Consider the following 41,911-nt stretch of genomic DNA (forward strand, 5'->3'; position numbering starts at 1 on the left):
TGTCGGCGGCGCGGCGCAGCGTGGCGATACGCTCGGCCAGTGGCGTGTCGCGCCAGGTCACGTCGGCAGCGACGGCCAGCGCGTCGGCGGGGCCGTCCAGCGTCAGCGGCGGGGCCGGCGCGTCGAGGTGGGGCTCGGCGCAGAAACGGCGCAGGTAGTCCGGCCCGCCCGCCTTGGGGCCGGTACCGGACAGGCCCTCACCGCCAAAGGGCTGCACGCCCACCACCGCGCCGATGATGTTGCGGTTGACGTAGACATTGCCGATGCGCGCGGCGTCGGCCAGGCGCTGGGCGCGGCTGTCGATGCGCGTCTGGATGCCCAGCGTCAGGCCGTAGCCCAGCGCGTTGATCTCCTGGACGGTGTCGTCGACCGAGCCGTCGAAGCGCACGACATGCAGCACCGGGCCGAAGATTTCCTCGCCCAGCGCGGCGATGCGCGGCAGCTCGAAGGCGACCGGGCGGATCTGGCGCGGCATGGCTTCGGCGATGGGCGCCTCGGCGATCAGGCGGGCCTCGCGCTTGAGGCGCTCGACATGCCTGCTGACGCCGGCGTGGGCTTCGTCGTCGATGACGGGGCCGACGTCGGTGGCGAGATGGGCCGGCTGGCCGACGTGCAGCTGCGAAAGCGCCCCGCTGAGCATCTCGATGACGCCGTCGGCGATGCTGGACTGCACGCACAGCAGGCGCAGCGCCGAGCAGCGCTGGCCGGCGGAGCGGAAGGCCGATTGCACGACGGCGTCGATGACCTGCTCGGGCAGGGCGGTGGAGTCCACCACCATCGCGTTGAGGCCGCCTGTCTCGGCGATGAGCGGAATCGGCGAGTTAGGTTTTGCGGCCAGCGCCTTGTTGATGATCTGCGCCACGGCGGTGGAGCCGGTGAAGCAGACGCCGGCCGTGTGGGCATGGGCGACGAGGCCGGCGCCGACGGTCTCGCCGGGGCCGTGCAGCAGCACCAGCGCATCGGCGGGTACGCCAGCGTCGGTGAGCAGCTCGGCGAATTTCAGCGCGACATAAGGCGTCTGCTCGGCGGGCTTGGCCGCAACCGTGTTGCCGGCCACAAGCGCCGCGACGACCTGGCCCGCAAAGATGGCGAGCGGAAAGTTCCACGGGCTGATGCAGACGAACACACCGCGCCCTTGCATCAGGTCCCGCTCGGCCTCGGCCTGGTCGGCGTAGTAGCGCAGGAAGTCCACGGCTTCACGCACTTCGGCCACGCAGTCGGCCTGGGTCTTGAAGGCTTCCTTGACCAGCAGGGCGCAGAACTCGGCCAGGCGGGCATCGAGGGCGTCGGCGGCGCGGCGCAGGATGGCGGCGCGTTGGGCGACAGGCGTGCTGTTCCAGGCGCCAAAGCCGGCATGCAGGCGCTGCATGGCGGCGTCGACCTCCGTAACGCTGGCTTCGGGCACGGCGTGCACGGGCGTCGCTTCCAGGGCGGCTTGCAGCGCCTGGCGCTGATCCGGCGCGGTCAGGTCGGCGCCGGTGGAGTTGGCGCGGCCGCGACCTTGTTCGTCCAGGTAGAGGGCCGGCGGCAGCGGCAGCGCGCTGTTCTCGCGCACCTCGGCCAGCGGCGAACCGAGCAGCTCGGGCACCTGCACGCTCGGGTCGGCCAGCTGGTGCACGAACGAGGAGTTGGCGCCGTTCTCCAGCAGGCGGCGCACCAGGTAGGCCAGCAGGTCGCGGTGCTCGCCCACCGGCGCGTAGACGCGGCAGGGAATGCTGCCGTCCTTCAACACTTCGCGGTAGACACCCTCGCCCATGCCGTGAAGCCTTTGCACTTCAAAAGCTGCATTGGCCGAACGCGCCATCTGCACGATGGCCGCGATGGTGCCGGCGTTGTGGCTGGCGAACTGCGGGTAGATGACATCGGCATGCAGGATCAGCGCGCGGGCGCAGGCCAGATAGCTGACATCGGTGTGCTGCTTGTGCGTGAACACCGGGTAGGCGGCGAGGCCCAGCTCCTGGGCGCGCTTGATCTCGCCGTCCCAGTAGGCGCCCTTGACCAGCCGCACCATGAAGCGCAGGCCGTGCTTGCGCGCTATTGATCCCACTTCGTCAATGACGGCGAGCGCCCGCGTCTGATAGGCCTGCACGGCCAGGCCGAAGCCGCGCCACTGCGGGTAGACCAGCGCGATCCGGGCCGCCAGCGTGTCCAGCACGTCCAGCGACAGCTCCAGGCGGTCGACTTCCTCGGCATCGATGGTCAGGTTGATGTTGGCGTTGGCAGCCAGCTCGATCAGCTCCCACACGCGCGGCAGCAGCTCGGCGAAGACGCGCTCGCGCTGCAGCACCTCGTAGCGGCTGAACAGCGCGCTGAGCTTGATGGAGATGCCGTCGGAGGCTTCGGGTGCGTCGGCACGCTGACCGGCCGCAATCGCCTTGATGGCGCCGACATAGGCCGCCTGGTAGCGGCGGGCATCGTCTTCGGTGCGGGCGCCTTCGCCGAGCATGTCGTAGCTGAAGCGCAGGTTCTTCTGTGCCTTGCGCGCGCCGTCGGCCTCACTCATCGCCTCGCCGATGTTGCGGCCGAGCACGAACTGCCGGCCCAGCAGCTGGATGGCGCGCACCGTGGCCGCCACCACGGTCTGCGCACCCAGGCGCTTGAACAGCCCGCCGTCATCCTCGGCGCCCGGCAGGAAACGCTTGGACATCGAGATGGCCGAGGCCGACAGCGCGGCCAGCATCTTGTGCGGGCTGCCCGCACTTGCCCCATCGAAATCGGCGCGGCCGAGCTGGTCGGCGGTCAGTGCGATGGCCGTGGGCGCATCGGGCACGCGCAGCAGGGCTTCGGCCAGCCGCATCAGCGCCAGGCCCTCGGCGCTCGTGATGGGGTATTCGCGCAGCAGCGACTCCATCGCCCAGAAGGGCGCCGGGTTCTTGCGCACCTGCTCCACCCAGGGGGCGGCCATGGCGATGACGCCCGGCCAGTCCAGCGCGCCGCCAACGCGCTCGGCCAGGGCCTGCACGACGCCGTGCTCGGCGCGATAGGCGTCGGGCAGGCGGGGCTGTTCGGGCGGGGCGACGAAGGGCGTGGACATGGCGGGGCTCCTGGTGAGATACAGCAATGTATCGACGTGCTTCTTGAATTAAATTCCAAGGATCGCCAGAACCGCCGAGAAAAATCCAGATGAATGACGACGCCAGCAATCTCGACAAGATCGACGCCCGCATCCTGCGGGTGCTGCAGGCCGATGGGCGCATCTCCAACCTCAAGCTGGCCGAGACGGTGCACCTGTCGCCGACCGCCGTGCTGGAGCGCGTCAAGCGCCTGACGCGCGACGGCTTCATCCTCGGCTACGAGGCGCGGCTGAACCCGGCCAAGCTCGGCGCGGCCATGCTGGTCTTCATCGAGGTGCTGCTGGACCGCACGGTGCAGGACGTGATGGACAACTTCAAGGCCGCCGTCCAGGCCCGGCCCGAGATCCTGGAATGCCACCTGGTGGCGGGCGGCTTCGACTATCTGCTCAAGACCCGCGTGCGCGACATGGGCGCCTACCGGGAGTTCATCGGCAGCGTGATCTGGACGCTGCCCGGCGTGCGGGAGACGCGGACCTATGCGGTGATGGAGGAGGTGAAGTCGACCAATGCGTTGGCGTTTTGAGGGCGAAACTACCCGAGCTTCTGAAGAGCCCCATGCCTAGGGTCTCGCGACCGGCGGTACGTTGGCATGAATCGCCATCGACGACGGCCGGTGCTTGCGCACTTGCGTAGCATGCAGGCCCACTTCGTTATGCCTCCCACACGAAATTAATGACACGCCTCCACAGTGATGTCTGAAGGAACCGTCGCTATGCCAAAGACCGCTTGGTCATATCCCGGTTCACGCTGGTGGAAGTTCGACTTTCACACCCATACGCCGGCCTCCACAGACACGCCGTGGCATCGCAACGGGTTGGCGTTGACGCCGCAGGATTGGCTGCTGAAGTACATGGCGGCGTGCATCGACTGCGTGGCGGTGACCGACCACAACAGCGGCGCTTGGATCGACCCGCTGAAAGCAGCATACGCACAGATGAAGGCGCTGGCTGACAGCGGGCAAGCGCCGGCCGGCTTTCGTGAGCTGACGTTGTTCCCCGGCGTGGAGATTTCAGTCAGCGGTGGATTTCACCTGCTGGCCATTTTCGACCCCACTCAGACAACGCGCACCATTACCGACCTGCTGGCTGCTGTTCGCTACCAAGGCACGGATGGAGACAGCGACGGCGTGACGCGAGAAGGGCCAGAGGGTGTCTTCCTGGCGGTCATGGCGGCGGGCGGGATTCCGATCGCGGCACACGCGGACCGCCCCGACGACGGCGGCAAGGGGCTTTTGGCACGGCGCAGCGACGGCAACGCAAGCCGCTTGGATGCGAACACGCTGCGGGGCATCTTCGACAGCGCTCAGCTGCTAGCGGTCGAGTGGGAAGACTTGGCACGAACCCCGCCCACTTGTGTGCAGGTGCAAGTCGACAAGCTGGCCCGGGTCCTGGGCAGTGATTGCCACACCTTCCAGGGTCCCGGGGTCCCTGGAAGCCGCTACACCTGGGTCAAGATGGCGAGCCCCAAGCTCGAAGGCCTGCGACTGGCGCTACTTGACGGCAATGGCGTATCCATCCACCGCAGTGATGAGGGCGCTTTCGACCCGTTTCGCGTGCCGGCACATCTGGTCACGGCCATCGAAATCGAGCACGCACGCTTCATGGGCAACGGGGCATCGGCACGTTTGGCATGCTCTCCATTCTTCAACGCCGTAGTGGGTGGCCGCGGCACGGGCAAATCCACGGTGGTCCATGCGCTGCGTCTAGCCGCGCGTCGAGATCAGGAGTTGGCCGCATTGCAGGCAGGCAGCGAACCGCGTACCCAGTTTGAGGCGTTCCGGAAAGTGGCCAATGGCCGCGACGACAAGGGGGCCGTTCGTGCCAACACAGTGATTCGCGTCGAATGGCAGCACGATGCGGATCGCCTACGGCTGCTGTGGCGGGCCGATGGTCAAGGCGCAGTGGTGGAGGAGTGGCGTGGTGGTCGCTGGGAGCCCTCACCGAGCCAGAGCGTCAATGCAGCGCGGTTCCCACTGCGCATCTTTTCTCAGGGACAGATTGCAGCCTTGGCCGGCGGTGGGCGGCAGAGCTTGCTGGGCATCATCGACGAAGCAGCCCAGATCGAGCCGTTGAGTCAAGCGGTCGAGGAAGCTCGGCGCACCTACTTCACCCAACGCGCGCGTTTGCGGGAGATGGACGGCAAGCTGGCGGGGCTGGCCGAGGTGGATCGGAAGTTGGAGGAGTCGGGACGGAAATTGGCCGCACTTTCACAGGCTGATCACGCCACCGTTCTTCGCGCATACGCGCAGGCCCAACATCAGGCTCGCGAAGTGAAGGGCGTGCTCGAACAACTGCTTGCCGCGACCAAGCGCATTGCCGAATTGCCGGAGCAGCTGGTATTGGATGACTGGGCGAGCCAGTACTTCACCGAGCAAGATGCAGATCTGTTGTCCTGGCGCCAGGGGCTTGATGCGGAGCTTGAACAGGTTCGCATTGAGTTGCTGGAGCGCGCGCGCAAGCTTGCCGCGGTGGTCGAGTCTGCGCAGACAGATGAGCGGTATGTGCAGTGGCGGGAGCGTGCGCAGACGGCGCAGCAAGCGCACGCAGCCCTTCAACAGCAGCTTGTGGCGCAAGGCGTCAGCGACCCTCAGGCCTTTGCCCGCTTGACTCAAGAGCGCCAGCAACTAGAAGCGCAACGCAAGGCGCTGCAGCAGATGCAGGGCGACCGCCAAGTCTTGATGACGCAGATCGATGCACAACGCGCATTGTTCGACGAGAAGCGGCGTGCCGTGACGCGGGCCCGAGGGGCCTTTGTCCAACAAAAGCTGGACCGCAACCCATACGTTCGGATATCCGTCGTCCCATTCGGCTTCGAAGCCAAACAGCTAGAACGTGAGCTGCGAGAGCTGATCGACGCCACCGATGACCGGTTTGCCGATGACATCCTGAACGAGGACGCATCCGGTGGCATGGCCTTCGAACTGGCGCAGGCCGATGACGGAGCCCGGCCTCAAATGGTCGAAACGGTCCGCCAGCGCTTGCTGACGACCCATGCCGACCTCGGCGGCCGCTTGCGCAACTATCTGCAGCGGCAGCATGAAAAGCCAGAGTTTGCTGATCGCATATCGACCTGGTCACCTGAGGACGATTTGCGAATCGAGTATCAGCGCGACGGCCGTTGGACGGCGATCAGCCAGGGATCACAAGGGCAGCGCTCGGCTGCGCTGTTGGCCTTCCTGCTGGCCTTCGGCGAAGAGCCCATCGTGCTGGACCAGCCCGAGGACGACTTGGACAACCATCTGATCTATGAACTTATCGTCCAACAAATCAGGGAAAACAAGCTGCGACGTCAGCTCATCGTTGTGACCCATAACCCTAATGTGGTGGTGAACGGGGACGCCGAGTTGGTGCACGTCATGGAGTTCGGCCGAGGGCAATGCTTTGTGCAGCAAAGCGGTGCTCTGCAAGACAAGGCGGTGCGCGAAGAGGTCTGTCGCGTGATGGAGGGAGGCCGCGATGCCTTCGAACGCCGCTGGAAGCGGCTAGGCCGGGAGGTTTGAAATGTTTGCAACACGCAGTGAACTGCTGGAAAAGATCAGACTTGGCGAAGACACCTTCCTTGAACTCAAAGAGGTGAAGTTCGCGGGGGGGAAAGTCAGGGGTCCGTCGCAGGACGGACTGGCAGACGAGTTGGCAGCGTTTGCCAACAGTTCGGGCGGTGTGCTGATGCTAGGCGTGGAGGACACGAGCCGGGAGGTGCTGGGCATTCCGATAGATAAGCTCGATGATGTGGAACAACTGGTCCGCCAAGCGTGTGAGCAGTCCATCAAGCCGCCGCTGGCGCCCATCATTGAACGCATGACCTTGCCTGATGGTGGTGGTGTTGAGCAACCCGTCATTCGACTGGCGATTGAGCGCAGCCTCTTTGTGCATCAAAGCCCGGGTGGCTACCTGCACCGGGTCGGTTCATCCAAGCGCCCGATTGCACCGGATCAGCTGGCGAGGCTGTTCCAACAGCGCAGCCAGTCCCGCTTGATTCGTTTCGACGAAACGCCTGTGCCCCGGGCCACGTTGGGCGACTTGAACGAAGAGCTGTGGAGGCGGTTCGCGCCTGCGCGAAGCGCTGATGCACCCGAAGTGCTGCTGAGCAAGTTGGCAATGGCTGCCCGTGACGAGCAAGGCGAATGGCGCCCCACTGTCGCCGGCCTCCTTCTGGGCAGTTACGTTGCCCAGCAATTCCTGCCTGGCGCGTTCATCCAGGCTGTGGCCTATCAAGGCAAGGATGTCGTGCCCACCGGCGAGGCGGTGTACCAGCGTGATGCTCAGGACCTCATCGGGCCGCTCGATCAGCAGATCCTCTACGCCTGCGCGTTCGTGCGCAAGAACATGCAAGTCGCGGCGAGGAAGCTTGCGCAAGGTGGACGTGAGGACCTTCCCCAATTCGATATGTTGGCGGTGTTCGAGGCAGTGACCAACGCGGTGGCGCACCGGGACTACTCGATGGCAGGCGCAAAGGTTCGCTTGCGCTTGTTCGACGATCGACTGGAGTTGTACTCACCTGGCATGTTGCCCAACACGATGACGCCCGAAAGCCTGCCCTTCAGGCAGGCGGCCCGTAACGAGGCGCTGACCAGCCTGCTGGCGCGTTGTCCCATCGCCGACGACACCCTGGCAGCTCACCGACAGCACATCATGGACAGGCGAGGCGAAGGCGTGTCCATCGTCCTGGAGACGAGCGAACGTCTTTCGGGCAAACGCCCGGAGTACCAACTCAGCGATGACAGCGAACTAAAGCTGACGATATTCGCCGCGACGCCGGAGCAGAAAGAAACCTCAGACATGCCGTCTTGACGCCAGGCTTCACCAGCTGCCTTGTGGCCATGCAGCGCGGCCGCGTCGGTCTTAATGGGCCGCGCGTGCTATGAGATGTCAACTCGCAAACGATGCGCGTCAACCCAGATACAGCCCAAAAAACCGCATCGCCCGATCCCAGGCCTGCTGCGCCCAGGTGGCGTCGTACTGCGTCTTGGCGATGCGCCCCGGTCCCTGGGCGGTCTCGTTGGCAAAGGCATGGTGGGCCAGATAGCGGTGGCCTTCGTAGCGCACGCCGGCCTCGGCGAACTTGGCCTCCAGATCGTCCACGCCGGCAATCGGGAAGGATTCGTCCTGCGTGGCCCAGTGGGCCTGCAGCGGCAGCTTGATCTTGCTGGCGTCCACGTACTGCAGCGGCGGCATGCCGTACCAGACGACGGCAGCGTCGGCCTCGGGCACAGCGGCGGCGGCCAGTACCGTCAACGCGCCGCCCATGCAGTACCCGGTCACGCCGACCTTGCCACTGCCGATGTTCAAGCCCTTGAGGTGCTGCACCGCGCCGCGCACATCCTGCGCGGCAGCGTCGCCGAAGTTCAGCTCGCCCATCAGGTGGCTGGCTTCCTCGGCCTCGACGGTGCTCCTGCCGCGGTACAGGTCGGGCACCAGCGCGGTGAAGCCGGCCCGCGCGAAGCGCTCGGCCACGCCGCGGATCTGGTCATTCAGGCCCCACCACTCCTGGATGACGACAACGGCGCCAAGCGGATTGGCCGCCTCGGCCAGGTAGCCGGACACGGTGGTGCCATCGGGGCGCTGGAACTGCAGGGTCTGGGCCATCGGAATCTCCTGAAAACCGGCTGAGGGCAAAAGCCTAACCTGGGTGACAAGGGCTTTCGCCACGGCAGCGAGAATGCCCCCTTGACGCCTCCTGCCATGAAGATCGAACGCATCGTTTCAACCCGCCTGCCGACGCCCTACGGCGACTTCGCCATCCACGGCTTCCGCGAGAGCGACAGCGGCCAGGAGCATGTGGTGCTGAGCCTGGGCGACCTGACAGGCGAGGACCCACCGCTGGTGCGCGTTCATTCCGAATGCATGACGGGCGAGGTCTTCGGCTCGCTGCGCTGCGATTGCCGGCCGCAACTGGAAGGCGCCATGAAGCGCATCGCCGCGGTTGGCCGCGGCGCCATCGTCTACATGCGCGGCCACGAGGGGCGCGGCATCGGCCTGGTGCAGAAGCTGCGCGCCTATGCCGAGCAGGACGCGGGCGCCGACACCATCCAGGCCAACGCCCAGCTCGGCCTGCCCATCGACTCGCGCCGCTATGACGCCGCCGCCTGCATGCTGCGTGCGCTGGGCGTGCACCGCATCAAGCTGATGACAAACAACCCGCTGAAGATGGCGGCGCTGGCCGAGTTCGGCATCGAGATCGCCGAGCGCGAGGCGTCGCTGACCGAGCCGGGGCCGAACAACGAGAAATACCTGCGCACCAAGGCCGAGTCGATGGGCCACCACGACCTGGGCCACCTGTTCGATCAGGCGTGAAGGCCGCGCCCGTTGGTCGACGGGCGCGGCGGTGCGGCCACCCTCAGCGGCTCTTGGAACCCTGCGAGCCCTTGCCGCCCTGCTGGCGCTCGGAGCTCTCGCGGCCGGCAGAACCGCCGCCCTGCTGCGAGCCCTTGCTGCCCGAGCCGGACTGCTGCTGCTGACCGGGGCTGTCATCACGGTCGTGACCACCCTGCTGGATGTTCTCGCCACTCTTGGGTTGCTGCTTGTCGCTGGATTGACCTTGTTTAGGCATGGCACTTCCTTGGTTCAGGTTGCGGGCGGAGCACCCATTGCGCCGCCACGTCAGCAACCTTAGGCCGCACCGGGCCAAGTCCTGTAGGAGGACAAGCCGCTTACGACTTCGCATCGCGGCCGTCGCGTCGAGTTGTGCCGTTAGGCGCCAAGGTGCGCACATCGATCGAAGCGCCGCCAAGACGGCTTGCGTCAGGCGGCGGCGCACCTGGCGACGGTGTCCCAGGTCCGCGTCGTGATGGTCTTGCCGAAGGTCTTCTCCAGCAGGCGCATGAAGACGGGGCCCTTGGCGCCGGGCACGTAGCTGCACAAGACCTCGCCGCCGTCGAGTCCCAGGATGCAGGCCTCGCCATACTTCAGCGGCAGCTCGACGGGGCTGGCCGCCAGCGGCTCGCGCAAAAAGGTGACGACCCGCTTGGCACCGGCGCGCAGCTTGAAAGCGGCGAACGGGTCGGCTGCCAGCAACTGCTGCAGGTGGGCGGTCGGGCGCACGATGGTCATGAAGCCGTAGCCCGCGCCGTCGTGCATGGCATTCTCGACGCGCCTCTGCAGGGCCACCACCGATGCCGCGCGGGGCGTGGAGAAGGCGACATTGCCGCTGCTCAGCAGCGTCTTCACATCGGTGAAACCGGCGTCCTCCAGGCAGCGCCTGAGCACGGGCATCTGGCAGTTCATCGGGCTCACGCCGCGGAGCAGGGCGACATAGCGGGGCATGGGGCAGCGGGGTGTTGCGGCGCGCAACGATAGCGCCGTGTGCGCTGCCGGTGTTCCCGCGGCGCGGGTGGGCCCTTCAGTTTGGCTTCAGCCTGGCGCCTTGGAATGGCCCCGTCGCAACCACCCTGAACGGGATTTCATGAAGCTTCGTCTTGCCGTCGCCTGCGCCGCCCTGCTCGCGGTCGTGGGCCCGCATACCGCCTTTGCCGCCAGCCCGCATTGGGAGTACAGGGGCGCGCATGGCCCCGCCCACTGGGCCGCGCTGGACAGCGGCTTTGAAACTTGCGCCAAGGGCGCGCAGCAGTCGCCCATCGACATCCGCGATGCGCTGGTCACGCCGCTGCCAGCACTGCAGTTCTCGTACGGCAGCGTGCCGCCCGCCATCGTCAACAACGGGCACACGGTGCAGGTCAACCTGCCCGCCGGCAACGCGCTGACGCTCGACGGCCACCGCTACGAGCTGCTGCAGTTCCACTTCCACACGCCCAGCGAGGAGCGCATCCAGGGCAAATCGGCTGCGATGGTGGCGCACTTCGTACACCGCGACGCCGAAGGGCAGCTGGCGGTGGTGGCCGCACTGATCCAGCCGGGCCAGGCCAACCCCGGCTTCGAATCGGTGCTCGCGCACATGCCGGCGCACGCCGGCGAAACGCTCACGGTCGACGGCCTGGCGCTCGACCTGGCCGCGCTGCTGCCGGCCGACCGCGGCTACTACGACTTCGACGGCTCGCTCACCACGCCGCCCTGCTCCGAGCACGTGCACTGGCTGGTGCTGAAGCAACCCGTCACCGTATCGCCGGCAGCGATCCGCCGGTTCCGCGCGCTTTATGCCGCCAACGCGCGCCCCGTCCAGCCGCTCAATGGGCGGGTGGTGCGGGTCTCGCCCTAGGCCAAAGCCAGCAGCCGAGGCCGCGGAACGGCCTCGATCTTGTCGCCAGCCAGGTCGCCGCCACGGCCTGGCCGGCACGCCGCTTGCTCCAGAGCTGGCATGCGCGCGATGTCCGCGCCGAAAGGATTGCCATGCAGGTACAAGTCGAGACCGACAACCATGTCGAGGGCCGCGAGAAGCTGGTCGAGCACGTCGAGGGCGTGGTCCGTGACGCGGTGGACCGCTACGCGGGCCAGGTCACACACGTCGCGGCGCATCTGGCCGACGCCAACAGCAGCGAGAAGTCGGGCGCCGACGACATGCGCTGCATGCTGGAGGCGCGTGTGTCCGGGCTGAAGAACATCGCGGTCAAGCACCACGCCGAAAGCATCCACCTGGCGGTCGAGGGGGCGGCTGACAAGCTGACAAACGCACTCGAATCAGCGCTTGGCAAACAGGAGGATCGGCAGCGGCGCCATGTGGGAACGGGTGAAATGAGCGCGGCAATGGCGCGCGAATCCGATGACGAGGAGCCGCCGCTTCAGGCTTGAGCCGCACCCGCCAACGCCCGCCGCGTCACCTCGTCCGTCGGGAACAGATGCTCGACCTTCAGCGAGGCCAGCGTGATGTCCAGCGGCGTGCCGAAGCTGGTGATGGTGGAGAAGAAGCTCAGGATGCGCCCGTCCGCGGCGCGCAGCCGGAAGGCCAGCACGGGCAGGTGGCTGCTGGCCTCGGCCGCCGTCCACGGCTGCAGCGTGGGGCGCAGCTCGTCCAGCAGCGCGCGCAGGCGCGGCAGGTGCTCGGCTTCGCGGGTGGCGCGCGCCCACATCTCGTTGCACAGCCACGCCTCGTCCTCGCACAGCGACCGCAGGCCGCCCGGCGCAAAGACGGCGCGCAGCAGGTTCAGCGGCTGGCTGAGCATGGCTTCGGCCGGGAGGCCCAGCAGTTCGATGACGCGGGCCAGTCCGGCGTTGGCCATGACGACGTTGTAATCGCCGTCCAGCACCAGGGCCGGGGCCGCGCCGCTGGCGTGGATCAGTTGCTCCAGCGCGGCGCGCACCGGCGCCATCTCGGGCGCGTCGAGCGCGCGCTCGGCGTGCGCCGGCGCAAAGCCGGCGGCCAGCAGCGCCTGATTGCGCTCCTCCAGCGACGCGCCGAGGGCGTCGAGCAGGGCGATGAGGGTCTCGCGGCCGGCACGGGCGCGGCCGGTCTCTATGCAGCTGAGGTGGCGTTGTGAGACGCCGGTGCGCAGCGACAGCTCGAGCTGGCTGACGCGGCGCGATTTGCGCAGGGCGGCGAAGGTGGCGGTCATGGGGCGGCGGGTTGCACGAGATGAACGATGCCGGCGGCGAGCAGCAGTATCAGCGCCGCGATGTCCAGGCGCACGACGGTGACGAGGGCGGCATTGAGCGGGCCTTCCAGCAGCGCCAGCAGCAGGAAGGCGCCCACGCTCGTCAGGCCCGCCAGCAGGCCCGCACCATGCAGCGCCGGCCGCAGTGCCGCCGTGGCCAGCAAGGCGGCCAGCAGGCCAAAGAGCACGGCGCGGTGACGCAGCAGCAGCGCCAGATTGGGCTCATCGACGTCGATGCCGTAGAGGCCGGTCAAGCGCGCCGCGCCGAGCACGCCGGCCAGGGGCAGCGCATGCAGCAGCGCGACGAGCAACAGGGTGGCGGCAACGATGTGCTTCATGAGCGCGACCATAGGCGCCGCCGGTCAAACCGGCGATGACCTCCGAGGTCATTGCGGCGCTGCGGGCCGCTACCGACGATGGCGCCACCTCAACCCAACGGAGATCACCATGCGCCCCTTCCTCTTCCTCGTCTTCGCGGCCTTCGGCGCCTTCTCGCTGTATGCGATGTGGCAGGTCGGCTACTTCGGCATCTGGCAGGCCGGCATGGCCAGCGTCGGCGCCTGGCAGCTGTTGGTGGACTTCGTCATCACGTCCGTCCTGCTGCTCGGCTACGTGGCGCGGGACGCGCGCCAGAATGGGCGCAAGTTCTGGCCCTATGCGCTGGTCACCGTGACGGCGGGCTCCTTCGGGCCCATGCTGTATCTGCTGCTCAGCCCATCCGGCCGCAGCAAGTTCACGCCGGCTTCGGCTGCTGCCGGCCACTGAGGCTCCGACAATGGGGCATGTCCCATGCGGTATCCCTGCTGCGCGCGGCGCGCCTGGCAAGCGCCACCAAGCCGTTCACGGCCCGCGGCGGCTTCAAGCGCGAACGCTGCGAGGGCTGCCGGCTGGTCGCCTCGCATTGCATGTGCGCCTTGCGGCCATCGGTGAACACGCGTGCGGCGGTATGTCTTCTGATGGCCGACATCGAGCCGCTGAAGCCGACCAACACCGGCTGGCTGATCGCGGACCTGGTCGCCGACACCTTTGCTTTCGGCTGGTCGCGAACCGAAGTCGATCCCGCGCTCATCGCGCTGTTGAGCGATCCGGCCTGGGATTGCTACGTCGTGTTCCCAGGCGAGTACGCGGCGCCTGAACGGGTGGTTCAAGCCATTCGGCCGTGCGCCGCGCGCCAGGACGGCGCGCCCAGGCGGCCGCTGTTCATCCTGCTGGACGGCACCTGGTCCGAGGCGCGCAAGATGTTCAGCCGCAGCCCCTACCTCAACCACATGCCGGTGCTCAGCCTGACGCCCACCGGCGCCTCGCAGTACCGGCTGCGCCGCTCACGCTGCGGCGAGCATTTCTGCACCAGCGAGGTGGCCGCGTGGTGCCTGGACCTTGCGGGCGACGCGGCCGCCGGCAACACGCTCCGGGCCTACCTGGGCGTCTTCACGCATCACTACCTGCAGGCGAAGCACCAGCTGCCCGTCATCCCGGACGGCGCGGCACATCAGCGTCTGGACGAGGCGGTTGCTCAGCAAGCGATGCCGGGACGCGCTTGACGTTCACACAACGTATCAACCCCGCCGTCAACCACAGCGGCGCACTGGCGTTCAAGAAAGGGCCGATGGCACCAGCCCATCAGACTTTGGAAGGACCATCCGCCCATGACCACGCTGACCCTGACCTTCAACGGCCTGCCGGGCGAAGCCCGCAGAGCACTCGGCGGGCTGCTGCAGCGCTATCGCTCGGCCTATTTCGTGGAACGTAGCAGCAACGAATTCGCAGTGACCGCTGACGAGGCCACTGCGGCGGAGTTGGCCCGGCAACCGCATTGGTCCACTCGGCCGGCTCACGTCGGCTCCACAACAACGCGGGGCCAGCGTTCCGCGTAGCGCTTGGTGGCGCAGCGTTGGCGGTAGATGTCGATGCTGACGCGCACAGGATTGCGGCGAATGCGCATGCCCAGCAGGTCAGCCAGCCCATGCGGCGCGATGACGTGCAGCGCATCGGCACCGTCGAGCCACACGCCGACCGCCGTGGCGGTTTCTGGCCAGGTCGCGACGGCATCCTCCAGCGACTGCAATGGCTGGACGGCATGACCGAAATGCCGCTCAAACCATAAGTGCACGCCAGCCTGGTTGGTGACTTCCCAGGGCAGATCGGGGAGCACTTCCGCGAGGTGAAGTTGCAGCGCGGCGTCACGCGCGGCGCTGAGGTCCTGCGTGCAGAAGTAGGCCAGATCCACATCGGCCAGCGCCGATCTAGGCTGGTCGTGGAGCGCATCCCATACGAGGTTGCGCAGCGCACCCGCCCCGATGCACCAGCGCGCCAAGCCCAGGTCACGCCCCGCCCGCAGCGCGGCCATGAACCACGGTGTATTCCGCACGAGCGCGGTTACGCGTGAGACGTCACTCACCTGCCGCGCTCGCGCTCCTGCAGCGCCCGCCACATCACCTTGCCCGTGCCGCTCTTGGGCAGCTTGTCGGCGAACTCGATGCGCGCTGGCACCTTGTAGGCGGCCATGTTGGCGCGGCACCAGTCGCGCAGCTGTTCCTCCGTCAGCGCCTCATGCCCGGCGCGCCTGACGACCACGGCCTTGACCGTCTCGCCGCGGTAGGTGTCGGGGGCCGCGATGACGCAGGCCTCGGCAACGCCGGGATGGGCGTGCATGAGGTTCTCGACCTCGCTCGGCCAGACCTTGAAACCGCTCGCGTTGATCATGCGCTTGAGCCGGTCGGTCATGAAGAAATAGCCGTCGGCATCGACATAGCCGATGTCGCCGGTGCGGAAGAAGGGCCGGCCCTCGAGTTCGACGAAGACCCCCCGGGTCGCCTCGGGCTGGCGCCAGTAGCCGTCGAACACCATGGGGCCGTTGACGATGATCTCGCCGGCCTCACCCACCGGCAGTTCGCGCAGCGTGTCGGGGTCGACCACGCGGGCATCGCAGCTCAGGTAGGGCACGCCCAGGCACTGCTGCTTGGGTGCGTCGTAGGGGTTGGTGTGGCTGGGCGCGGCGGTCTCGGTCAGGCCATAGCCTTCCATGTAGCGCAGGCCCCAGCGCTGCCACAAGCGCTCGGCCACGGCCTGGGGCATGGCCGCGCCGCCGCCGCCAATGGTGACCAGGCTGCCGAGGTCGAAGCTGTCGACCTGCGGGCTGGCGAGCAGGTCGATGACCATGGTGGGGATGTTGGTCCAGCGCGTGACGCGGTGGTCCTTGATCAAGCGGGCGGCGTATTCGCGCTGCCAGCGCGGCATCAGCACCAGGGCGGCGCCTGCGGCCAGCGTGCCGTGCATGACGACGACCATGCCGGTGATGTGGAACATCGGCACGACGCCGAGCACCACGTCCTCATGGCTGACACCTCCCCACAGCGCGCCCGCGAAGACGTTGTGCTGCAGGCTGCGGTGGCGGTGCATGCAGCCCTTGGGGTGACCGGTGGTGCCGCTGGTGTAGGGCAGCAGCGCGAGGTCGTTGGCACCGACGGTGGTGGCGGGCGGCAAGGCGGTGCAGGCCAGCGCGTCGACCCAGGCGGTGGCGCCGGCGGGCAAGGCGATGTCGGCGTTGAGCCAGTCGGCCCAGCCTGCCGGCAGACCGGCGCCATCGGTCTGGCCACCGGGCAGCACCTCTGCAAGCCGTGTGATCAGCAGGTCAGCCGCCGCCATGCCGGCGGCCAGCCACTCGGCGCTGAGGTCGGCGCTGGTGATGGCCAGCACGGCGCCGCTGTCCTCGATGAGGTGCTTGAGTTCGGCCGCCTTGTTCATCGGGTTGACCGGCACCACGACGGCGTTGGCGCTCAGGATGGCGTAGTGGGCGATGACGAGCTGGGGACAGTTCTGCAGGCCGACCAGCACGCGCTCGCCCTTGCCCACGCCGCGCTCGGCCAGCCAGGCGGCCAGGCGCTCGACCTGTGCGGCCAGCTCGGCATAGGTCGTCGTGTGGCCCAGGTAGACCAGGGCCGGCCGGTGCGGGAACCGGCGCGCGCTGACCAACAGGTTGTCGGGCAGGGCCGTGGCCGGTGGCTCGATGGCGTGCGGCAGGCGGGCCGGCCAGAACTTGTGGTGTGCTCGGGGGGTCATGGCATCGTCTCCGGCCTTCTCTGCCCGACGACAAGGTAGACGCCGAGCAGCGTCACCACCATGCCGGCGATGGCTTGTGCGCCGAGTGTCTCGCCGAACAGCAACCACGCCATCACCGAGGTGACAGAGGGCACCAGATACATGGTGCTGGACACGGCGGTCACGCGGCCATGGCGCAGCATGTAGAACATCAGGCTGATACCGCCGGCCGTCAGCACCAGAATGCTCCAGGCCATGGCGACCAGCACCGGCGCATTCCACTCGATGCGCATCGGCTCCAGCCACCAGGCCAGCGGCAGCGTGACGGCCAGCGCCGCCAAGAACTGCACCACCTGGCCGGTACGCAGGTCGAACTGCGGCACGAAGCGCTTCTGGTACAGCGTGCCGCCGGTGATGGCCAGCAGCGCCATCACGCAGAGCAGCAGCGGCGCGCCATAGCTGCCGCCAATGTTGAGCTTGTGCCCGATGACGAGCACCACGCCGGTCAGCCCGAATGCGACGCCCAGCCATTGGCGCGGCGTCACGCGTTCACCGATCAGCGGCGCCAGTGCGGCCACCAGCACCGGCTGCAGGTTGACGATGAGTGCCGCCGTGCCGGCCGGCAGGCCCTGGCGGATGGCGACCCAGACACCGCCCAGATAGAGCGCCTGGATGCCGATGCCGGCCACGGCCAGGTGCAGCATGTCGCGCCGCGACGGCCAGGCCGCACGAGCGGCCAGGGCCAGGCCCAGCATCAGCAAGACCACGCCGGCATAGCGCCAGGCCAGGAAGGTCAGCGGGTCGGCATAGGGCGCCGCCAGCTTGGCGACGATGTAGCCGGTGGCCCAGATGAAGATGAACAGGGGCGGCGCGAGGCGGTCGAGGGTGGTCGTGACTGGCATCAGGCGGCCATCATGCCCGCACGCCGCTCGATGGGGACGTCAGCACCGGCGTCGCCCCAAGATCGCGCAGGCAGTTCATGCAAAGGCAGCGCCCGGGCCATTGGCCAGCGATCGCGGCGCGCTGCGCGTCGCTCAAGCGGATGCCGAAGCAGTCGCAATGGGCGGCTGGACCTGATGCCGCGCCGCAGGCGAAGCCGCCGCCGCAGCGCGGGCAGGTGGCGGCCGGCAGGGCGTCGCTCATCGGCGCACTTCGTTGAGCGCGGCCTCGCACAGCTCAGCCAGCACGCCCTCGTCCACGTCGGCCATGCGCTTGATGTAGACGCAGCCCTTGCCGGCGCGGTGTTTGCCGAGCCGGGCGAGCAAGGCGGCATGGACGCTGGCGTCGCAGGCCAGATAGAGGCTGATGTCGCCCTTGCCGCCGGCGCCGCTGGCGAAGCCGATCTCGAAGGTGTGGCCCTCACGGCCGCTTCCGTAGACATAGTGGTGGTCACCGAAACCGACCATCTTTCCCCACAGGCGCGGCGGATGGCCGCTCGCGCGGTGCATCAGCGCGGCCAGCGCCCGGCAGTCGGCGGCGCGGGCCTCGGGTTGGGCGGCGAAGAAGGCGGCGACATCAGCGTCGGTCGGCACGGTCTTGTTGGCTGTGGCCATGGCGGGCTCCGTTCAGAGTGGCCATTGTGGATCGTCGTCCGGCGGCAGCAGTGGCGTGGCGCGGGCCAGCGCCATCCAGGTGGCCAAGTCGGGCTTGCAGGCGCGCTTGGGCGCCGGGCGGGCGAGTTCGAGGTGGGTGGCGTGGCCTATGAGCACGCCGTACTCGCCGGGAATCTCGTCTGGATCGGCGATGCCCGCCTTGATGACGAACCAGCACTGGCCGCACAGCGCGCGGTAGGCGGCGGACTTGTGCGGGCGGCGCAGTTCGCCGAGCAGGTCGGCACGGCTGACCTTGATCTCATGGACGGCCGGTTCGAGGTAGTCCTCGACGGTGCTGTGGCGGATGGAATAGACGTCGGGCATGGCATTGACCCAGAGAGTCCTGCCGTCCTCCTGCGGCAGGCCGGCGCGCAGTGCCAGGCCGCGCCAGGCGATGCGGCCGGCGCGCTGCATCTCGGTGGCGACGCGCTCGACCAGCGCTTCGTGGCTATCCCTCGCGGCACGGTTGCGGCTCAGCGAGGCGGCGATGAGGGCGACACCGGCGTCCGTCACTCGCAGGCGCTCGCGGCCATCGGCCTCCCGCAGGCGCTCGATCCAGCCGGCCGCCAGCAGCTCGACCTCGACGAGATCCTGACAGGGCCAGCCGGCGCTGCGCCAGAGTTGGCGCAGGCGCTGCAGGTGCAAGCGGGTGGGCGGGGACACAGGCAACATCTTGCCGCCAGAAAAGGACAAGGCCCCCGGGCCGGTGGGCACGGGGGCCTTGCTGATGGGCGTGAGGCTTACGGGCGTTCGCGCTTGGGCAGCGCAGCGAGGCCGGCGATGGGAGCCGTCGTCGTGACGCCCGACGTGGTCGGCACCGCGAAGAAGGTCCACACGCTGTTGGCCGGGAAGACCAGCGCGCTATTCGTGTAGATGGTGCCGGCCGGTACGGTCAGGTCAACCTGCACGCCGGTCGCCGAAGACGACGTGGTACCGAAGGTCGAAGCGCTGCCGGCCGCCACGTTGGAGGCAATCGAGCCGAATGCAACGTTCAGGCCAGCGCCCGAGGTGGGCAGGGCGTTGACCAGGCGGATCTTGACTTCACCCGACACGGTGGGCAGGCGGTTGTCGTCGTCCAGCACGGTCAGCTGCGGATTGGCGGGGTCGCCCCAGACCAGCAACGTCGCATCCTTGCCGACGCCGAGCGTCGGTGCCGCGAAAGCCCGGTTGACGCCATTGACGGCGACGTTGAGCGTACTCGCGCCCGAGGCCGTGGTGACGTAGTCGCTGATCAGCGGGCTGATGGCGCCGTTGAACATCGTCTGGCCGTTGAGCGACGAGGTCACGGCACCGGCAGCGCTGAGCGCAGCGACGGTACGCACGCGGCTTTGCGTGTTGGCAAAGTTCTTGGCGACGCCCTTCTGGACCAAGGTGATGCCGTTGACCAGCACGCCGCCATCGGTGGCGGTCAGGATCAGCGTATTGACGCTGGCCGAGTCCAGCGTGATGGCCGGGATGTCCAGGCGCAGGTCGCTGCGCTTGTTGTAGCCGGTCACGCGCACCCGGAAGGTGCCCGAGTTGATTTCACCGTAGCCGCTGCCGGAGCCACCTTGCAGGTTGGTGGTGTGGGGAGTGGCCGAGTCGAGCGGATCCGTAGCACCCGTGACGTAAACATCCAGGGCGCCCGCGTCGGGCGCCAGGTTCAGAACCAGCAGCTTGGCCTTGTTGGCGGCAGGGACTGTTTCCGATTCCTGCAGCAGCGTCGTGCGGATGGCACCGGCAAAACCGTAGGTGATGTAGGTGTAGTTCGTGCCGCCGGTCAGCGTCGGCGTGGTCGCCGAAATGCTGGTGCCGACGGGGTTGGTGGTGACCTTGCTGGCCGTGGCGCCAGTGTTCACGCTGCCGTAGTCACCGACGCTGGCGTAGGCCACCGCAGTGTTGATCTTCTTCGAGTCGACCTCAAGATCGAGCGAGTTGTAGGAACGCGTGGCGTTGAGCAGGCGCACTTGCGTGTTGCTGTCGCCGTCCTTGCCTCCGCCGCCGCAGGCGGTCAGGAAGGCAGTGGCCGACAGGCTCAGCGTCAAGACCAGCCGGGTGGCCCAGGGGGTGAATCGCATCGAGAACTCTCCGAAAAAACCAAACCGCCGGGCCTATCCCTGCAATGCGGACTCGCGATTAGAACTCATGCCGAGGATGTCACGATTTCCACGCGCTAGCAGCCGGTGAAGAACTGTTGCCAAGGACAGACCCTGAGCCGCGCGGCGCCGGGGTGAGGAGAGCACTCCAATTCCGGCGTGGGCGCGTCGTTAGCATGCGCCGCATGAACTACCCCCACCTCTTCGCCCCCCTGGACCTCGGCTTCACGACGCTGAAGAACCGCGTGCTGATGGGCAGCATGCACACCGGGCTGGAGGACGGGCGCAAGCACTTCGAACGCATGGCCGTGTTCTTCGCGGAGCGCGCGCGCGGCGAGGTGGGCCTGATCGTCACGGGCGGCTTCGCGCCCAACATCGAGGGCTGGGCCAAGCCGTTTGCCGGCACGCTGGCGACTTCGGGCGCGGCGCGGCGCCACAAGATCATCACGGACGCCGTGCATGCCGAGGGCGGCAAGATCGCGCTGCAGATCCTGCACACCGGCCGCTATGGCTACTCGCCGCTGTGTGTGGCGCCGTCGCGCATCCAGAGCCCGATCACGCCGTTCACGCCGCGCGAGCTGTCGGCACGTGGCATCGAGCGGCAGATCCGCGCCTTCATCCGCTGCGCTAAGCTGGCGCGCGAGGCCGGCTATGACGGCGTGGAGGTGATGGGCAGCGAGGGTTACTTCATCAACCAGTTCCTCGTCACCCACACCAACCAGCGCACGGACGACTGGGGCGGGTCGTACGAGAACCGCATGCGCCTGCCGCTGGAGATCCTGGCGCGCATGCGCGAGGCGGTCGGGCCGGACTTCATCATCATCTACCGGCTGTCCATGCTGGACCTGATCCCCAATGGCAGCAGCTGGGACGAGGTGCTGGAGCTGGCGCGGCGCGTGGCGCGCGGCGGCGCAACCCTCATCAACACCGGCATCGGCTGGCACGAGGCACGCATCCCGACCATCGCGACCAGCGTGCCGCGTGCCGGCTTTGCCTGGGTGACGGCCAAAGTGCGCGCCCAGCTGCGCGCCGAGGGCATCACCACGCCGCTGATCACCAGCAACCGCATCAACATGCCCGAGGTGGCCGAAGGCGTGCTGGCCGATGGCAGTGCGGACATGGTGTCGATGGCGCGGCCTTTCCTGGCCGACTCGGAGTTCGTCAAGAAGGCCCGCCAGGGCCGGGCCGACGAGATCAACACCTGCATCGCCTGCAACCAGGCCTGCCTGGACCACACCTTCGCGCAGAAGATCTCGACCTGCCTGGTCAACCCGCGGGCGGCCTACGAGCAGGAGATCGTGCTGAAGCCCGTGCAGGGCAGGAAGAAGCGCGTCGCCGTCGTCGGCGCCGGCCCGGCGGGTCTCGCCGCGGCGACGACGCTGGCCGAGCGCGGCCATGCGGTGACGCTGTTCGACGGCGCGGCGGAGATCGGCGGCCAGTTCAACATGGCCAGGCGCATCCCGGGCAAGGAGGAGTTCAGCGAGACGCTGCGCTATTTCCGCCGCCGCATCGAGATCACCGGCGTGGAGCTGAAGCTCAACTGCCGCGTCTCGGCAGAAGACCTCAAGGGCTTCGACGAGGTGCTGCTGGCCACCGGCGTCAGCGCCCGCGATCCACGCATCAACGGCCAGGCCGAAGGCCAGGCGCGCGGCCAGGTGCTGAGCTACATCGACGTGCTCAGGCACGAGAAACCGGTCGGCGGCCGCGTGGCCATCGTCGGTGCGGGCGGTATCGGCTTCGACGTGGCCGAGTACCTGCTGGAGGCCGGCCACTCGCTGACGCTGGACCCGGCAGCCTGGCGCAGGCACTGGGGCGTGGGCGACCCCGAGCAGGTGCGTGCCGGCCTGCTGCGGCCCGCACCCGAGGCGCCCGCGCGGCAGATCACGCTGCTGCAGCGCAAGGCCGGCAAGCCCGGCGCGGGCCTGGGCAAGACGACCGGCTGGATCCACCGCGCGGCGCTGAAGATGAAGCACGTCGACATGCTGGCGGGCGTCAACTACGAGCAGATCACACCCGAGGGGCTGTGGGTCAGCTATGGCGAGAAGCGGGCAGACGCGCAGCTGATCGAGGCCGACACCATCGTGCTGTGCGCCGGTCAGGAGCCGCTGCGCGAGCTGGAGGCGCCGTTGAGGGCGGCCGGCGTCAAGGTCCACCTGATCGGCGGTGCGCTGGAGGCCGGCGAGCTGGATGCCAAGCGAGCCATCCTGCAGGGCACCAAACTGGCCTGCGCGCTCTGAGCGGCTCAGCGCTGGGAGAGTTCCCAGAGTTGGTAGAGGGTGTCGTTGTCCTGCTCCGAGACTTCCAGGCCGGTGGCCAGGTCGAAGCTGGAGTCGAACCAGCCGCCGACCTCCGCCTTGGCGTTGACGCCGTTGCCACCGTTTGCGCGGGGCCGCTGTACCTGAGTCATCGGCAGCTTGGCGGTGGACCAGGCTTGTTGCGAAGAGCTGAAGAATTGCATGTTGGGCTCCCGGGCTTGAGGGTTGGACGCGGTGGAGAACGTCACACCATCAGCATCGGCGCCAGCCCTTCCGCCGGCCATCACCCGGAAGGTGGAACGACGGGGGAGGGCTGGAGAGGCCTCCCCCCCAACTCACCCAAAAGGGGGATTAAAAATAGGGTCAGGTTCCTTATCGCTTGATCCCCGCACTTGGACGCGCTCTTCGGTGATCCGCCGAGCCGCTAGCCGCCGTCCCGGCTCAGCTCGCGGCGGGCATCCGCCCCGATCCAGCGCGCCGACTTCTCGCTAACGCCACACAGCCGCTGCGCCACGGCGAGCGCGGGCTCACGCAAACCACCGCTGCGCTTGCCGATCTGGCGCAGCGCCCAGTTCACGGCCTTCTTGACGAAATGGCGCTCGTCGCCGGCTGCGGCTTCGATCAAGGGCAGGCGGGCGAGGAAGTCGGCATCCGGCCGGGTCTTGTGGTGCACGGCGGCCACGGCCAGCAGCGCGAAACTGGCGCGCCTCTCGAATTCCGCCTCGCGCGCCGCCCAGCGCGGGATGGCATCCCAGGCCAGCGGGCTCTTGACGAAGGCGTTGGTGCAGGCCTGGTCGCAGACGTCCCAGGCGCGCATGCCCGCCACCCAGTGGTCCATCTGCTCGACCGTCAGCTTCGCGGGCTCGGCCACCATGCTGGCCAGGATCTGGGCGTCGGGGATGCCGGTATCCCACAGCGCCAGCGCCAGTTCGTGGTCGCGCTTGAACTCGCGGGCCAGCGCGCGCAGCGTCGGCACGGCCAGTCCCAGGCGAGCCTCGCCAGTCAGGCCGAACCGGGCCATGGCATCGAGCGCCTCCGGGCGGGCCTGCCCGCGCAACGCGGCCAGCGCGTTATCCAACTGAAGATTGCGCTTATTCGGCATGCGCGGATTCTGCGGCGCCGGACGAGGCGGACAATCCCGGCTTCGACACGATCGACACCACAGGCCCGATGAAGCTCAACCCCTGTTTCGCCGCCCTGGCTACCGCCTTCTTGTTGGCCGCCACCCCGGCCGCCCGCGCCGCCACCGGCCCGGGCGTGTCCTGGCAGGCCGCCGCGGCCGATGCCGACATCGACCGCTACTTCGTGCAGGCCAAGGCCGAGAAGAAGCCGGTGCTGCTGTACTGGGGCGCCAAGTGGTGCCCGCCCTGCAACCAGCTCAAGGCCACGCTGTTCAACCGCGCCGACTTCATCGAGCAGAGCAAGGCCTTCGTCGCGGTCGGCATCGACGGCGACGCGCCCGGCGCGCAAAAGCTGGGCACGCGCTTCAAGGTGCGTGGCTACCCGACGCTGATCCTGTTCAACGCCAACGGCAGCGAGGTCACGCGCCTGCCCGGCGAGGCCGACGCGGCCCAGGTCATGAAGGTGCTGCAGCTGGGCCTGTCCAGCGGCCGGCCGGTCAAGGCCGTGCTGGCCGATGCCCGGGCGGGCAGGAAGCTGTCAGCCAATGAATGGCGGCTGCTGGGTTTCTATGGCTGGGAGACGGACGAGCAGCAGCTGCTGCCCGTGGCCGAGCGACCGGCGACGCTGGCCCAGGTGGCCAAGGCCAGCGAGTGCGCCAACCATGGGGATGCGGAGACGACGACGCGGCTGTGGCTGAAATCCATCGGCGCATTGGCTGAGGGCAAGGCGGCCGACCCCGCCCAGCTGCCACGGTTGCGCGGCGTGCTGGCCGACCCGGCGCAGGCGCGCGCGCAGATGGACGTGCTGGGCAATGAGGCGCCAGACCTCGTCAAGGCGCTGGCGCCGACCGTGGGCGAGTCGCGCACGGCCCTCGTCGCCGCGTTCGACACCGCGCTGAAGCGCCTCAACGAAGACTCGACGCTGTCGCGCGCCGACCGGCTGAACGCGCTGCAGGCCCGCATCGACCTGGCCCGCATCGACACGGCCAAGGACGAGCCGAATCCGAAGGGCATCCCCGCCGCGCTGCTGGCCGAGGCCCGCGAGCAGACCAGCCGTGCCAACCGCGAGATCACCGACGGTTTCGAGCGCCAGGCCGTCATCACCCAAGCGGCCCACCTGCTGGGCCGCGCCGGCCTGTGGAAGGAGAGCGACGAGCTGTTGAAGTCGGCCCTGGCGCGCAGCCACTCGCCCTACTACCTGATGAGCCAGCTGGGCGGCAACGCCAAGAAGCAGGGCCGCAAGCTGGACGCGCTGCGCTGGTACGAAGAGGCCTTCAACAAGAGCGAGGGCCCGGCGACGCGGCTGCAGTGGGGCTCGGGCTACCTGGCCGCACTGGTGGAGCTATCGCCCGAGGACACGCCGCGCATCGAGAAGGCCGCCGCCCAGCTGTTCGCCGAGGCCGAGAAGGACCCCGGCGCCTTCCACGAGCGTAGCGAACGGTCGCTCAAGCGCGTCGCCAGCCTGCTGGGGAGCTGGAACCAAAGCCCGACACAGGCCGCCGCCGTGGGCCGCCTCAAGGCGCAGCTGGACGGTGTCTGCGGCAAGCTGGATGCGGCCGATGCCAAGGCCAGGTCGGCCTGCCAGGGCTTGATGAAGCCCAAGGCCTGAATCAGCCGTCCGACAGCAGCGGCTCGCGCCGCAGGTCGGCGTCCACGTCCATCAGCACGCTGGCCAGTTCCAGCGTGCGCCACAGGCCCTCGGGCATGGCCATGATGGCCTCGGGGGTGCGCGCCTGGCTGACCCAGGCACCAATCTCGGCATGCTGCTCGCGGGTCAGCAGGCAACGATCACGCATCTCGTCGAGTGTCTGCACGCACTGCCTTTCTTCGCGGCGGGGCCGCTGTCGGTATGTTGAGGTGGGCAGGCGCTTGCAGCGGCGCCACGCGCAGCGCAAAAGTAGCACAGGCCTGCCATTCATCACGCATCCGGGACCATTCAACCGACCCGGCCGCCGGCCGACGCTGACCCGGCGCCCACCCACGCGGGGGCCTGGATACTCGCGGCCAACCCGTCCCCGAAAGCCCTGTCATGCCCCTGCCCGCCCGGCGCGCCTGTGCGCTCGCCGCTCTCGTCCCAGCCCTGCTGCTCGGCCCGTCGCTGGCCCACGCGGCTGCGGCGCTCAAGCCCTGCCGCATCGACGGCATTCCCAACGAGCTGCTGTGTGGCAGCCTGCAACGCCCGCTCGACCCGGCGCGGCCGGACGGCGCAAAGGTGGACATCCACTATCTCGTCGTGCCGGCGATGGCGCGCAACAAGCAGCCCGACGCCGTGTTGATGCTGGCCGGCGGGCCCGGCCAGAGCGCGATCAACGTGGCGCCCCGGGTGCTGCAGCGGCTCGGGCGGCTGAACAACCGGCGCGACCTGGTCTTCATCGACCAGCGCGGCACCGGCAGGTCGGCGCCGCTCGACTGCCCGGACGACAGCAAGCTGCCGATCACCGAGCAACTCGACACGGCCGCGCAGATGCGCCGCCTGGACGCATGCCGCGCGGCGCTGGAGAAGCTCCCGCATGGGGATTTGCGCTTCTTCACGACGACCATCGCCATGCAGGACATGGACGCCGTGCGCGAGCACTTGAGCGTGCCGCAATGGAACCTCATCGGCGGCAGCTACGGCACGCGCGCCGCGCTGGAGTACCTGCGCCAGTTCCCGGCCAAGGTGCGCCGCACCATCCTCGATGGCGTGGCGCCGCCCGACATGGTGCTGCCGGCCAGCTTCTCGCCTGACACCCAGGCGGCGCTGGACAAGCTCATCGACGCCCACATCAAGACCCACCCCGGGCTGCGCGCTGACTGGCACAAGCTGCTGGACTCGCTGCCGCGCCAGGTCAGCGTCGCTCACCCGCTGACCGGCGTGCCCGAGCGATTCACGGTCGACCGCGAGCTGCTGCTGCGCGCCGTGCGGCCGCCGCTCTACCAGCCCGCGCTGGCCGCGGCCCTGCCCGCTGCCCTCCATGCAGCCGCAGCCGATGGCCGCTTCGAGGGCCTGTTCGGCCTCACGACTGCCTTCGGCACGGGCAAGGGCATGAAGCTGGCAATGGGCATGCACTTCTCGGTCATCTGCGCCGAGGATGTGCCGCGCCTGGCGCAGGCGAGCGACGCCCCGGCGGCGGACTTCGGCCGTGTCGACGCCGACATGTATGCCCGCGTCTGCAAGACCTGGCCCCGCGGCGAGGTGCCGGCGGACTTCTACAAGATCCCGCCCGCGCCCAGCCCCGTGCTGCTCATGAGTGGCGGCGCCGATCCCGCCACGCCGGCACGCCACGGCGAGCGCGTGGCCCGGCTGCTCTCCGCCGGCAACCCGGCGCGCGTGCAGCATCTCGTCGTGCCAGAAGCCGGCCATGGCGTCATGGCCGTGGGCTGCGTGCGCGATGTCATGTTCCGCTTCATCGACGCCAAGACCGACGAGGCTGCGCTGCCCGAGGGCTTCCTGAAGGACGCCGCCTGCGCAACACGCGTCCCGCGGCCGCCGGCCATCCAGCCCGTACAGCCCGTCCAGCCGGTTCAAGCAAAGGCGCCGAAATGATCGAGATCCAAGACGTTCACAAGCACTTCGTCGCCCAGACCGGCGGCGGCCTGTTCAAGCGAGGCAAGAAGCGCATCGTGCATGCCGTGCAAGGCGTCAGCGTGAGCGCTGCGAATGGCCGCATCACCGGCCTGCTGGGCGCCAACGGCGCGGGCAAGACAACCACGCTGCGCATGCTGGCCGGCCTGATCAAGCCCGACGCAGGTCATATCGGCTGCGACGGCATCACCGTGCAGGACGCACCGCTGAGAGCCCTGGCGCGCATGGGCATCCTGGGTGACGCCCACGGCCTGTACCCACGCCTGAGTGCCCGCGAGAACATCGCCTACTTCGGCCGCCTGCAGGGCATGGCGCCCGAGACTGCCAACGCGCGGGCCGAGGAGCTGGCCCGGCTGCTGGACATGCAGGCCATCCTGGACCGCCGCGCCGATGGCTTCAGCCAGGGCGAGCGCATGAAGACGGCGCTGGCCCGCGCCCTGGTGCACGACCCCGCCAACATCGTGCTGGACGAGCCGACCAACGGCCTGGACGTGCTGGCCACCCGCGCGCTGCGCGAGGCCCTGCGCTGGCTGCGCAGCGCCGAGGGCGGCGGCAAATGCATCGTCTTGTCGACGCACATCATGCAGGAGGTGGAGCTGCTCTGCGACGAGGTGGTGATCGTCTCCCATGGGCGCAGCGTGGCGCGCGGCAGCGTGCCGGAGCTGCTCGAACAGGCGGGTGAACCGCGCTTCGAGGACGCCTTCGTCACGCTCGCATTTCCCGAAGAGGTGGCCGCATGAACAAGGGCTGGATCGTTTTCATCAAGGAGCTCGGCGACGCGTTGCGCGACCGGCGCACGCTGCTGCGCCTGCTTCTCCCCGCCCTGCTGATGGGCCCGCTGCTGCTGATGGCGCTGTCGGGCCTGATCGCCTCGTTCGAGGAGCGCGCCGAGCGGCGCGAGCTGATGGCCGTGGGCATCGAGCATGCGCCGACGCTGAAGAACTTCATCGAACGCCAGACCTACACGGTCAAGACCGCGCCGGCCGACTACGAAGCCCAGCTGCGTGCCACCACGCTGCTGGAGCCGGTGATGGTGGTGCCGGCGGACTTCGAGGCCAAGCTGCTGGCCGGCGAGGCGCCGACGGTGGAGGTGGTCAGCGACAGCGCCAACCAGCGTGCCAGCGGCGGCGTGGGCGCCATCAAGGGCCTGCTCTGGGGCTTCAACCGCGAGCGCGCGTCGCTGACCCTGGCGATCCGCGGCGTGTCCACCGAGCTGCTGGAGCCGGTGGACATTGAGGACCGCGACCTCGCCAGCGTGCAGGCCCGCGCGGCTCGCCTGACCAGCATCATCCCGATGTTCATCATCATGGCCGTGCTCTACGGCGCGCTAACGGCGGCGCTGGACAGCACGGCGGGTGAGCGCGAGCGCGGCTCGCTGGAGCCGCTGTTGATGAACCCCGCACCGCACGGCGCCATCGTGGCGGGCAAGTGGGGCGCCGTCGCGCTGCTGGGAATGGCAGTGGCACTGCTTGCTTCCTTGAGCTTCGTGCCGGCGCAGTGGCTGCTCAGGAGCGACAGCCTGCAGGCCATGTTCCAGTTCGGCCTGGGCGAGGTGGCGGCCTTCTGGCTGCTGCAGATCCCGCTGGCCGCCGGCCTGTCGGCGGTGCTGATGGCCCTGGCCATCCGCTCCAAGACCTTCAAGGAAGCGCAGGCCAGCAGCACCCTGGTCATCACGGCCGTCAGCCTGGCGCCGATGGTCGGCCTGCTCAACCCGGGCGGCGATGCGCCGTGGTATCTCTGGGTGCCAGGCCTTGCGCAGAACACGCTGATGCTGGCCGTGCTGAAGGGCGAGACGCTGCGTTGGGCCCAGGTGATGCCGGGCGTCGTCATCGGTCTGGCGCTGACGGTCGTGGCGTTGTTCTACGTGGCGCGGTCCATGCGTGCCGCGGTCGCCCGATGAGGGCCGGCGCTGCCCTGGCAGGGCTGGCGCTGGCCGGCTGCGCGAGTTTGGAGCCGGCCACGCCGCCCGACTACACCGGCCCGACGGCCAACGTGGCCGACCAGGCGGTGCAGGTCAGCGACCAGCGGCTGCATGTGTTCGAGATGACGCAGGTGGACGGGCGGCGCCTGGCAACCACCAGCATGGCCACCGTGCGTGCCAGCCAGGGCCGCGGCTTTGCGGTGGCGCCGGTTGCCCTGACGAACGAGCTGCCGCTGCGCCCCGTCCGTGTGCGGCTGCAGGCGACGACGCAATACGCCGCGCCCGTCCTCGCGCTGACCAACCCGACCTGCCAGGTGCAGGGCGACGTCGCCTTCACGCCGGAGGCCGGCAAGGCCTACCGTGTGGCTGGCCGCATTGCGGCCGAGGCTTGCGAGGCCTGGATCGAAGATCTGGCGAGCCGGCAGCCGGTGACGGACAAGGTCCCCGGCAAGGGCATTCAGCCCTAGAGCCGTCGCGCGGCGGCCGCCAGCAGCGCGCGCGAATAGCGGCGGTGAAAGCCAAGCAGGGCGTGGAAGACCCAGCCCATGCGTGCCCCGCCGCCTGCCGCGTGGCGCCAGACGGCCAGCCGATCACCAGCGTGTAGGCATCGGCAAAGGCGCTGCGCTGCCTGGCGAGACGCGCGAGCAGGCTGTCGGGTGGGAGCGGGGGGTCGGTCGGCGTCATGGCGCCGGAGCGTAAATGCCGATGAGCGGGATAGCCGGAACTGATTGGCTCCCGAAGCTGAGAATCATTAGCATTTGGCTATTCAAATCAGATCGGCGATAGAGACCATGGCCAAAACTGCCAGCTTCGGCATCCTGCACCTCGGCACTTCTTTCGGCATCACATACGCGCTGACCGGCAGCGTCGCCATCGCCGGCGCGGTCACCTTCATCGAACCGCTGGCGAACACGGTGCTGCACTACTTCTTCGACAAATACTGGGACCATCCGCGCGCGGCGGCGTTCCGGGCACGCTGGCATGGTGCCCGCCGCGCGGCTCAGCCGGCCGGCTGAGCCTTCAACGCAGGCCGTCCAGCAGGCCCGGCCGTCGCGGTGAAACGCTGGACGAGGAAGTCCAGCAGCACGCGCACACGCAGCGGCAGGTGGCGGTGGGCCGGGTAGAGCAGCGAGAACGGCCGCGAGGCGCCAGCGTGCTCGGTCAGCACTTCCTGCAGCTGTCCGTCGCGCAGCTCGCTTTCGACGAGGAAGCGGTAGGTCTGCGCCAGGCCCGCGCCGGAGCGCGCGAGCGTGACGGGGCCGAGGATGTCGTCGGCACAGCGCAGCCGGCCGCGCGTGGGGTGCTCGACGAGCTGCCCGCCCGCCATGAACATCCAGGGCACCGGCGCGCCCGTGCTGGGCAACAGGAACTGGATGCACTCGTGCGCGTCCAGCTCCTGCAGCGACTGCGGCCGGCCGTGGCGCTGCAGATAGGCCGGCGTGCCCACGACGACGAGGGCGGCGTCCTCCAGCTTGCGCGCGACCAGCCCGGAGTCGGGCGGATGACGTCCGCGGATGGCGAGATCGAAGCCCTCCTCGGCGAAGTTGACGTTGCGGTTGCTCAGCTGCAGCTCCAGCTGCACGCCGGGGTGCCGGGCCAAGAACTCGGACAGCACCGGCAGCACCCGCAGGTGGCCATAGGACGTGGGCAGACTGACGCGCACCAGCCCCGAGGCCAGCGCCTGCAGGCCGGTGACCTCGCGTTCGGCCGCGGCCAGTTGGTGCAGCGCCTCGCGGCATTGCTCGTAGAAGCGCTGGCCCTCCGGCGTCAGGCGCACGCGCCGTGTGGTGCGCGCCAGCAGCCGCACGCCGAGCCGGGCTTCCAGCCGGTTGACCGAGCGACTGACGCCCGCCGTCGTCAGCCCGACCGCCCGCGCTGCGGCGGTGAAGCCCTCGTGCTGGGCCACCAGGCAGAACAGCTCGATGCCGCCCAGTTGCACGCCTTCGAATTGCCGGTTCATTGTGGACATCCAGGCCTAAAGTGATTTGAGTCTAGGCTGGTTTGTGGACCTGTCGGCTATCAATAGCATGAGCTTTCCTTGACCTCCCGGACTGCTATGAAGCTCTACTACGCCCCCGGCGCCTGCTCGCTGGCCTCGCACATCGTGCTGCGTGAAACCTCAGCCCCCTTCACGCTGACGCGCGTGAACCTCGCACGCCACCGCGTGGAAGACGATGGCAGGGACTTCTACGCCTTGACCGCGAAGGGCCAGGTGCCGCTGCTGGAACTGGCCGACGGCACGCGCATCTCCGAAGGCCCGGTCGTCATGCAGTACATCGCTGACACCGGGGGCGCCCACGAGCTGCTGCCGCCGCCCGGCACGCTGGCAAGGCTGCGCGTATTGGAGTGGTGCAACCACCTGACCTCGGAAATCCACAAGTCCTTCACGCCGCTTTTCCACGGCCATGTGGATGGCACTGCCGCACAGACGCTCCGCGGCCTGCTGAAGAAGAAGCTGGCCTTCCTGGACGAGCAGCTGGCGGACAAGCGCCATCTCACCGGCGACGCCTTCACCGTGGCCGATGCCTACCTGTTCGTGCTGCTGGGCTGGTGCCCGCCGGTGCAGCTGGACATCTCGGACCTGGCCCGGCTGAACGACTTCCAGGCCCGCGTGGCCGACCGCCCGGCGGTGCAGGCCGCCATGAAGGCCGAAGGCCTGCTGCACTGAAGGAGCGGCCATGCCCTACGTGCTCATCCAGGTCACCCGAGAAGGCGTGACCGCCGAACAGAAAGCCACGCTGATCCGGCAAACCACCGACCTGCTGGTTCAGGTGCTGGGCAAGGACCCGGCGGCCACCTTCGTCGTCATCGAGGAGGTGGATACCGACAATTGGGGGGTGGCCGGCGAGACCGTCACCCGCCTGCGCGCCCGCACCGCGGCCGGGGCGGGGCGATGACCCATACCGCCGTTGAGGAGATCACCGCGCTGGTGCGAACCTACCTGGACGGCCTCTACCACTGCGACACGCAGCGGCTGGCGGCCGTCTTCCACCCGCTGGCGCTCTACGCCACCGCCGCCGGTCCGCGGCCGCTGCTGCTGCGGCTGGCGGAGTACCTGCCCGTCGTCGCGCAGCGCGACCCACCGGCGCGCACTCGGGCGCCGCGCCTGGAGCAGATCCTGTCCATCGACATCGCGGGGCCGACGACGGCGATGGTCAAGCTGCGCTGCCGCTTCTTCGGCAAGGACTATGTGGACTTCCTGACGTTGATTCGGGCCGATGGCCGCTGGCAGATCGTCGCCAAGGTCTTCCACTACGACGAGGTCGGTTGAGCCGGCGCGGTCTCGCGCTCCATCCAGCCCAGCCAGCGCATCGCCTGCTCGCGGCTGTCGCCGCACATCTCCTCGTGCGGCGGCAGCGAGCCGCAGACCGCCGGCCGCTCGGCCTGGCCGAATACCTTGCAGCGCAGGTCATCGTCCAGCTGCACGCAGCGCACGCCGGCCGGCTTGCCGTTCGGGTGGCCAGGAATGGGCGAGCTGATCGACGGAGCGATGCAGCAGGCGGCGCAATGCGGTCGGCAGGTCATTGGGCGGCAGTCCATTGGCGGAATTGTCGCGCCGGCCATAAAATGTGCAAATCCATAGATTTGTACAAATCACATGCACAGCCTGCCCTTGAGCGAATTCCGCGCCAATGTGTCCGCCATGCTCGACCTGGTGGAACAGGGCGAGACCGTACGCATCCTGCGCCATGGCAAGCCGGTGGCGGAGCTGGTGCCGGTGGTGGAGAAAGCCGCTGAGGCGCAACATGTGCCGAGCTGGAAGCGGCCGGTCACGCCGGTGACCTGCGTCAACATGAACGGGAAGACGGCGGCACAGATGATCGTTGAAGAACGCGAGTCGGCCCCGTGGTGATGAAGCTGCTGGTGGACACCTCGGCGTTGTTCAAGCGCTTCGTCAACGAGGCGGGCCAGGAGGCTGTCGAGGCCGTGATCGCGCAGGCGGACAGCCTGCTCGTGGCGCCGCACTGCCGGCTGGAGTTGCTGTCGGCCGCGATGCGCCTGCGCTGGGAAGGCCGGCTGGAGGTCGCGGGCTGGCAAAGCCTCTGCGGTGAGATCGACAGCAGCATGCAGGAGGTGGAAGTGCTGCCACTGACGCCGTCGCTGGAACGCCTGGCCATCCGCGCGCTGGAGGTCGCGCCACTGCGCGCGATGGACGCGCTGCACGTGGCGGGCGCGGCGATGGCACGGGTAGATTTGTTCGTCACTGCCGACCGCCGGCAAGCCGCCGCCGCCAAGGCCTTCGGCTTGCCGACACAACTGATCGAGGTCTGATCCCATGCTGTACCCCAAGGAATTCGACGTCATCGTCGTCGGCGGCGGCCATGCCGGCACCGAGGCTGCACTCGCCGCCGCCCGCACGGGCGCGGCCACGCTGCTGCTGACCCACAACATCGAGACCCTGGGCCAGATGAGCTGCAACCCCAGCATCGGCGGCATCGGCAAGGGCCACCTCGTCAAGGAGGTCGACGCGCTGGGCGGCGCGATGGCGCTGGCCACCGATGAGGCGGGCATCCAGTTCCGAATCCTGAATGGCAGCAAGGGCCCGGCCGTGCGCGCCACCCGCGCCCAGGCCGACCGCATCCTCTACAAGGCCGCCATCCGGCAACGGCTGGAGAACCAGCCGAATCTGATGCTGTTCCAGCAGGCGGTGGACGACCTGATGGTGGAAGGCGACCGCGTGGTCGGTGCCGTCACCCAGGCCGGCATCCAGTTCCGCGCACGCGCCGTCGTGCTGACGGCGGGCACCTTCCTGGACGGCCGCATCCACGTGGGCCTGCAGAACTACGCCGCCGGCCGCGCGGGCGACCCGCCGGCTGTGTCGCTGTCGGCACGCCTCAAGGAGCTGAAGCTGCCGCAGGGGCGCCTCAAGACCGGCACGCCGCCGCGCCTGGATGGCCGCAGCATCGACTTCAGCAAGTGCGAGGCCCAACCCGGCGATCTGGATCCGGCGCCGGTGTTCAGCTTCATGGGCAACACGGCCATGCACCCGCAGCAGGTACCGTGCTGGATCACGCACACGAATCCGAAGACCCACGCGATCATCCGCAGCGGCTTCGATCGCAGCCCCATGTTCACCGGCGTCATCGAGGGCGTGGGGCCGCGCTACTGCCCCAGCATCGAGGACAAGGTCAACCGCTTCGCCGACAAGGACTCGCACCAGATCTTTCTGGAGCCCGAAGGCCTGACGACGCATGAGTTCTACCCGAACGGCATCTCCACCTCCCTGCCCTTCGACATCCAGCTGGCCGCCGTGCGCAGCATCCCCGGGCTGGAGAACGCCGACATCCTGCGGCCTGGCTACGCCAGCGAGTACGACTACTTCGACCCGCGCGGGCTGAAGGCCCGCTTCGAGACCAAGGTCATCCTGGGCCTGTTCTTCGCCGGCCAGATCAATGGCACGACCGGCTACGAGGAAGCGGCGGCACAGGGTCTGTTTGCCGGGCTGAACGCCGCGCTGCAGGTGCGTGGTGACGCGCCCTGGACGCCGGCGCGCGACCAGGCCTACCTGGGCGTGCTGGTGGACGACCTCATCACCAAGGGCGTGACCGAGCCCTACCGCATGTTCACCAGCCGGGCCGAGTTCCGACTGCAACTGCGCGAGGACAACGCCGACGCACGCCTGACCGAGACCGGCCGGCAGCTGGGCCTGGTGGACGACGAGCGCTGGGCAGCCTTCAACCGCAAGCGCGATGCTGTTTCACGTGAAACAGAGAAACTGAAGAGCACCTGGGTCCACGCGGGCATCCTGCCAGCGGCGGATGCGGAGCGCCTCGTCGGCAAGGCGCTGGAGCGGGAGTACACGCTGATCGACCTGCTGCGCCGGCCGGGTGTCGTGTTCGACACCGTCGCCGAGGTGGCCGCGATTGCACGCCCCGAAGCGGGCGTTTCACGTGAAACATTGAACACCGAGTTGGGCGCCGAGCTGGCGGCTCTGGTCACCGAGCAGGTCGAGATCAGCACCAAGTACGCCGGCTATATCGACAAGCAGGTCGACGACGTCGCCCGAGCCGCGCACTTCGAGCACCTGAAGCTGCCCGACGAGCTGGACTACGGCCTCGTCCACGCGCTCTCCTTCGAGGCGCGCCAGAAGCTGAACACCCACCGCCCCGAGACGCTGGGCCAGGCCTCGCGGATCTCCGGCATCACGCCGGCGGCGATCTCGCTGCTGCTGGTGCACCTGAAGAAGGGCAAGTTCAAGGGCTTCACCGCTGAGGCGGAAGCGGCATGAAGGACACGCTGGAAAGCGCCGCCCGCGAACTTGGCCTGGACCTCAGCGACGCGCAGATCGACCAGCTGCTGGCCTATCTGGCCCTGCTGCAGAAGTGGAACAAGGTCTACAACCTGACCGCCGTGCGCGACCCGGCACAGATGCTGACCCATCACCTGTTGGACAGCCTGTCGGTCATTGCGCCGCTGCAGCGCCACGGCGCGCCGGCCCGGCTGCTGGACGTCGGCGCTGGTGGGGGCCTGCCGGGTGTCGTCATCTCGATCTGCTGCCCGGGAACCGACGTCAGCTGCGTGGACGCCGTTGCCAAGAAGGCGACTTTCATCCAGCAGGTCGCCGCTGAGTTGAAGCTGCCCAACCTGCGCGGCGTGCACAGCCGCGTGGAGGCCCTGAAGACCGAACCCTTCGGTGTCATCACTTCCCGCGCCTTTGCCTCACTGGTCGACTTCACCAACTTGACCCGGCAGCATTTGGCGGAGGGCGCGGTGTGGATGGCCATGAAGGGACAGCACCCCGCCGACGAAATCGCCGCCCTGCCCGCTGACGTGGACGTGTTTCACGTGGAACAACTGGCCGTTCCCGGGCTAAATGCTCAGCGCTGCATCGTCTGGATGCGACCCCGCTGAGGTCACTTCACGGGTCGTGCCCGAGGTGCGGCCCGCCCTCTCCCCGGTACGATGCCGGCAGTCCCGGGAACCCTCACTCATGGCCAAGATTTTCTGCATCGCCAACCAGAAGGGCGGCGTCGGCAAGACCACCACCACCGTCAATCTCGCCGCCGGCCTGGCCCAGATCGGCCAGCGTGTGCTGGTCGTCGACCTGGACCCGCAGGGCAACGCGACCATGGGTTCGGGCATCGACAAGCGCAAGCTGGAGCTGACCGTCTATGACGTGCTGCTGGAGTCCGCCTCCATCGCCGAGGCGCGCGTCAAGGCCGAAAAGTCCGGCTACGACGTGCTCGGCGCCAATCGTGAGCTGGCCGGCGCCGAGGTGGACCTGGTGGCCCTGGAGCGCCGCGAGAAGCGCATCAAGACGGCGATCGCCGAGGTCACGGCCGACTACGACTTCATCCTCATCGACTGCCCGCCGTCGCTCTCGATGCTGACGCTCAACGGCCTGTGCAGCGCCCATGGCGTCATCGTGCCCATGCAGTGCGAGTACTTCGCACTGGAGGGCCTGACCGACCTGGTCAACACCATCAAGCAGATACACGCCAACCTGAATCCCGACCTGCAGATCATCGGCCTGCTGCGCGTCATGTTCGACCCCCGCATCACGCTGCAGCAGCAGGTCAGCGACCAGCTCAAGACTCACTTCGGCAACAAGGTCTTCGACACCGTCATCCCACGCAATGTGCGGCTGGCCGAGGCGCCAAGCTATGGGCTGCCGGGCGTGGTGTTCGACCCCAGCTCCAAGGGCGCGCAGGCGTTTGTCGAGTTCGCCAAGGAGATGGTGAGGCGCATCGAGACGATGCGGTGAGCGGGGTGACGCTGCGGCTGCTGCTCGACAGCGACGCCGACGACGTCGCCGCATTGCACGCCACCAGCTGGCGCAGCGCCTACCGCGGGATCGTGCCGGACGCCTTTCTCGACCAAGAGGTCTTCGCCGAGCGCCGGGCCGTCTGGCGCGAACGCCTGCAAGGACCAGCCACCGCGCCGGCATTCGGCATCGTGGCCGAGGACGCCGCCGGCCAGATGGTCGGCTTCGCCTATGTGCTGCCCGGCCATGACCCCGTCTGCGGCACGCTGGTCGACAACCTGCATGTCCACCCCGACCTCAAGGGCGGCGGCATCGGCCGCCGGTTGCTGCAGGCCGTCGTCCGAGAACTGGGGCCGGCGCACACCCAGCCGCTGCACCTGTGGGTGCTGGATCAGAACGAAGCCGCCAAGCGCTTCTATGCCCGCATGGGCGCCGAGTTCATCGACCCGGGCATGACCCCGCCCTTCGGTGGCGTCTGCCTGCCCGAATGGCGCTGCATCTGGCGCGACCCCGCCGTGCTGCTCGCCCATGACTGAATCGGACCTCCAGGCCCTCGCCCTGCGCGCCGAACTGGCCGGCCTGGATGCCAGCGCCCCGCCCCAGCAGGCCGACATCGACGGCTGGCTGATCCGCCTGTCGCCGGGCAAGGCCAAGCGCTCGCGCTGCATCAACGCGCTGCGCGAGGGCACGCTGCCGCTGGACGAGCTGCTGGCGCGCTGCCAGCGCGCCTACGACGCCGCCGGCCTGCCGCTGGCCGTGCGCGTGACGCCCTGGAGCCAGCCCGCCGACCTCGATGCACGCCTGGCCGCCAAGGGCTGGGCCGCGTTCGACGCGGCTGATGTCATGGTGCTGGACACCCTCGTGCCCGAGCCCGCACCCGCGCCCCTCCAGGCCCTCGACGCGACTGCCTACGCCGCCACCGTCGGCGCGCTGCGCGGCTCCTCTCAAGGCGCGATTGCCGCTCATGCCGAGCGCATCGCTAACGCCCCAGTCACCTACCATGGCTTTGCGCTGCATGACGACACCGGCGCCCTGCTGGCCTGCGGTCAGATGGTCATCGACGCTGACATCGTCGGCCTCTACGACATCGCCTCGGCGGTGCCGCGCCAGGGCCATGCCGACCGCCTGTGTCGCGCCTTGCTCACGCGGGCCCATGCGCAAGGCGCGCGCCAGGCGTATCTGCAGGTGGGCAGCGACAACGAAGCCGCCAAACGCCTGTATGTGCGCTTGGGCTTTGTCTTCGCCTACCGCTACCACTACCGCAGCCCGGAACGCGCACTGACCTGAGCGGCCTGCGGTTTGCCCCTGCGCAGGCATGAAGCACCTCCGGCTCGCGTTGCTGCTGGCTCTCATCGCGTTGCTCGCGCTCGGCTGGCAGCAGGCCTGGTGGCGCCTGCCCGATCGCCACAACCCATTCGCGCCTTTGGTGGTCGACGAGGCGCCGAACTGGCTCACCGGCTTCAAGCTCGCACGCGCGCAGCGCGATCCGGCACGCTGCGCGCAATCGGTGCGGGCACTGCCCTGGCGCGTCGAGCCTGTGCCGGACCGGCGCACCGGCGAAGGCTGCGGCTTCAATCAGGCCTGGCGCGTCTCGACCTTGGGCGACGTCGGCGTGGGTGAGGCGTTTGCGCTGTCCTGCCCGTCGGTGCTGGCGCTGGCGATGTGGCAGCGGCACACGCTGGTTGACTCAGCGCAGCACCACTTCGGCGAGCCGTTGCAGCGTGTCCAGCATGTCGGCAGCTACGCCTGCCGCAACCTCTATGGCCGCGAAGGCGCGGCACGCAGCCGCCACGCGACCGCGGAGGCGCTGGACGTCACCGGCTTCGTGATGCGCAGCGGCTTGCGCGTCAGCGTACAGGGCGACTGGGGCGATGGCAGCGCTCAGGGCGCCTTCCTGCGCGAGGCGCATGACGGCGCCTGCCGCTGGTTCCACGGCGTGCTCGGGCCCGACTACAACGCCGCTCACCGCGACCATTTGCACCTGGAGACCGGCGGTTGGCGCACCTGCCGCTGAGGCCGTCGCGCCTGGCGCCCGCACTGTCGGAACCGTCCGACACGAGGATGCGGCCCGGCGTTGCAACCGGCACGCTTGCGCTGCCGCAGGATCGGGGCCATGAACGCGCTCGTCCCCGCGCCCCGCCACTCCGCCAAAGTGCACCGCCCGCTGGTGTGGTTGCCGGCCTGCCACCGCAACCTGGATCTGTCCGACCCCGGGGGCTACACCGTGCTGGCAGACCGTTATGCCGCTGCGGTCTGCGAGCTGGGCCTGCAGCCGGTGCTGTTCCCGATGGCCGGCGCCGGCGACGTGCATGACCTGCTGCCGCTGGTCGATGGCGTGCTGCTCACCGGCTCGCCGTCCAACGTCGAGGCCACGCATTTCGGCGCGGCGGCGCTACCCACCGATGTGCTCGACCCGCGCCGCGACCGCCTCACCATGGCCCTGGTGCGGGAGGCCGTCGCGGCCGGCACGCCGCTGTTCGGCGTGTGCCGCGGCATGCAGGAGATGAACGTCGCCCTGGGCGGCAGCCTCTACCAGCAGGTGCACGCCGAGCAAGGGCTGCTGGACCACCGCGAGCCGCAGGATGTCGACCTGGAAGCGCAGTTCGCCGAACGCCATGAGGTGCTGCTGGAGCCGGGCAGCGCCTTTGCGGAATGGGCCGGCAGCACGCGGGTATGGGTCAACTCGCTGCATGGCCAGGGCATCAAGCGACTGGGCGAGGGCATGGTGGCCGAGGCCCGCGCGCCCGACGGCCTGGTGGAGGGCGTGCGCGTCGCCAACGCCCAGGCGTTTGCCTACGGCGTGCAATGGCACCCGGAATGGCGCCATGACCGCATTGCCTTCTACCGCCGCACGCTGGACGCCTTCGCGTCGGCCTGCAGCGAGCACGCCCGGCAACGCCTGGAGGACGGCGCATGAGCGCGCGTGAACCCGCCTTTCGCAACGCCCCCATGACCGGTGATTTCCGCGTGCCGACCGTCTGGGTGGTGGCCAGCCACCGCGAGCTGGGCAACGAGCACGGCCACCCGCAGCAATACACCGTGATGGACGAGGTCGGCACGCGCACCCTGGTTAATCTCGGCCTGCAGCCGGTGAGCTACCCGCGCGTGCCGGTGGCCCGGCTGCCGTCGCTGCTGGCCGGCGTTCAGGGCGTGCTGCTGGGCGGCTCGGCCACCAACGTCAACCCGCGCCTGTATGGCGAGGAGCCGGCCCACCCCGACATGGCCTTCGACAGCGAGCGTGAGGCGGTGTCCCTGCCCCTCATCCGGCTGTGCATCGAACACGGCGTGCCGCTGCTCGGCATCTGCCGCGGCTCGCAGGAGTTCAATGTCGCGATGGGCGGCAGCCTGCACCAGGACCTGAAGGCGCTGGGCGGCCCCGTCCCGCATTGGGAAGACCCCGACGAGCCGCTGGACGCGCAGTACCGCGAGCGCCACCACATCAACCTGCAGCCAGGCGGCCTGCTCGAACACATCACCGGCTGCAGCCGCATCGCGGTCAGCTCCCTGCATTCGCAGGGCGTCAAGCGCCTGGCGCCCGGGCTGGTGGCCGAGGCGGTGGCGGATGACGGCATCGTCGAAGCCTTCCGCTGGCACGACGCGTCGCAGTTCGCCTGGGGCTTCCAGTTCCATCCCGAGTGGGGTCACCAGCAGCATCCCCGCTACGCCCGCATCATGGCGGCCTATGTCGACGCCTGCTGGGCGCGGCTGGCGGCCCAGGCCCATCCGCCAGCGCTCACGCCGCAACCGGCCTGATCCAGCACCGCCTCCCACATTTGCAGGCGGCCGCAGCCGCGCGCCGGCCCGCGGTTGCGCCAACAGGCGGCGTCCTCACTCCGTCCATCCCATAGCGCCGGCTCGCGGCGGGTCCGCCGGCCGCCTCAGACCCCCTGGACCGCCCTCAGCGCAGCCGCCGGTCCAGCCAGTTCAGCACGCGCGCATCCTGGAAGTAGTTGGTGTGGTGAGTCTCGGCGCTGACGCCCAGGTCCTCCCAATGCGGCGCGGCCAGCACCTGAGAGCCGAGCTGGTGCATCGCCGCGCTGTCGACGACGAGGTCGTTGGGCTGGTCGAAGATCAGGTCGGCGCCGTAGTACATCGCCTGGCCTTGCAGGTTCGTGATGCGCTTCCACAGCTTCCACAGCGGCTCGTCGGTCTCGCTCGGCCTGAAGCTGCCGCCAATGGCGCGCACCTCGACACCGGCGGGCAGCGGCCACAGCTGGGCCAGCTCCAGGTTGTTGGCAACCCGGCCCTGGGCCAGCAGACCGGGCACCAGGCCCACGGCCGCGTCGGCCAGCGGCGTGCGCGAGCCCAGTTGCAACACCTTGCCGAGCACGCAGGCCAGGCCCGCAACGCCCAGCGACAGCGGCTCCAGCCCGGGCACCACGCGGCCGACCCTGGCCGCGCCTTCGGCCAGCGCACCACTGATGCTGGCCAGCGTGTCCAGCGCCTGGCGGATCTTGTCGGGCGCGGCCAGCGAGGTGCCGGCCAGCGGCGAGCCGACGAACAGCGCCTGGCGCACGGGCAGGGTCGGCGCCAGCCGCAGCAGCCAGGCGATGACCAGGCCACCGCGACTGTGGCCGACGAAATCCAGCTCGGCCCTGCAGCCGGCGAGGGCGTCCCGCAGCGCCAGCGCGTTCAACCAGGGCGCGACGGACAGCGTCGGGTGGTCGAAGGCCAGCACTGCGCTGTACTCGCCCTTGCGGTCGCCCGCGCGGGTCAGGCGATCGAACAGTGCTTCGCCGTCGGCCGTCACGGCGAACTCCTTGGTGTACATCGCACTGGCGCTGAAGGTGCCATGCACCAGCACCAGCACACGCCCGCGCACGGTTTCGAGAAAACCCGTCGGCAGCGGCGCCCAGGCCAGGCCGTCCCAGCGGCGCAGGCCTTGCGACGGCGCTGCCAGTTCGCCCAGCACCGGGTTGAGGCGCCGGTCCAGCTTGACGAGGCCGGCCGTGACGGCGTTCTCGCCAAGTTCCGGGAAGGCGATGCGCTCGACCGTCTCGCGCGCATCCAGTCCCACGGCGCGCCAGCTGCGCCGCCCGCCGCCAGCGCCGCGCGGCCGGGCCGGTGGCTCGTAGACCCAGCGC

Annotated in this window: 48 protein-coding genes; 29 read left to right on the top strand and 19 right to left on the bottom strand. The window is 68.8% G+C overall.

The features are described from left to right. Positions 1 to 3,034 (bottom strand): L-glutamate gamma-semialdehyde dehydrogenase (locus tag ACT6S0_RS10510; protein WP_444763834.1); only part of this gene is annotated, 3,034 nt, incomplete at its 3' end. 89 nt (positions 3,035 to 3,123) lie between these two features. Between ACT6S0_RS10510 and ACT6S0_RS10515 the strand changes: the two genes are divergently transcribed. The 3 genes from ACT6S0_RS10515 to ACT6S0_RS10525 all read left to right on the top strand — a co-directional run bounded on the left by ACT6S0_RS10515 (position 3,124) and on the right by ACT6S0_RS10525 (position 7,864). Further along, complete coding sequence (locus tag ACT6S0_RS10515; protein WP_444763835.1) at positions 3,124 to 3,597, top strand: Lrp/AsnC ligand binding domain-containing protein; 474 nt, start codon at positions 3,124 to 3,126, stop codon at positions 3,595 to 3,597. A gap of 189 nt (positions 3,598 to 3,786) precedes the next feature. After that, positions 3,787 to 6,573 carry a TrlF family AAA-like ATPase gene (locus ACT6S0_RS10520; protein ID WP_444763880.1) on the top strand — a complete coding sequence of 929 codons (2,787 nt, stop codon included), beginning with the start codon at positions 3,787 to 3,789 and terminating at the stop codon, positions 6,571 to 6,573. A 1-nt stretch (position 6,574) separates the two neighbouring features. Then, on the top strand, positions 6,575 to 7,864 hold the full coding sequence (locus ACT6S0_RS10525; RefSeq protein ID WP_444763836.1) for an ATP-binding protein: 1,290 nt from the start codon (positions 6,575 to 6,577) through the stop codon (positions 7,862 to 7,864). Positions 7,865 to 7,963: 99 nt separating this feature from the next. Here the strand turns inward: ACT6S0_RS10525 and ACT6S0_RS10530 are convergent, their stop codons facing one another. Then, a complete protein-coding gene (locus tag ACT6S0_RS10530; RefSeq protein WP_444763837.1) occupies positions 7,964 to 8,659 on the bottom strand; it encodes a dienelactone hydrolase family protein in 696 nt (231 codons plus the stop codon). Positions 8,660 to 8,755: 96 nt separating this feature from the next. Between ACT6S0_RS10530 and ribA the strand changes: the two genes are divergently transcribed. Further along, the gene (ribA, locus tag ACT6S0_RS10535; RefSeq protein ID WP_444763881.1) at positions 8,756 to 9,367 is read left to right on the top strand and encodes a GTP cyclohydrolase II; all 612 of its coding nucleotides are present in this window, start codon (positions 8,756 to 8,758) and stop codon (positions 9,365 to 9,367) included. Positions 9,368 to 9,410: 43 nt separating this feature from the next. Here ribA and ACT6S0_RS10540 read toward each other — a convergent pair whose 3' ends face one another. Together ACT6S0_RS10540 and ACT6S0_RS10545 are read right to left on the bottom strand one after the other, a co-directional pair. After that, on the bottom strand, positions 9,411 to 9,623 hold the full coding sequence (locus ACT6S0_RS10540; RefSeq protein ID WP_444763838.1) for a hypothetical protein: 213 nt from the start codon (positions 9,621 to 9,623) through the stop codon (positions 9,411 to 9,413). A gap of 191 nt (positions 9,624 to 9,814) precedes the next feature. Then, entirely contained in the window at positions 9,815 to 10,336 is a 522-nt protein-coding gene (locus tag ACT6S0_RS10545) for a DUF1697 domain-containing protein (RefSeq protein WP_444763839.1), read from the bottom strand. A gap of 139 nt (positions 10,337 to 10,475) precedes the next feature. Between ACT6S0_RS10545 and ACT6S0_RS10550 the strand changes: the two genes are divergently transcribed. After that, positions 10,476 to 11,225, top strand: a complete 750-nt coding sequence (locus ACT6S0_RS10550; RefSeq protein WP_444763840.1) for a carbonic anhydrase — start codon at positions 10,476 to 10,478, stop codon at positions 11,223 to 11,225. Positions 11,226 to 11,308: 83 nt separating this feature from the next. Continuing rightward, positions 11,309 to 11,755 carry an HPF/RaiA family ribosome-associated protein gene (locus ACT6S0_RS10555; protein ID WP_444763841.1) on the top strand — a complete coding sequence of 149 codons (447 nt, stop codon included), beginning with the start codon at positions 11,309 to 11,311 and terminating at the stop codon, positions 11,753 to 11,755. Here ACT6S0_RS10555 and ACT6S0_RS10560 read toward each other — a convergent pair. Together ACT6S0_RS10560 and ACT6S0_RS10565 are read right to left on the bottom strand one after the other, a co-directional pair. Further along, positions 11,746 to 12,516: a helix-turn-helix domain-containing protein gene (locus tag ACT6S0_RS10560; RefSeq protein ID WP_444763842.1), complete on the bottom strand. Its 771-nt coding sequence runs from the start codon at positions 12,514 to 12,516 to the stop codon at positions 11,746 to 11,748. The genes ACT6S0_RS10555 and ACT6S0_RS10560 overlap by 10 nt on opposite strands. Then, complete coding sequence (locus ACT6S0_RS10565; RefSeq protein WP_444763843.1) at positions 12,513 to 12,893, bottom strand: phosphopantetheine adenylyltransferase; 381 nt, start codon at positions 12,891 to 12,893, stop codon at positions 12,513 to 12,515. Before ACT6S0_RS10565 ends, ACT6S0_RS10560 begins: the two co-directional genes overlap by 4 nt. A gap of 109 nt (positions 12,894 to 13,002) precedes the next feature. Between ACT6S0_RS10565 and ACT6S0_RS10570 the strand changes: the two genes are divergently transcribed. From ACT6S0_RS10570 to ACT6S0_RS10580, 3 genes are all read left to right on the top strand, one after another. Next, complete coding sequence (locus ACT6S0_RS10570; protein WP_444763844.1) at positions 13,003 to 13,320, top strand: DUF2834 domain-containing protein; 318 nt, start codon at positions 13,003 to 13,005, stop codon at positions 13,318 to 13,320. A gap of 17 nt (positions 13,321 to 13,337) precedes the next feature. Continuing rightward, entirely contained in the window at positions 13,338 to 14,096 is a 759-nt protein-coding gene (locus tag ACT6S0_RS10575) for a tRNA-uridine aminocarboxypropyltransferase (RefSeq protein ID WP_444763845.1), read from the top strand. 105 nt (positions 14,097 to 14,201) lie between these two features. Beyond that, complete coding sequence (locus ACT6S0_RS10580; RefSeq protein ID WP_444763846.1) at positions 14,202 to 14,429, top strand: hypothetical protein; 228 nt, start codon at positions 14,202 to 14,204, stop codon at positions 14,427 to 14,429. Here ACT6S0_RS10580 and ACT6S0_RS10585 read toward each other — a convergent pair. The 7 genes from ACT6S0_RS10585 to ACT6S0_RS10615 form a co-directional block, all read right to left on the bottom strand. Then, positions 14,387 to 14,902, bottom strand: a complete 516-nt coding sequence (locus ACT6S0_RS10585; protein ID WP_444763847.1) for a nucleotidyltransferase family protein — start codon at positions 14,900 to 14,902, stop codon at positions 14,387 to 14,389. The genes ACT6S0_RS10580 and ACT6S0_RS10585 overlap by 43 nt on opposite strands. Before the next feature lie 47 nt (positions 14,903 to 14,949). Then, on the bottom strand, positions 14,950 to 16,614 hold the full coding sequence (locus tag ACT6S0_RS10590) for a long-chain-fatty-acid--CoA ligase (RefSeq protein WP_444763848.1): 1,665 nt from the start codon (positions 16,612 to 16,614) through the stop codon (positions 14,950 to 14,952). Then, positions 16,611 to 17,495: a DMT family transporter gene (locus tag ACT6S0_RS10595; protein WP_444763849.1), complete on the bottom strand. Its 885-nt coding sequence runs from the start codon at positions 17,493 to 17,495 to the stop codon at positions 16,611 to 16,613. Before ACT6S0_RS10595 ends, ACT6S0_RS10590 begins: the two co-directional genes overlap by 4 nt. Positions 17,496 to 17,505: 10 nt before the next feature. After that, positions 17,506 to 17,736: a cysteine-rich CWC family protein gene (locus ACT6S0_RS10600; protein WP_444763850.1), complete on the bottom strand. Its 231-nt coding sequence runs from the start codon at positions 17,734 to 17,736 to the stop codon at positions 17,506 to 17,508. Further along, positions 17,733 to 18,146 carry a DUF1801 domain-containing protein gene (locus ACT6S0_RS10605; protein WP_444763851.1) on the bottom strand — a complete coding sequence of 138 codons (414 nt, stop codon included), beginning with the start codon at positions 18,144 to 18,146 and terminating at the stop codon, positions 17,733 to 17,735. The genes ACT6S0_RS10600 and ACT6S0_RS10605 overlap by 4 nt, the downstream gene beginning before the upstream one ends. A gap of 12 nt (positions 18,147 to 18,158) precedes the next feature. Continuing rightward, positions 18,159 to 18,857 (bottom strand): hypothetical protein, encoded by a 699-nt coding sequence (locus ACT6S0_RS10610; RefSeq protein ID WP_444763852.1) that lies wholly within the window; start codon positions 18,855 to 18,857, stop codon positions 18,159 to 18,161. A gap of 68 nt (positions 18,858 to 18,925) precedes the next feature. Beyond that, entirely contained in the window at positions 18,926 to 20,242 is a 1,317-nt protein-coding gene (locus ACT6S0_RS10615; RefSeq protein WP_444763853.1) for a DUF4397 domain-containing protein, read from the bottom strand. Positions 20,243 to 20,436: 194 nt separating this feature from the next. Between ACT6S0_RS10615 and ACT6S0_RS10620 the strand changes: the two genes are divergently transcribed. After that, positions 20,437 to 22,497 (top strand): oxidoreductase, encoded by a 2,061-nt coding sequence (locus ACT6S0_RS10620; RefSeq protein WP_444763854.1) that lies wholly within the window; start codon positions 20,437 to 20,439, stop codon positions 22,495 to 22,497. A gap of 5 nt (positions 22,498 to 22,502) precedes the next feature. On the opposite strand, the gene ACT6S0_RS10625 is transcribed toward ACT6S0_RS10620, so the two are convergent. Beyond that, positions 22,503 to 22,718, bottom strand: a complete 216-nt coding sequence (locus ACT6S0_RS10625) for a hypothetical protein (protein ID WP_444763855.1) — start codon at positions 22,716 to 22,718, stop codon at positions 22,503 to 22,505. Between the two features lie 221 nt (positions 22,719 to 22,939). Beyond that, on the bottom strand, positions 22,940 to 23,617 hold the full coding sequence (locus ACT6S0_RS10630; RefSeq protein ID WP_444763856.1) for a DNA alkylation repair protein: 678 nt from the start codon (positions 23,615 to 23,617) through the stop codon (positions 22,940 to 22,942). 68 nt (positions 23,618 to 23,685) lie between these two features. Here ACT6S0_RS10630 and ACT6S0_RS10635 point away from each other — a divergent pair, with 68 nt between their 5' ends. Further along, complete coding sequence (locus tag ACT6S0_RS10635) at positions 23,686 to 25,245, top strand: thioredoxin family protein (RefSeq protein WP_444763857.1); 1,560 nt, start codon at positions 23,686 to 23,688, stop codon at positions 25,243 to 25,245. Position 25,246: 1 nt separating this feature from the next. On the opposite strand, the gene ACT6S0_RS10640 is transcribed toward ACT6S0_RS10635, so the two are convergent. Beyond that, entirely contained in the window at positions 25,247 to 25,450 is a 204-nt protein-coding gene (locus tag ACT6S0_RS10640; protein WP_444763858.1) for a hypothetical protein, read from the bottom strand. Positions 25,451 to 25,665: 215 nt separating this feature from the next. Between ACT6S0_RS10640 and ACT6S0_RS10645 the strand changes: the two genes are divergently transcribed. From ACT6S0_RS10645 to ACT6S0_RS10665, 5 genes are all read left to right on the top strand, one after another. After that, on the top strand, positions 25,666 to 27,162 hold the full coding sequence (locus ACT6S0_RS10645; RefSeq protein ID WP_444763860.1) for an alpha/beta fold hydrolase: 1,497 nt from the start codon (positions 25,666 to 25,668) through the stop codon (positions 27,160 to 27,162). Beyond that, positions 27,159 to 27,941 (top strand): ABC transporter ATP-binding protein, encoded by a 783-nt coding sequence (locus ACT6S0_RS10650; protein WP_444763861.1) that lies wholly within the window; start codon positions 27,159 to 27,161, stop codon positions 27,939 to 27,941. Before ACT6S0_RS10645 ends, ACT6S0_RS10650 begins: the two co-directional genes overlap by 4 nt. Next, positions 27,938 to 29,101, top strand: a complete 1,164-nt coding sequence (locus ACT6S0_RS10655; protein ID WP_444763862.1) for an ABC transporter permease — start codon at positions 27,938 to 27,940, stop codon at positions 29,099 to 29,101. The genes ACT6S0_RS10650 and ACT6S0_RS10655 overlap by 4 nt, the downstream gene beginning before the upstream one ends. Beyond that, positions 29,098 to 29,589 carry a hypothetical protein gene (locus ACT6S0_RS10660; RefSeq protein ID WP_444763863.1) on the top strand — a complete coding sequence of 164 codons (492 nt, stop codon included), beginning with the start codon at positions 29,098 to 29,100 and terminating at the stop codon, positions 29,587 to 29,589. Before ACT6S0_RS10655 ends, ACT6S0_RS10660 begins: the two co-directional genes overlap by 4 nt. A 324-nt stretch (positions 29,590 to 29,913) precedes the next feature. Further along, on the top strand, positions 29,914 to 30,138 hold the full coding sequence (locus tag ACT6S0_RS10665; RefSeq protein WP_444763864.1) for a DUF2061 domain-containing protein: 225 nt from the start codon (positions 29,914 to 29,916) through the stop codon (positions 30,136 to 30,138). Here the strand turns inward: ACT6S0_RS10665 and ACT6S0_RS10670 are convergent. Beyond that, positions 30,123 to 31,082 (bottom strand): LysR substrate-binding domain-containing protein, encoded by a 960-nt coding sequence (locus ACT6S0_RS10670; RefSeq protein ID WP_444763865.1) that lies wholly within the window; start codon positions 31,080 to 31,082, stop codon positions 30,123 to 30,125. The two genes, ACT6S0_RS10665 and ACT6S0_RS10670, sit on opposite strands and share 16 nt — an antisense overlap. 96 nt (positions 31,083 to 31,178) lie before the next feature. On the opposite strand from ACT6S0_RS10670, the gene gstA reads away from it, so the two are divergent. From gstA to ACT6S0_RS10685, 3 genes are read left to right on the top strand one after another with little or no spacing between them, the layout of a single operon-like run. Then, positions 31,179 to 31,790, top strand: a complete 612-nt coding sequence (gstA, locus tag ACT6S0_RS10675) for a glutathione transferase GstA (RefSeq protein ID WP_444763866.1) — start codon at positions 31,179 to 31,181, stop codon at positions 31,788 to 31,790. Positions 31,791 to 31,800: 10 nt separating this feature from the next. Then, entirely contained in the window at positions 31,801 to 32,019 is a 219-nt protein-coding gene (locus ACT6S0_RS10680; RefSeq protein ID WP_444763867.1) for a 2-hydroxymuconate tautomerase family protein, read from the top strand. Next, a complete protein-coding gene (locus tag ACT6S0_RS10685) occupies positions 32,016 to 32,393 on the top strand; it encodes a nuclear transport factor 2 family protein (protein ID WP_444763868.1) in 378 nt (125 codons plus the stop codon). The genes ACT6S0_RS10680 and ACT6S0_RS10685 overlap by 4 nt, the downstream gene beginning before the upstream one ends. Here the strand turns inward: ACT6S0_RS10685 and ACT6S0_RS10690 are convergent. Continuing rightward, positions 32,375 to 32,647 carry a YkgJ family cysteine cluster protein gene (locus ACT6S0_RS10690; protein WP_444763869.1) on the bottom strand — a complete coding sequence of 91 codons (273 nt, stop codon included), beginning with the start codon at positions 32,645 to 32,647 and terminating at the stop codon, positions 32,375 to 32,377. The two genes, ACT6S0_RS10685 and ACT6S0_RS10690, sit on opposite strands and share 19 nt — an antisense overlap. Positions 32,648 to 32,720: 73 nt before the next feature. Here ACT6S0_RS10690 and ACT6S0_RS10695 point away from each other — a divergent pair, with 73 nt between their 5' ends. The 10 genes from ACT6S0_RS10695 to ACT6S0_RS10740 all read left to right on the top strand — a co-directional run bounded on the left by ACT6S0_RS10695 (position 32,721) and on the right by ACT6S0_RS10740 (position 40,580). Next, the gene (locus tag ACT6S0_RS10695) at positions 32,721 to 32,975 is read left to right on the top strand and encodes a type II toxin-antitoxin system Phd/YefM family antitoxin (RefSeq protein ID WP_444763870.1); all 255 of its coding nucleotides are present in this window, start codon (positions 32,721 to 32,723) and stop codon (positions 32,973 to 32,975) included. Further along, complete coding sequence (locus ACT6S0_RS10700; protein WP_444763882.1) at positions 32,975 to 33,394, top strand: type II toxin-antitoxin system VapC family toxin; 420 nt, start codon at positions 32,975 to 32,977, stop codon at positions 33,392 to 33,394. Before ACT6S0_RS10695 ends, ACT6S0_RS10700 begins: the two co-directional genes overlap by 1 nt. A 4-nt stretch (positions 33,395 to 33,398) precedes the next feature. Further along, a complete protein-coding gene (gene mnmG / locus ACT6S0_RS10705; protein ID WP_444763871.1) occupies positions 33,399 to 35,351 on the top strand; it encodes a tRNA uridine-5-carboxymethylaminomethyl(34) synthesis enzyme MnmG in 1,953 nt (650 codons plus the stop codon). Further along, a complete protein-coding gene (gene rsmG / locus ACT6S0_RS10710) occupies positions 35,348 to 35,974 on the top strand; it encodes a 16S rRNA (guanine(527)-N(7))-methyltransferase RsmG (RefSeq protein ID WP_444763872.1) in 627 nt (208 codons plus the stop codon). Before mnmG ends, rsmG begins: the two co-directional genes overlap by 4 nt. A 79-nt stretch (positions 35,975 to 36,053) precedes the next feature. Further along, positions 36,054 to 36,827 (top strand): ParA family protein, encoded by a 774-nt coding sequence (locus ACT6S0_RS10715; protein WP_444763873.1) that lies wholly within the window; start codon positions 36,054 to 36,056, stop codon positions 36,825 to 36,827. Further along, entirely contained in the window at positions 36,824 to 37,363 is a 540-nt protein-coding gene (locus ACT6S0_RS10720; RefSeq protein WP_444763874.1) for a GNAT family N-acetyltransferase, read from the top strand. The genes ACT6S0_RS10715 and ACT6S0_RS10720 overlap by 4 nt, the downstream gene beginning before the upstream one ends. Beyond that, on the top strand, positions 37,356 to 38,114 hold the full coding sequence (locus ACT6S0_RS10725; protein WP_444763875.1) for a GNAT family N-acetyltransferase: 759 nt from the start codon (positions 37,356 to 37,358) through the stop codon (positions 38,112 to 38,114). Before ACT6S0_RS10720 ends, ACT6S0_RS10725 begins: the two co-directional genes overlap by 8 nt. 28 nt (positions 38,115 to 38,142) lie before the next feature. Next, complete coding sequence (locus tag ACT6S0_RS10730; protein WP_444763876.1) at positions 38,143 to 38,841, top strand: extensin-like domain-containing protein; 699 nt, start codon at positions 38,143 to 38,145, stop codon at positions 38,839 to 38,841. A 99-nt stretch (positions 38,842 to 38,940) separates the two neighbouring features. Then, positions 38,941 to 39,744: a gamma-glutamyl-gamma-aminobutyrate hydrolase family protein gene (locus tag ACT6S0_RS10735; RefSeq protein ID WP_444763877.1), complete on the top strand. Its 804-nt coding sequence runs from the start codon at positions 38,941 to 38,943 to the stop codon at positions 39,742 to 39,744. After that, entirely contained in the window at positions 39,741 to 40,580 is an 840-nt protein-coding gene (locus ACT6S0_RS10740) for a gamma-glutamyl-gamma-aminobutyrate hydrolase family protein (RefSeq protein ID WP_444763878.1), read from the top strand. Before ACT6S0_RS10735 ends, ACT6S0_RS10740 begins: the two co-directional genes overlap by 4 nt. Positions 40,581 to 40,725: 145 nt before the next feature. On the opposite strand, the gene ACT6S0_RS10745 is transcribed toward ACT6S0_RS10740, so the two are convergent. Continuing rightward, the coding region (locus ACT6S0_RS10745) for an esterase/lipase family protein (RefSeq protein ID WP_444763879.1) at positions 40,726 to 41,911 on the bottom strand (1,186 nt) is incomplete at its 5' end.

The sequence above is a fragment of the Roseateles sp. genome, from assembly GCF_052436255.1.
GTDB lineage: Bacteria > Pseudomonadota > Gammaproteobacteria > Burkholderiales > Burkholderiaceae_C > Pelomonas.

Excerpts from the sequence above, each read along its gene's own strand:
- ACT6S0_RS10515 (WP_444763835.1), top strand. The coding sequence starts at position 3,124 with ATGAATGACGACGCCAGCAATCTCGACAAGATCGACGCCCGCATCCTG.
- ACT6S0_RS10520 (WP_444763880.1), top strand. The coding sequence starts at position 3,787 with ATGCCAAAGACCGCTTGGTCATATCCCGGTTCACGCTGGTGGAAGTTC.
- ACT6S0_RS10525 (WP_444763836.1), top strand. The coding sequence starts at position 6,575 with ATGTTTGCAACACGCAGTGAACTGCTGGAAAAGATCAGACTTGGCGAA.
- ACT6S0_RS10530 (WP_444763837.1), bottom strand. The coding sequence starts at position 8,659 with ATGGCCCAGACCCTGCAGTTCCAGCGCCCCGATGGCACCACCGTGTCC.
- ribA (WP_444763881.1), top strand. The coding sequence starts at position 8,756 with ATGAAGATCGAACGCATCGTTTCAACCCGCCTGCCGACGCCCTACGGC.
- ACT6S0_RS10540 (WP_444763838.1), bottom strand. The coding sequence starts at position 9,623 with ATGCCTAAACAAGGTCAATCCAGCGACAAGCAGCAACCCAAGAGTGGC.
- ACT6S0_RS10545 (WP_444763839.1), bottom strand. The coding sequence starts at position 10,336 with ATGCCCCGCTATGTCGCCCTGCTCCGCGGCGTGAGCCCGATGAACTGC.
- ACT6S0_RS10550 (WP_444763840.1), top strand. The coding sequence starts at position 10,476 with ATGAAGCTTCGTCTTGCCGTCGCCTGCGCCGCCCTGCTCGCGGTCGTG.
- ACT6S0_RS10560 (WP_444763842.1), bottom strand. The coding sequence starts at position 12,516 with ATGACCGCCACCTTCGCCGCCCTGCGCAAATCGCGCCGCGTCAGCCAG.
- ACT6S0_RS10565 (WP_444763843.1), bottom strand. The coding sequence starts at position 12,893 with ATGAAGCACATCGTTGCCGCCACCCTGTTGCTCGTCGCGCTGCTGCAT.
- ACT6S0_RS10570 (WP_444763844.1), top strand. The coding sequence starts at position 13,003 with ATGCGCCCCTTCCTCTTCCTCGTCTTCGCGGCCTTCGGCGCCTTCTCG.
- ACT6S0_RS10575 (WP_444763845.1), top strand. The coding sequence starts at position 13,338 with ATGTCCCATGCGGTATCCCTGCTGCGCGCGGCGCGCCTGGCAAGCGCC.
- ACT6S0_RS10580 (WP_444763846.1), top strand. The coding sequence starts at position 14,202 with ATGACCACGCTGACCCTGACCTTCAACGGCCTGCCGGGCGAAGCCCGC.
- ACT6S0_RS10585 (WP_444763847.1), bottom strand. The coding sequence starts at position 14,902 with ATGGCCGCGCTGCGGGCGGGGCGTGACCTGGGCTTGGCGCGCTGGTGC.
- ACT6S0_RS10590 (WP_444763848.1), bottom strand. The coding sequence starts at position 16,614 with ATGACCCCCCGAGCACACCACAAGTTCTGGCCGGCCCGCCTGCCGCAC.
- ACT6S0_RS10595 (WP_444763849.1), bottom strand. The coding sequence starts at position 17,495 with ATGCCAGTCACGACCACCCTCGACCGCCTCGCGCCGCCCCTGTTCATC.
- ACT6S0_RS10600 (WP_444763850.1), bottom strand. The coding sequence starts at position 17,736 with ATGAGCGACGCCCTGCCGGCCGCCACCTGCCCGCGCTGCGGCGGCGGC.
- ACT6S0_RS10605 (WP_444763851.1), bottom strand. The coding sequence starts at position 18,146 with ATGGCCACAGCCAACAAGACCGTGCCGACCGACGCTGATGTCGCCGCC.
- ACT6S0_RS10610 (WP_444763852.1), bottom strand. The coding sequence starts at position 18,857 with ATGTTGCCTGTGTCCCCGCCCACCCGCTTGCACCTGCAGCGCCTGCGC.
- ACT6S0_RS10615 (WP_444763853.1), bottom strand. The coding sequence starts at position 20,242 with ATGCGATTCACCCCCTGGGCCACCCGGCTGGTCTTGACGCTGAGCCTG.
- ACT6S0_RS10620 (WP_444763854.1), top strand. The coding sequence starts at position 20,437 with ATGCGCCGCATGAACTACCCCCACCTCTTCGCCCCCCTGGACCTCGGC.
- ACT6S0_RS10625 (WP_444763855.1), bottom strand. The coding sequence starts at position 22,718 with ATGCAATTCTTCAGCTCTTCGCAACAAGCCTGGTCCACCGCCAAGCTG.
- ACT6S0_RS10630 (WP_444763856.1), bottom strand. The coding sequence starts at position 23,617 with ATGCCGAATAAGCGCAATCTTCAGTTGGATAACGCGCTGGCCGCGTTG.
- ACT6S0_RS10635 (WP_444763857.1), top strand. The coding sequence starts at position 23,686 with ATGAAGCTCAACCCCTGTTTCGCCGCCCTGGCTACCGCCTTCTTGTTG.
- ACT6S0_RS10645 (WP_444763860.1), top strand. The coding sequence starts at position 25,666 with ATGCCCCTGCCCGCCCGGCGCGCCTGTGCGCTCGCCGCTCTCGTCCCA.
- ACT6S0_RS10650 (WP_444763861.1), top strand. The coding sequence starts at position 27,159 with ATGATCGAGATCCAAGACGTTCACAAGCACTTCGTCGCCCAGACCGGC.
- ACT6S0_RS10655 (WP_444763862.1), top strand. The coding sequence starts at position 27,938 with ATGAACAAGGGCTGGATCGTTTTCATCAAGGAGCTCGGCGACGCGTTG.
- ACT6S0_RS10660 (WP_444763863.1), top strand. The coding sequence starts at position 29,098 with ATGAGGGCCGGCGCTGCCCTGGCAGGGCTGGCGCTGGCCGGCTGCGCG.
- ACT6S0_RS10665 (WP_444763864.1), top strand. The coding sequence starts at position 29,914 with ATGGCCAAAACTGCCAGCTTCGGCATCCTGCACCTCGGCACTTCTTTC.
- ACT6S0_RS10670 (WP_444763865.1), bottom strand. The coding sequence starts at position 31,082 with ATGAACCGGCAATTCGAAGGCGTGCAACTGGGCGGCATCGAGCTGTTC.
- gstA (WP_444763866.1), top strand. The coding sequence starts at position 31,179 with ATGAAGCTCTACTACGCCCCCGGCGCCTGCTCGCTGGCCTCGCACATC.
- ACT6S0_RS10680 (WP_444763867.1), top strand. The coding sequence starts at position 31,801 with ATGCCCTACGTGCTCATCCAGGTCACCCGAGAAGGCGTGACCGCCGAA.
- ACT6S0_RS10685 (WP_444763868.1), top strand. The coding sequence starts at position 32,016 with ATGACCCATACCGCCGTTGAGGAGATCACCGCGCTGGTGCGAACCTAC.
- ACT6S0_RS10690 (WP_444763869.1), bottom strand. The coding sequence starts at position 32,647 with ATGACCTGCCGACCGCATTGCGCCGCCTGCTGCATCGCTCCGTCGATC.
- ACT6S0_RS10695 (WP_444763870.1), top strand. The coding sequence starts at position 32,721 with ATGCACAGCCTGCCCTTGAGCGAATTCCGCGCCAATGTGTCCGCCATG.
- ACT6S0_RS10700 (WP_444763882.1), top strand. The coding sequence starts at position 32,975 with ATGAAGCTGCTGGTGGACACCTCGGCGTTGTTCAAGCGCTTCGTCAAC.
- mnmG (WP_444763871.1), top strand. The coding sequence starts at position 33,399 with ATGCTGTACCCCAAGGAATTCGACGTCATCGTCGTCGGCGGCGGCCAT.
- rsmG (WP_444763872.1), top strand. The coding sequence starts at position 35,348 with ATGAAGGACACGCTGGAAAGCGCCGCCCGCGAACTTGGCCTGGACCTC.
- ACT6S0_RS10715 (WP_444763873.1), top strand. The coding sequence starts at position 36,054 with ATGGCCAAGATTTTCTGCATCGCCAACCAGAAGGGCGGCGTCGGCAAG.
- ACT6S0_RS10725 (WP_444763875.1), top strand. The coding sequence starts at position 37,356 with ATGACTGAATCGGACCTCCAGGCCCTCGCCCTGCGCGCCGAACTGGCC.
- ACT6S0_RS10730 (WP_444763876.1), top strand. The coding sequence starts at position 38,143 with ATGAAGCACCTCCGGCTCGCGTTGCTGCTGGCTCTCATCGCGTTGCTC.
- ACT6S0_RS10735 (WP_444763877.1), top strand. The coding sequence starts at position 38,941 with ATGAACGCGCTCGTCCCCGCGCCCCGCCACTCCGCCAAAGTGCACCGC.
- ACT6S0_RS10740 (WP_444763878.1), top strand. The coding sequence starts at position 39,741 with ATGAGCGCGCGTGAACCCGCCTTTCGCAACGCCCCCATGACCGGTGAT.